The sequence below is a fragment of the Daejeonella sp. genome, from assembly GCF_030695525.1.
In the GTDB taxonomy this organism is placed as follows: domain Bacteria; phylum Bacteroidota; class Bacteroidia; order Sphingobacteriales; family Sphingobacteriaceae; genus Daejeonella.
In genome coordinates this window covers 1-53400 of record NZ_JAUYSS010000063.1, presented here as the reverse complement: position 1 = coordinate 53400, position 53400 = coordinate 1, and the positions used below count along the sequence as shown (strand labels likewise).

At 39.3% G+C, this 53400-nt stretch carries 50 protein-coding genes; 27 read left to right on the top strand and 23 right to left on the bottom strand.

The window, feature by feature from the left end:
• The first annotated feature begins 126 nt into the window (after nucleotides 1-126).
• From Q8S11_RS14810 to Q8S11_RS14760, 11 genes are all read left to right on the top strand, one after another.
• Nucleotides 127-1158, top strand: coding sequence for a glycerophosphodiester phosphodiesterase family protein (locus Q8S11_RS14810; RefSeq protein ID WP_305662900.1), 1032 nt, complete (start codon nucleotides 127-129; stop codon nucleotides 1156-1158).
• A 152-nt stretch (nucleotides 1159-1310) separates the two neighbouring features.
• Complete coding sequence (locus tag Q8S11_RS14805) at nucleotides 1311-2246, top strand: YihY/virulence factor BrkB family protein (RefSeq protein ID WP_305662899.1); 936 nt, start codon at nucleotides 1311-1313, stop codon at nucleotides 2244-2246.
• Between the two features lie 26 nt (nucleotides 2247-2272).
• A complete protein-coding gene (locus Q8S11_RS14800) occupies nucleotides 2273-2854 on the top strand; it encodes a DUF1801 domain-containing protein (RefSeq protein ID WP_305662898.1) in 582 nt (193 codons plus the stop codon).
• Between the two features lie 163 nt (nucleotides 2855-3017).
• The gene (locus Q8S11_RS14795; RefSeq protein WP_305662897.1) at nucleotides 3018-4466 is read left to right on the top strand and encodes a DUF1080 domain-containing protein; all 1449 of its coding nucleotides are present in this window, start codon (nucleotides 3018-3020) and stop codon (nucleotides 4464-4466) included.
• 7 nt (nucleotides 4467-4473) lie between these two features.
• On the top strand, nucleotides 4474-6426 hold the full coding sequence (locus tag Q8S11_RS14790; RefSeq protein ID WP_305662896.1) for a c-type cytochrome: 1953 nt from the start codon (nucleotides 4474-4476) through the stop codon (nucleotides 6424-6426).
• Nucleotides 6427-6507: 81 nt separating this feature from the next.
• Nucleotides 6508-6873, top strand: a complete 366-nt coding sequence (locus tag Q8S11_RS14785) for a hypothetical protein (RefSeq protein WP_305662895.1) — start codon at nucleotides 6508-6510, stop codon at nucleotides 6871-6873.
• An 81-nt stretch (nucleotides 6874-6954) separates the two neighbouring features.
• The gene (locus Q8S11_RS14780; protein WP_305662894.1) at nucleotides 6955-7407 is read left to right on the top strand and encodes a hypothetical protein; all 453 of its coding nucleotides are present in this window, start codon (nucleotides 6955-6957) and stop codon (nucleotides 7405-7407) included.
• A gap of 21 nt (nucleotides 7408-7428) precedes the next feature.
• Nucleotides 7429-8280, top strand: a complete 852-nt coding sequence (locus Q8S11_RS14775) for a hypothetical protein (RefSeq protein WP_305662893.1) — start codon at nucleotides 7429-7431, stop codon at nucleotides 8278-8280.
• A gap of 1 nt (nucleotide 8281) precedes the next feature.
• The gene (locus Q8S11_RS14770) at nucleotides 8282-8959 is read left to right on the top strand and encodes a response regulator transcription factor (RefSeq protein ID WP_305662892.1); all 678 of its coding nucleotides are present in this window, start codon (nucleotides 8282-8284) and stop codon (nucleotides 8957-8959) included.
• Nucleotides 8956-10308: a cell wall metabolism sensor histidine kinase WalK gene (locus tag Q8S11_RS14765; RefSeq protein WP_305662891.1), complete on the top strand. Its 1353-nt coding sequence runs from the start codon at nucleotides 8956-8958 to the stop codon at nucleotides 10306-10308. Before Q8S11_RS14770 ends, Q8S11_RS14765 begins: the two co-directional genes overlap by 4 nt.
• Nucleotides 10309-10685: 377 nt before the next feature.
• The gene (locus Q8S11_RS14760; RefSeq protein ID WP_305662890.1) at nucleotides 10686-13136 is read left to right on the top strand and encodes a TonB-dependent receptor domain-containing protein; all 2451 of its coding nucleotides are present in this window, start codon (nucleotides 10686-10688) and stop codon (nucleotides 13134-13136) included.
• A 56-nt stretch (nucleotides 13137-13192) separates the two neighbouring features.
• Here the strand turns inward: Q8S11_RS14760 and Q8S11_RS14755 are convergent, their stop codons facing one another.
• Entirely contained in the window at nucleotides 13193-13867 is a 675-nt protein-coding gene (locus tag Q8S11_RS14755; RefSeq protein ID WP_305662889.1) for an arylesterase, read from the bottom strand.
• Between the two features lie 338 nt (nucleotides 13868-14205).
• Here Q8S11_RS14755 and Q8S11_RS14750 point away from each other — a divergent pair, with 338 nt between their 5' ends.
• On the top strand, nucleotides 14206-14415 hold the full coding sequence (locus tag Q8S11_RS14750) for a DUF2683 family protein (protein WP_305662888.1): 210 nt from the start codon (nucleotides 14206-14208) through the stop codon (nucleotides 14413-14415).
• Nucleotides 14412-14702, top strand: a complete 291-nt coding sequence (locus Q8S11_RS14745; RefSeq protein WP_305662887.1) for a type II toxin-antitoxin system RelE/ParE family toxin — start codon at nucleotides 14412-14414, stop codon at nucleotides 14700-14702. The genes Q8S11_RS14750 and Q8S11_RS14745 overlap by 4 nt, the downstream gene beginning before the upstream one ends.
• Before the next feature lie 99 nt (nucleotides 14703-14801).
• Here Q8S11_RS14745 and Q8S11_RS14740 read toward each other — a convergent pair whose 3' ends face one another.
• Together Q8S11_RS14740 and Q8S11_RS14735 are read right to left on the bottom strand one after the other, a co-directional pair.
• Nucleotides 14802-15617, bottom strand: coding sequence for a carboxypeptidase-like regulatory domain-containing protein (locus Q8S11_RS14740; RefSeq protein ID WP_305662886.1), 816 nt, complete (start codon nucleotides 15615-15617; stop codon nucleotides 14802-14804).
• A 144-nt stretch (nucleotides 15618-15761) separates the two neighbouring features.
• Entirely contained in the window at nucleotides 15762-16742 is a 981-nt protein-coding gene (locus Q8S11_RS14735) for a GlxA family transcriptional regulator (protein WP_305662885.1), read from the bottom strand.
• Between the two features lie 157 nt (nucleotides 16743-16899).
• Here Q8S11_RS14735 and Q8S11_RS14730 point away from each other — a divergent pair, with 157 nt between their 5' ends.
• Both Q8S11_RS14730 and Q8S11_RS14725 read left to right on the top strand, forming a co-directional pair.
• Nucleotides 16900-17343, top strand: coding sequence for an SRPBCC domain-containing protein (locus tag Q8S11_RS14730; protein ID WP_305662884.1), 444 nt, complete (start codon nucleotides 16900-16902; stop codon nucleotides 17341-17343).
• Between the two features lie 78 nt (nucleotides 17344-17421).
• A complete protein-coding gene (locus tag Q8S11_RS14725; RefSeq protein ID WP_305662883.1) occupies nucleotides 17422-17913 on the top strand; it encodes an SRPBCC domain-containing protein in 492 nt (163 codons plus the stop codon).
• Nucleotides 17914-18758: 845 nt separating this feature from the next.
• On the opposite strand, the gene Q8S11_RS14720 is transcribed toward Q8S11_RS14725, so the two are convergent.
• Nucleotides 18759-18908 (bottom strand): hypothetical protein, encoded by a 150-nt coding sequence (locus Q8S11_RS14720; protein WP_305662882.1) that lies wholly within the window; start codon nucleotides 18906-18908, stop codon nucleotides 18759-18761.
• Nucleotides 18909-18933: 25 nt separating this feature from the next.
• On the opposite strand from Q8S11_RS14720, the gene Q8S11_RS14715 reads away from it, so the two are divergent.
• Nucleotides 18934-19944, top strand: coding sequence for a virulence RhuM family protein (locus Q8S11_RS14715; protein ID WP_305662881.1), 1011 nt, complete (start codon nucleotides 18934-18936; stop codon nucleotides 19942-19944).
• Between the two features lie 7 nt (nucleotides 19945-19951).
• Here the strand turns inward: Q8S11_RS14715 and Q8S11_RS14710 are convergent, their stop codons facing one another.
• Nucleotides 19952-20959, bottom strand: coding sequence for a carbon-nitrogen hydrolase family protein (locus Q8S11_RS14710; RefSeq protein ID WP_305662880.1), 1008 nt, complete (start codon nucleotides 20957-20959; stop codon nucleotides 19952-19954).
• 373 nt (nucleotides 20960-21332) lie between these two features.
• Here Q8S11_RS14710 and Q8S11_RS14705 point away from each other — a divergent pair, with 373 nt between their 5' ends.
• Nucleotides 21333-22052 (top strand): AAA family ATPase, encoded by a 720-nt coding sequence (locus tag Q8S11_RS14705; RefSeq protein ID WP_305662879.1) that lies wholly within the window; start codon nucleotides 21333-21335, stop codon nucleotides 22050-22052.
• An 856-nt stretch (nucleotides 22053-22908) separates the two neighbouring features.
• On the opposite strand, the gene Q8S11_RS14700 is transcribed toward Q8S11_RS14705, so the two are convergent.
• The 4 genes from Q8S11_RS14700 to Q8S11_RS14685 all read right to left on the bottom strand — a co-directional run bounded on the left by Q8S11_RS14700 (nucleotide 22909) and on the right by Q8S11_RS14685 (nucleotide 27690).
• Nucleotides 22909-24189 (bottom strand): hypothetical protein, encoded by a 1281-nt coding sequence (locus Q8S11_RS14700; protein ID WP_305662878.1) that lies wholly within the window; start codon nucleotides 24187-24189, stop codon nucleotides 22909-22911.
• Nucleotides 24182-25069: a HEPN domain-containing protein gene (locus Q8S11_RS14695; protein WP_305662877.1), complete on the bottom strand. Its 888-nt coding sequence runs from the start codon at nucleotides 25067-25069 to the stop codon at nucleotides 24182-24184. Before Q8S11_RS14695 ends, Q8S11_RS14700 begins: the two co-directional genes overlap by 8 nt.
• A gap of 871 nt (nucleotides 25070-25940) precedes the next feature.
• Nucleotides 25941-26459: a hypothetical protein gene (locus Q8S11_RS14690; RefSeq protein WP_305662876.1), complete on the bottom strand. Its 519-nt coding sequence runs from the start codon at nucleotides 26457-26459 to the stop codon at nucleotides 25941-25943.
• 352 nt (nucleotides 26460-26811) lie between these two features.
• On the bottom strand, nucleotides 26812-27690 hold the full coding sequence (locus tag Q8S11_RS14685; protein ID WP_305662875.1) for a hypothetical protein: 879 nt from the start codon (nucleotides 27688-27690) through the stop codon (nucleotides 26812-26814).
• Nucleotides 27691-28026: 336 nt separating this feature from the next.
• Between Q8S11_RS14685 and Q8S11_RS14680 the strand changes: the two genes are divergently transcribed.
• Entirely contained in the window at nucleotides 28027-28431 is a 405-nt protein-coding gene (locus tag Q8S11_RS14680; RefSeq protein WP_305662874.1) for a helix-turn-helix domain-containing protein, read from the top strand.
• Nucleotides 28432-28553: 122 nt separating this feature from the next.
• Here the strand turns inward: Q8S11_RS14680 and Q8S11_RS14675 are convergent, their stop codons facing one another.
• The 13 genes from Q8S11_RS14675 to Q8S11_RS14615 form a co-directional block, all read right to left on the bottom strand.
• Nucleotides 28554-29132, bottom strand: a complete 579-nt coding sequence (locus tag Q8S11_RS14675) for a hypothetical protein (RefSeq protein ID WP_305662873.1) — start codon at nucleotides 29130-29132, stop codon at nucleotides 28554-28556.
• A gap of 75 nt (nucleotides 29133-29207) precedes the next feature.
• Nucleotides 29208-30380 (bottom strand): PD-(D/E)XK nuclease family protein, encoded by a 1173-nt coding sequence (locus tag Q8S11_RS14670; protein WP_305662872.1) that lies wholly within the window; start codon nucleotides 30378-30380, stop codon nucleotides 29208-29210.
• Entirely contained in the window at nucleotides 30381-32270 is a 1890-nt protein-coding gene (locus Q8S11_RS14665) for a DUF2075 domain-containing protein (protein ID WP_305662871.1), read from the bottom strand. It abuts the gene before it with no gap.
• Nucleotides 32267-32599 carry a nucleotide pyrophosphohydrolase gene (locus tag Q8S11_RS14660; RefSeq protein WP_305662870.1) on the bottom strand — a complete coding sequence of 111 codons (333 nt, stop codon included), beginning with the start codon at nucleotides 32597-32599 and terminating at the stop codon, nucleotides 32267-32269. The genes Q8S11_RS14665 and Q8S11_RS14660 overlap by 4 nt, the downstream gene beginning before the upstream one ends.
• Nucleotides 32600-32790: 191 nt before the next feature.
• Nucleotides 32791-35220 (bottom strand): hypothetical protein, encoded by a 2430-nt coding sequence (locus tag Q8S11_RS14655; RefSeq protein ID WP_305662869.1) that lies wholly within the window; start codon nucleotides 35218-35220, stop codon nucleotides 32791-32793.
• Entirely contained in the window at nucleotides 35204-35395 is a 192-nt protein-coding gene (locus Q8S11_RS14650) for a hypothetical protein (protein ID WP_305662868.1), read from the bottom strand. The genes Q8S11_RS14655 and Q8S11_RS14650 overlap by 17 nt, the downstream gene beginning before the upstream one ends.
• A gap of 7 nt (nucleotides 35396-35402) precedes the next feature.
• Nucleotides 35403-35876 carry a hypothetical protein gene (locus Q8S11_RS14645; protein WP_305662867.1) on the bottom strand — a complete coding sequence of 158 codons (474 nt, stop codon included), beginning with the start codon at nucleotides 35874-35876 and terminating at the stop codon, nucleotides 35403-35405.
• Nucleotides 35877-36356: 480 nt separating this feature from the next.
• Nucleotides 36357-37358, bottom strand: a complete 1002-nt coding sequence (locus tag Q8S11_RS14640; protein ID WP_305662866.1) for a virulence RhuM family protein — start codon at nucleotides 37356-37358, stop codon at nucleotides 36357-36359.
• A 1-nt stretch (nucleotide 37359) separates the two neighbouring features.
• Nucleotides 37360-39708 (bottom strand): class I SAM-dependent DNA methyltransferase, encoded by a 2349-nt coding sequence (locus tag Q8S11_RS14635; protein WP_305662865.1) that lies wholly within the window; start codon nucleotides 39706-39708, stop codon nucleotides 37360-37362.
• 46 nt (nucleotides 39709-39754) lie between these two features.
• Nucleotides 39755-40135: a hypothetical protein gene (locus Q8S11_RS14630; protein ID WP_305662864.1), complete on the bottom strand. Its 381-nt coding sequence runs from the start codon at nucleotides 40133-40135 to the stop codon at nucleotides 39755-39757.
• A gap of 85 nt (nucleotides 40136-40220) precedes the next feature.
• The gene (locus Q8S11_RS14625) at nucleotides 40221-40574 is read right to left on the bottom strand and encodes a hypothetical protein (protein ID WP_305662863.1); all 354 of its coding nucleotides are present in this window, start codon (nucleotides 40572-40574) and stop codon (nucleotides 40221-40223) included.
• Between the two features lie 10 nt (nucleotides 40575-40584).
• Entirely contained in the window at nucleotides 40585-40857 is a 273-nt protein-coding gene (locus Q8S11_RS14620; protein ID WP_305662862.1) for a hypothetical protein, read from the bottom strand.
• A gap of 731 nt (nucleotides 40858-41588) precedes the next feature.
• Entirely contained in the window at nucleotides 41589-42524 is a 936-nt protein-coding gene (locus Q8S11_RS14615; RefSeq protein ID WP_305662861.1) for a hypothetical protein, read from the bottom strand.
• Between the two features lie 328 nt (nucleotides 42525-42852).
• On the opposite strand from Q8S11_RS14615, the gene Q8S11_RS14610 reads away from it, so the two are divergent.
• The 4 genes from Q8S11_RS14610 (at nucleotide 42853) to Q8S11_RS14595 (ending at nucleotide 46102) form a co-directional block, all read left to right on the top strand.
• Complete coding sequence (locus tag Q8S11_RS14610) at nucleotides 42853-43026, top strand: hypothetical protein (RefSeq protein WP_305662860.1); 174 nt, start codon at nucleotides 42853-42855, stop codon at nucleotides 43024-43026.
• 154 nt (nucleotides 43027-43180) lie between these two features.
• Nucleotides 43181-44842, top strand: a complete 1662-nt coding sequence (locus Q8S11_RS14605; protein ID WP_305662859.1) for an ATP-binding protein — start codon at nucleotides 43181-43183, stop codon at nucleotides 44840-44842.
• Nucleotides 44843-44844: 2 nt separating this feature from the next.
• Entirely contained in the window at nucleotides 44845-45510 is a 666-nt protein-coding gene (locus Q8S11_RS14600) for a response regulator (protein WP_305662858.1), read from the top strand.
• 88 nt (nucleotides 45511-45598) lie between these two features.
• Nucleotides 45599-46102: a hypothetical protein gene (locus tag Q8S11_RS14595; RefSeq protein WP_305662857.1), complete on the top strand. Its 504-nt coding sequence runs from the start codon at nucleotides 45599-45601 to the stop codon at nucleotides 46100-46102.
• A gap of 347 nt (nucleotides 46103-46449) precedes the next feature.
• On the opposite strand, the gene Q8S11_RS14590 is transcribed toward Q8S11_RS14595, so the two are convergent.
• Nucleotides 46450-46965, bottom strand: a complete 516-nt coding sequence (locus Q8S11_RS14590) for a thermonuclease family protein (protein WP_305662856.1) — start codon at nucleotides 46963-46965, stop codon at nucleotides 46450-46452.
• Nucleotides 46966-47273: 308 nt separating this feature from the next.
• Here Q8S11_RS14590 and Q8S11_RS14585 point away from each other — a divergent pair, with 308 nt between their 5' ends.
• The 5 genes from Q8S11_RS14585 (at nucleotide 47274) to Q8S11_RS14565 (ending at nucleotide 53246) form a co-directional block, all read left to right on the top strand.
• The gene (locus Q8S11_RS14585) at nucleotides 47274-48110 is read left to right on the top strand and encodes a hypothetical protein (protein ID WP_305662855.1); all 837 of its coding nucleotides are present in this window, start codon (nucleotides 47274-47276) and stop codon (nucleotides 48108-48110) included.
• Nucleotides 48111-48177: 67 nt separating this feature from the next.
• Nucleotides 48178-48627 (top strand): hypothetical protein, encoded by a 450-nt coding sequence (locus Q8S11_RS14580; protein WP_305662854.1) that lies wholly within the window; start codon nucleotides 48178-48180, stop codon nucleotides 48625-48627.
• A gap of 56 nt (nucleotides 48628-48683) precedes the next feature.
• Complete coding sequence (locus tag Q8S11_RS14575) at nucleotides 48684-49268, top strand: hypothetical protein (protein WP_305662853.1); 585 nt, start codon at nucleotides 48684-48686, stop codon at nucleotides 49266-49268.
• 701 nt (nucleotides 49269-49969) lie between these two features.
• A complete protein-coding gene (locus Q8S11_RS14570) occupies nucleotides 49970-50689 on the top strand; it encodes an ABC transporter ATP-binding protein (protein WP_305662852.1) in 720 nt (239 codons plus the stop codon).
• A complete protein-coding gene (locus Q8S11_RS14565) occupies nucleotides 50676-53246 on the top strand; it encodes an ABC transporter permease (protein ID WP_305662851.1) in 2571 nt (856 codons plus the stop codon). Before Q8S11_RS14570 ends, Q8S11_RS14565 begins: the two co-directional genes overlap by 14 nt.
• Nucleotides 53247-53400: the final 154 nt, after the last annotated feature.

Sequence of the window (53400 nt, the reverse complement as noted above, 5' to 3'; positions counted from 1 at the left end):
AACTAAATATTTTTAATTATAAATATAATATATTACTCAATACTCAATACAAAATACTCAATACTCAATACTCAATACTCAATACTCAATACTCAATACTCAATACTCAATACTCAATACTCAATCATGTTAAAAAACCTCAGTTTCTCTGCATTAATTCTACTAATGTTTGCCATGACCAGCATATTATCTGCTCAGGATAAGCCAATAATTTATCTGAGTAATCATACATTTTCCAGTGAAAATAGTATTATAGGTACAGTCAGTTTAAAAGGATCTGATGCGAGGATCAAACTTAAAGGCGATAATGCCAAACGATTTACGCTAAAAGCTAACAAGCTTTCTATCCGGAAAAAACACATTAAATCTGACACAAAATGGTATGATCTGACTATTGAGGCCCAAACAGGATCGGGTAAAGTTGAAGAAACATTCAGATTAGTAAAGGACGATTTTCACAGAAACAGAGTGATTGCACACCGCGGGGCCTGGAAAAATACTGGTGCATCCGAAAATTCAATCTCCGCATTGCAGCATGCGGTACGTCTGGGTTGTCAGGGATCTGAGTTTGATGTACATATGACCCTGGATTCGGTCCTTATAGTTAACCATGATCCCTCTTTTAAGGGTAAAGTTATTCATAGTACGACCTTTGCTGAATTGAAACAGCTCCAGCTTTCGAATGGAGAAAATATGCCGGGTTTGGAAGAATATCTGAAAGAAGGGATAAAACAAAATTCAACTAAACTGGTGCTTGAATTAAAGCCAACCATCAATAAAGAACGTGCTATTCAAAGTGCACGTAAGGTTTATGAACTGGTCAGATCAATGAAGGCTGAGGCATGGATCGATTATATCAGCTTTGATTATAATATTTGTCTGGAGCTGAAGCGTTTGGATCCCTATGCAAGAGTGGCTTACCTGAATGGAGATAAAGCGCCCGACTTGCTTGCTGCAGATAAATTATGGGGACTGGATTATAACCAGAGCGTGTTTCAGAAAAATCCGGAATGGATTGAACAGGCAAAGGCAAAAGGATTGACAATTAATGCCTGGACAGTAAATGATCCAAAATTACTGCAATGGTTTCTGGATCAGAAAATTGATTTTATTACGACCAATGAGCCGGAAATGCTTTTGAAGATGGTTGGGAATTAGTATTTAGTATTGAGTACAAAGTATTGAGATAAGATCCTTATTCATTTGAAATGAATTGATCCTTTGATTACTAATATTCCAATTTACAAAGTTGCAGAGCGTACAACCTAATAACGTACAACGTATAACTTCAATTTTGCTATCTTTATAGCTTGGCAAAGAAAATTCAAAAAGGTCAGAGTTTCGCTGAAAAGGTTGCAGCACTATTCTCACAAATGAAAAGTTCCATCAGTCTTCTCAGACTGAATGATCCGCTTCGGATGGCGGCAGCAACTGCCTTTTTTACAACTTTTGCCCTGCCCCCAATAATCATTATTTTCACACAATTTTTCAGGCTCTGGGTTGATCCCGGTGTTCTGAGTTCAGAGCTGATCAACCGATTAGGCCATATTGTGGGCAAAGGAAGTGCCCGTCAGGTAGAGGGGGTTTTGGAGGCAGTCAGCGGTTTGAATCAAAGCTGGTATGTCACTGTGTTTGGCTTCTTGTTTCTGATGTTTGTTGCCACCACACTTTTTGATGTGATTAAGAACTCTCTGGAGCAGATCTGGGATATTCGTATCCGTCCGAAATCAGGTATCTTTTTTACTATCAGGTATCGGCTTCGTTCACTAATTATTATATTTCTTGCCGGTTTTTTGTTTTTAGCCGCATTATTTTTGGAAGGCATTCAGGTGTTTTTAGGAAATTATATGGGCGGTATTCTAGGCGTAGACAAAAGTTTTTTTTACTACCTGATCAATGATATTATTTTTGTATCAGCAGTAAGTATTTGGTTTACAGTATTATTCAGATTTCTTACCATTGGAAGGCCAAGGTGGAATATTGCCTTTGGAGGAGCACTATTTACCGCAATCCTATTTAATCTGGGTAAATGGATATTGGGTTATCTTCTTATCCAAAGTAATATAGGCACCATTTATGGTGCATCCGGTTCAATGGTTCTTATCCTGCTCTTTGTATTTTATTCCTCTATTATTTTATACTATGGGGCATGTTTTGTCAAGGTATTGAGTGATGCCCAGGGAAAGACTATCCGCACCATAAAAGAAGCCTTCTCTGTTGAATTGCTTGAAATAAAAGATAATTAATTACGAATTACGAATTACCAATTCCTATGACAACTTCTAACCATAAACCCGAAACTATAGATGAATATATTTCACTATATCCCTTAGAGGTTCAGGAGCTTTTGCAAAAGGTCAGGATGGTAATAATGAAGGCAGCACCAGAGGCAAAGGAGGCAATTAAGTATCAGCTCCCTACTATCGTTTTAAATGGCAACCTGGTTCATTTTGGGGCATTTAAAAATCATATCGGATTTTATCCGGCACCATCAGGGATCTCAGTCTTTAAACAGGAACTCTCGGTTTATGAAAGCGGAAAGGGCTCAATTCAGTTTCCCATGGACGGAGAAATCCCGTATGATCTGATCAGTAAGATTGTAAAATTCAGGGTGCAGGAGAACCTTGATAAAATGAAGTCGAAGGGAAAAAAGAACTCAAAAAGCATTGATGGGTTTCCTGATTCCCTTGGAGCACCTGCTAAAAGAGCATTGGAGAGTAATGGGATAAAAATTTTGAAACAGCTTTCAGAATATCGCGAAGCAGAAATTTTAAAATTTCACGGAATGGGTCCGTCTTCCCTGCCCAAATTAAGGGAGGCACTGTTGGCTGTAAACTTATCTTTCAAACCCTGATTTTAAGTGTTTCAATGCTTAAATATCGTATTTAGCCTTTTAAATTTTAGATACTTTTATTGATTCTGCTTTTATTGCATAGCGTCCTCTATGAAAAAAATTAAGCAAATAATCCCAATTTAATATTTCATTATTATCTTTCGCGGTTAAATAGAATTAGAAAATGATTTTCACGTTCAAATATTCAAACACATTGTATAAAACTCTCGCAATATTACTCTGTATTGGTTTTTCAAAAACGCTTTACGGACAGTCGGTAATTCAGCCAGGCATGAATGATCTTACCTTCTTTAAGAAATCGTCCAAAACATGGCAGATTGTAGGTAGTGTTCAGGCAGATCTGAATAAAGCCAATACCCTTTATTTTACAAAAGGAACCGGAGTTTTGCTTAATCTTCCCAACAGCAAGCAGAAAGGAGAAGATTTGTACAGCCTTATGGATTTCGGTGATATCGATCTGGAGCTTGAATATCTGATGGCTTCAGAATCAAATTCAGGGATTTACCTTCAGGGTCGGTATGAGATTCAGCTCATTGATACCTGGGGTGCAACCGCGATCAGATCGGGCAGTAATGGAGGGATCTATGAGCGCTGGGATGATTCAAAACCCGATGGGCAGAAAGGTTATATGGGTTATGCTCCCAGGCAAAATGCAAGTCGCGCACCTGGCCTGTGGCAGAAACTAAAGATTTCTTTTCAGGCACCACGCTTTGATTCAAATGGAAAAAAGACGGCCAATGCAGTGATGCTGAAGGTTGAACTGAATGGGGTAATCATTCATGATCATGTTGAATTATCCGGACCAACACGCGGAGCAATCGCTGATGGGGAGACGGCATCCGGGCCATTGCGCATTCAGGGTGATCATGGTGCTGTAGCATTTCGCAATATTAAGATCAGCAGGTTTGAGAATGCAAGGCCGGCAGAGGCAGTTCAGGCAAATGGAAATTCTGTAGATCCGATTCATATTGAGCCCTCAGAGAATTATATTTTAAGAAGTTTTATGGATCTGCCGGGATCTCCGAGAGTAGTACATGCGGTATCTGTTGGAAGCCCTGAGAAGGTTCATTATACTTATGATATGGATAATTCGGCAATTATTCAGGTCTGGAGAGGTGGATTTTTAAATGCTACACCAATGTGGCATGATCGTGGCGACGGGTCTTCAAGACCATTGGGAATGGTGCAGCGCTTTGGTAAACCCGCACAATCACTGTCAAAACTATCAAACAGGCAATCTGCCTGGATCAGTGATACTGCAGGTACTGGATACCGCCCCAAAGGCTATGCGCTGGATGCAGAAGGCAGGCCAACCTTTAAATATATTATTTATGGTATTTCGGTTAATGATGCAATTAAATTGCTCGAAAAGGGACAGGGAATTACCCGACAGATTACTCTTTCAGACAATCCGGCCGGTCTGTATTTCCGCCTGGCTGAGGCGGCCAATATTACCGAAGTATCCCAGGGCCTTTATCTGATAGATGATCAATCCTATTTCCTGCGTTTGGATGAAAGTGGCGGTTCAAAGGCCATTATCCGAGATCAAAATGGACGAAAGGAACTAATTATCGCTGCAGTTAAGAGTTTAAGCTATTCAATTTTATTCTGATCCCGATATGAAACATCTAAAATATATATATCATTCAGTTCTTTTCATTTCAATGCTTGGATGCAGTATTTCTGCCAGGGCACAGGAAACTCCTAAAGAGGAAGATTTCTTTAAAATTATGAAGGTTGCTACCCCAGAAGGGATTATCCTGGAAGTCGGCGGGCTCGTAAGCCTGCCAAATGGTGATCTGGGAATTTCAACCCGTCGCGGGGATATTTTTATTGTTGAGAATCCGACAAGCAGCAGACCATATTTCAGAAAATTTGCTTCGGGTATGCATGAGGTTCTGGGCCTGGCTTATAAGGATGGCGCACTATACTGTGCCCAAAGAGGTGAACTAACTAAACTGCTGGATACGAATCTGGATGGGAAGGCGGATGTGTATGAAACCGTCTATTCCTGGCCGCTATCCGGTCATTATCATGAATATAGTTTCGGACCAAAGATCGCTCCCGACGGTTCATTTTTTGTGACAGGGAACGTAGCTTTTGGCAGTGAGGAATGGTGGAGAGGTGAAAGCCGTGTGCCCTGGAGAGGATGGGCAATGCGTATCACGGAAGATGGTAAGATGCAACCCTGGGCTACCGGAATGCGCTCCCCGGCAGGTCTGGGATTTTTGGACAATGAACTCTTCTATACTGATAACCAGGGTGACTGGATGGGTTCAGGAGCTTTATGGAAAATTGAGAAAGGTGATTTTATGGGACACCCGGCAGGTTTAGCCTGGACCGGCAGACCTGAATCTCCTGTTAAATTGACAGAATCTCAGTTCAATTCGAAAATTGATCCACGTAAAACGAAGAATGACAAGGGCCGTTACATAAAGCCCGAAAATATTGTCAACGAGAATTTTAAGACTCTTTTTGATATGAAAGAGGAGTTTTCTGAACTGCGATTGCCTGCTGTCTGGCTTCCTTACGGGATTCTGGGAATTTCAACTTCCGAGCCAATCACTATTCCAAAAGGACATTTTGGGCCTTATGAAGGTCAGATTCTGGTTGGTGATCAGGGCATGAGTATGTTATCGCGGGTCTTTATGGAAAAGGTTAACGGAGAGTATCAGGGTGCATCCTTTGTGTTTAAAACCGGGTTCAGATCAGGGGTGATGCGAATGTCATGGGCAAGGGACGGGTCTTTATTTATTGGTGAAACAAACAGGGGCTGGGGTTCTGCCGGCGAAGCGAATGAAGGTTTGGAGCGACTGGTTTGGAACAATAAAATGCCATTTGAAATGAAGGCGGTAAGGGCGATGCCTGATGGATTTGAGATTGAATTTACCCAACCCGCTGATCCCAAATCAGCGGAAGATCTGGCCTCCTATTCGGTTGAAAGTTATATTTATAAATATCAGCCGGTTTATGGTAGTCCGCCGGTAAATACCCAAACCCTGAATATTAAAGGGGTAAAACTTTCTGCCGACGGATTAAAAGCAAGGATTGTAGTGGATAATCTTCGCAGGTATTATATTCATACGATCAAGCTTGATGGAATCCGTGAAAAGGAGAATTATTATTCACTTGTACATCCCACAGCCTATTATACCCTGAACAATATCCCGGAAGGTCCAAAATTATCGATTTCTGAATTGAGCACGAAAAATTCGGCTTTGATCCCTGAAAAGGCTACACAAAGTACCGGAGTTCCGCAAAAATCGACAGGTTCTAATGAAAAGTCAGCTACAAAGCCTGAGCAATCCGAAAAGGTGCCTACGTTCAATGATCTGAAATCGATGATGGCCTCTTATACCTGTTTATCATGCCATAATCCCGATAGAAAACTGGTTGGCCCTTCATTTAAGGATATTGCTAAGCGAAAATACAGTCCCGAAAAAATTTTGCAGCTTATTCATAATCCTCAGCCTGAGAACTGGCCCGAATATCCAACCCCTATGCCACCAATGCCGCAGGTTAAAAAGGAAGATGGTTTGAAAATAGCAGCATATATTAATTCACTCAGATAAATTTTTTTAAAATTTCATCTTGTCTTCATCTTGGCTGCCAATCTTTAGGTATTATTTACAATCGCACTAAAATTGAGAGTCATGAGAACATATATTTTATTTTTTATCGTATTTCTATTAAGCTTCTCTGCGTATTCCCAGACAGGTGGAGGCATGCGTAGAGGTGGTCAGTCAGGTTCTGGAAGAGGGGCCGGAACTCAAACAATGGGTGCTGAGGGTCAGAGAACAGGGCAAAGGCCTGCAGAAGGAGTAAAAGGCAAAGAGCGCAGACAGGGAGGTGATTGTAATTCCAGTGGAAGGGGCACAAGTATTGATGCCGGTGGTACAGCAGGAACAGGGTTTAGAACAAGAACTGGTACTGGAGCAAGAATGGGTGCAGGAACGAAAATCAGCCAGCCAAATATCCGAACAAATATCCGCGTAAATAACGGAGTTCGGATCTTTTAAGGCTTCCATCATATATATTGCCTTTATATTGAATGATCGTTTGCCTCATTATGAGGCAAACTTTCGTTATTTTTACAGGAAATGAAATTAATAGCTGTTTATCTTACAATTACCCTGTTTGCCTTTTGTGGGATGCTGCCGTCTGTACTATATGCCGGGGAGGGGAAAATTGTGGATAAAGCAGTAAGATTGATTACTGTGGAAGGGTTGCCGATGATTTTTCAGGATACTATTCCGATAAAAAGGACAGGCGATAGAAAGGAACAGGATCATCCGGCTGCAGATAACCGGCAAGGGGGAAACAGACCGGGTGGAAACAAACCCCGGGAAAATGAACCGGGAGATAAGCGGCCGGAAGATATCAGGCGAATACAGGAAATTAATGCTGAAAATCAACGAATTCGTGAGAAATCAGGTATTAAGGAAGTACCCCGTTCAATACCAAAATTGAAGCCTAAGGCAGTAACTGACCGTGTACCCATAAGAAGACCTCCAATGAGGGTGCCAAAGAAAGGATTTGGCGGTATTCATTAGTAGAGTTTCAGTTTATTTCATATGAAGAAAGGGACCATTTCATTGGCAGCTTTGTTGCTTTTTGCAGGAAATTCATATGCCCAGCGGGATTCCACAGAAGAAGGTGCAAGGCAGACCACTCTTACCCTTGCCGGAATTTATGGTAATAATGCCAATTATTACGGACAAACTGCTGAGCAAAAATTACCTTATGTTCTTACCAATGCTTCTCTTCGATTAAAGAGTGGTCTTTATTTTTCTGTTGGTTCATATAAACTAACCAATGCAGGTGGCCCGGCCATATCCGAGTTTGATCTGTCAACTGGATTTGAAGTTGATATTTCAAAAAATTTCAATGCTGCGCTTGGGTATAGCCGTTCTTTTTTTGCCAGGAACTCTCCGCTTTTGGGTGCTGCAAATGAAAATACACTAAGTGCATCATTGGTTTACGACCTGAAAATTTTTAAAACCGGGTTGAATACCTATTATGCCTTTGGTACTCAGCGTGATTTATTCATGTCCTTCAGTGCTTCAAAAGCATTAAATCTCGGAAGTTTATTCAGTAAGAATGATTTTATTTCCTTTGAGCCGGGTATTGAAGTAGTAGGTGGCACACTTCATTACCTGGAAGAATATATTGTGAGGCGCGACCGGCCTGAGAATCCGATGGCTTTCGATTCCCATCCATCAAACCGGGAGCTAAGCTATAGAATTACCCGTGATGCGAGCAGCTTCGATATGATCTCGTATAATATGAATTTTTTGCTGGGTTATAATCGGAGCAATTATCTGATCGAAAGCGGATTACAGGTTTCAACATTAGGCAAAAATGTTTCTGAATCGAAACAAAAAGCACGTTCATTTTTTAATTTAAGTCTATACTACCAATTTTGATTTGAAAGTACTACTGATTGAAGACGAAAAGACGCTGGCTTATGAAGTCGAAGCGTTTCTTAAAAAAGCATTTTACATCTGTGACCTTGCACATACTGCACGTAAGGGACTGGAAATGCTTGGAGTGAATCCTTATGATTTTATTTTACTGGATCTTGGTCTACCCGACCTCGATGGATTAAAGGTATTGCAGGAAGCAAAAAAATTAAATCCTGACGCGGCATACATCATTCTTACAGCCAGAGGAAATATAGAAGATCGCATTGTTGGTTTGGATCTGGGAGCTGATGATTATCTGCCCAAACCTTTTTCCCTGCTCGAATTGCAATCCAGAATGCAGGCTATATCCCGAAGAAAGTTTAATGTCAATACCCATGAACTTGACCTTGGCGAATTTAAAATCGATCTTCAGAAGCGGATAGTTAGTCATTCCGGAACGGAGATTGAACTGACCCGTAAGGAATTTGACCTGCTCAGCTACCTGCTACTGCACAAAAACAGGGTGCTCACAAGGATGCAGTTAAGCGAGCATATTTGGGGAACCTTTACGGATGATGATTACGATTCTAACTACATTGATGTCCACATCAAAAATATTCGCAAAAAACTGAGCGCTTTTGGACCGGTTGAATGGCTGGAAACGGTCAGGGGTGTAGGATATAAAATCAGAATTAAATGAAATTAATCAGCAAGCTTACCCTATTTATTACGCTGTCAAAGCTTGCCATCGTATTGCTTTTTGTACTCACACTTCCCTATCTGATTGAAGGAATTGCCAGGACCTATACTGATTATTACCTCAGGCAGCAGCAGGAAAAAGTTCTTGAAGTGGTATCCAGAAACGGGGTTGAATCGTACCTGCAAGGCGAAGAAAGCTATGGTAGCTATACCATGCTGAAAGAAGAATATATCTCCCTTGAGCCCGTGGCCAGCGGTTTTAAGATTGATACCATTTATACCGATGAACGAATTATTGAACAGGATACTCTGGATTACAGGGTTTTAACCTATTCTTTTCCGGCCGACAGCGGCACTTACCTGATGGAAGTTGGCAAGACCATTGATACCATCGATCAGTATAACCGGCCTTTGCAACGAATCGCAACTTATGTGCTTCTGGCTTTGATTCTGATCACCCTGATCATAGATCTGTTTTATACACGCTACCTTCTTAAGCCATTGGGTGAAATCATCAATACTAAAATCAGGAACAGGAAATTCCCCTTTAATGAAAATTCAATCCCGGTTAAAACCACAACTACTGATTTTCAATACCTGGATACTTCACTGATCAGTCTGATGCAACAAATTCATGAAGCTTTTGAAAAAGAGAGGGAATTTACTGCAAATGCATCTCACGAATTAATGACACCTATAGGTATACTTCAGAACAAAATTGAAAACCTGATGGGAGAGCCGGAACTATCAGAACTGGTGCAGTTACGGCTGATCGGAATGCAAAGAACCCTGAACCGGCTCAAACGCATTGTACATTCATTACTTCTGATTTCCAGAATTGAAAACGAACAGTTCAGTAAAAAGGAATCGGTAAGGGTGGCCGAATTGTTTGATGATGTGTTGGATGAGATTAATCATAGGTTAAGTGAAAGGGAGATCAGTCTGGAGACAAACATTTCAAAACAGCTTTTACTCATTAACATTAACCGCGATTTGTTGTTCCAGTTAGTTTATAACTTGGTGAACAATGCGATCAGGTATAATAAGCCTAATGGGAGCATCCGGATCTGGGACCAATTAAATCCAGATGGTTCTTATGAAGTTAATATCACTGATACCGGTATCGGCATTCCTGAAGATGAAATCGGGACTATCTTCAATCGGTTTCAGAAGGCTAATAAATCTGAAGAATCTGCCGGTTATGGCCTCGGACTATCGATTGTAAAAAGTATTGCCGACTATCACCAGATCAACATTGAAATCATTTCTGAGATTTCTGAGGGAACAACGTTTTCGATTGTTTTTCCGGAGGAACTGGTGGGTAGTGGAGAGTTGAGAATGGAGAGTTGAGAATTGGAAATAGGGAATGGGGAGCAAAGTCTGTAGCTTTTATTTCATTTGAGTAAGGTTTCATCCCGATCCGCCCCGGGCGGAGAAGGAACTTATTAAATGTCAAGTAATGACAATCTCTATTTAAATATTCCAGCATCCTAGCCAGAATCCCCTTTCTGCTCAGCAGCCCTTTGTCATGGCGGGCTTGATCCGCCACCGCCACAAATATGCGAAAATCCCTTTTTCACTTTTTTCTGTAACCTATTCATTTCCCTGCCGTCTTATCATCAAATACATTTAAACCAATACCAGCAATCAGATTTCCTGTTTTGTAGCAAGAGTCATTGAAACGATTTTTAGGAGGGTTTTTGTGCAGATTTTTGGATAATAAAGAAATGAATAAACTATACTTTGCATTTATACTTACTATACTTTGTTTCCTTTGTTCCGCAGGATCCGGCTTTGCCCAAAACAAAATTCCGGGATCAAAAATAAGCGGAACTGTATTGGATGAAGAGAAAAAGCCCCTTGATTTTGCGACCATAAGTCTTTTGAAAAGCATTGATTCTTCATTGGTCCGTACAGCTCTAAGCGATCTGGATGGTAAGTTTTTACTATCTGATTTACCCGCAGGAGATTATTTTCTAACCGCCAGCATGATTGGATTTAAGAAAACAAGTACTAAAGCATTCAGCATCAATCAGGCAAACCCTTTGATGAATTTCCCTGAGATCATTGTAGCAAAGGATAGTAAAATGCTTGGAGAAGTGACTGTGAGAGCCATAAAGCCATTTGTTGAGCGGAAAATGGACAGGCTGGTTGTAAATGTTGAGAACAGCAGTGTTGCCACAGGTTCAACAGCACTGGAAGTACTTCAGCGAGCTCCGGGGGTTACTGTAGACCAGAATGATAACATTGCCATGCAGGGTAAGCAGGGTGTCTTAATTATGATTGATGGCAAGCAAACCTATATGAGTAATGCAGATGTCGCAAACCTGCTGAAAAGTATGCCCAGTTCACAGATCGAAACCATTGAACTCATCACCAATCCTTCTGCCAAATACGATGCGGCCGGTAATTCGGGAATTATCAATATCAAAACCAAAAAAAGCAATAATGTGGGTACGAACGGTACCCTGACAGCCGGTACCGGCTATGGGGATAACTATCGTTCAAATGCCGGACTCTCATTGAACCACCGGAACAGGGATATCAACCTTTTTGGAAATTATAATTTCTCAAGTGTAGACCGTGGGCAGGATTTGAGCATTAACCGGGAGGTTGCAAATTCAAATGTGATGACCTATTTCGGGCAGCAAGTAAATTCATTAAGGAAAAACGATAATAATAATTTTAAAGCAGGGCTTGACTTTTTTCTGAATAAGAATAATACACTGGGATTTCTGGTGAATGGTTACAGCAATTCAGGTTCAGATTTGAACAATAATATAACTGCTATCGGGCGATCATACAGCCAGGCCGATTCATCGGTAATTGCGATCAACAATGAAAACAGTAAGTACAGTAATATGGCTTATAATTTGAATTATAAATCAGTTCTGGATACTTCAGGAATGGAGCTTTCAGTTGACCTCGATTATTCACGTTTTAATGGCGATAACCGAACACTGTACGACAATCAATTTGTGAATTATAACGGACCGAACAAAGCTCCTTCTTTAATCAGGAACAGTACCCCCTCTCTGATCAATATTAAGGCCCTCAAAGCAGATTATACCCTGCCTTTGAATAAGACCATGAAGTTTGAAGCCGGAATAAAGAGCAGCATTGTTAAAACTGATAATGATTTCAGGTTTGAGGAACTGAAAGGCAGTAATTGGGAAAATGATATCCGGAGAAGCAATCAGTTTGTATATGATGAAAATGTAAATGCCGCCTATACTAATCTGAATAAACAGTTTAAGAAAACCAGTATTCAGTTTGGATTGAGGGCAGAACAAACAAATTCAAAGGGAAATTCCATCACTACTTCCAAACTGGTGGAGCGTAGCTATCTGGATATTTTCCCGAGTTTATTTATCAATCAAACACTTTCTAAGAATCTGGATATGGCTTTGTCTTACAGTCGCCGCATCGACCGCCCGAGTTATGATGCTTTGAATCCCTTTATTTACTTTCTTGATCAGTACACCTATAATCAGGGAAATCCATTCCTGAATCCGCAGTATACCAATAACTATGAAGTGTCTTATAATTATAAAAAGACGTATAATCTATCGTTAAATTACAGCCTGACCAGGGATGTGATTACTGAGGTTTTGCTTCCTGATACTGCAAAAAAGGCATTATTCCAGACCAATGAGAATCTTGACAAACAGATCAATTATGGTTTAAACCTGAATGCCCCAGTCACTTTAAGCAAATGGTGGAGCAGCAGTAATAATATACTTGCATACTATCTTGGCTTTCGATCTTCCGACCTTAGGGGCCAGGATCTGAACAGCGGAAAAGTAGCATTTCAATTTAATTCTCAGCATAAATTCAGTATCAGCAAGACCTTAAGTGCAGAGCTTCTGGCTGATTACAGATCCCCGATTGAGTATGGAACTTTGAAAATAAGTTCACAGTATGGTATTGATCTGGGCATCAGTAAGACTTTATTAGACAAGCGGGCAAATATCAAATTTGCGCTGAGCGATATATTTGATACGCGCCGCCAAACAATAACCAGTGCTTATACCGGACTTAACTACAATCTGGAGCAGAAAAATGAAACCCGGATTGGCCGTCTGAGTCTGAGTTACCGCTTCGGTAAGACAGAAATTAAACCCGAACGTCGCCGCTCAACCGGATTGGAAGATGAGCAAAGACGAATTAAAAATTAGTTTAATGTTGATTGGTTGAAATGGCCCCCCGATAATTATCGGGGGCCTTTCGTTTTTTACAGTAGTTCTTTCAATACCACCCAAACATTTTCGGCTAGTATTTTATGTCCTTCAGGAGTTGGATGAATGCCATCACTCTGATTCAGTTCAGGAACACCGCCAACCTTATCGAGCAGGAATGGAACTAATGCCATATTGTTTTTCTTAGCCAGTTCCGGAAAGATCACCCTGAATTCAGAAGCATATTTGCTACCCATATTGGGAGGCACTTCCATGCCGGTCATTACCTGTTTAGCATCCGGATATTTAGCCTTTACCTGGTCAATGATACTCTGAAGGTTCTTCCGGGTTTCAGTAAGCGGAATCCCTCGTAAGCCATCATTTGCACCCAGTTCGAGTACGAACACATCAACTTTTTGTTTTAATAACCAGTTGATCCGTTCTTTTCCGGCGGCAGTAGTTTCACCGCTTAATCCGGCATTGATCACCTCATAAGGAAGATTTAAGGAATCGATTTTATTTGCAATAAGCGCCGGAAAAGCTTCTTCCGGCTCTACTCCAAGACCTGCAGTAAGACTATTTCCAAAGACGAGAATAGTTTTCTTCGTAGTTACATTCGATACAGCCAGGCTATCAGCACTCTCAGTATCAGCTTTTTTATTTTCACTGTTTCCGCAAGCGGTGATAATAGCAAACAGGAAAAGTATGCCGTAAAATTTTATTTTGAACATATCATTTGAATAAAGGAATCCGAAAATACAGATTTAGGGTTTTGTTTCCTAAAGGGATTTTAGACCCGATGGCTATTGGGTTACGAATTTACTTAGGCGTTATGCATTTAAATTCGTAAGTCACCACGCTGAATGTGACTGACGAAATCTATTTCCACTCGCAAAGGTGATTTCGTAATTCGAACCTTGTATAATGGATAGAATGATTATTGTATGATAATTTGTAAATTTGATTTAATATCAGTGTATAACTAAAGAACTTAAAAAAGCTGCTGGGTAATAGTAAAAGATAGTCTGAGGCAATCTATTCATTAGAAAGATATTAACGAATTTGTATTATGGAAACCTACGTTGTACGTCCCGATAAATTTCAGGAAAAGGCCTTAAAAGCATTTTTAAAAGCATTAGAAGTTCCTTTTGAAATTAAAAAGGAAGCAAATTTACCTGCGCATGTAGTTTCAGGCATTAGAAAGGGACAGGAAGATATTGAAGCAGGTAAAAGTATAACACTAGAAGAATTTAAGGATAAGATAGCTATTAGAAAATGAGTTTGCCGGTTATTATTTCCGAAACCGGCGTTAAAACTTATGGGGCAATTTGCGATCAAATAGTGGAAAGATTAGGAAATAAAGCCCTCGATGATTTTAAAAGAAACACGATTAAAACTTTAGAGTTAATAGGCAGTTCTCCGTTAATTTATAAGGAAACAGATTTTGACCCGAATATCAGAATTGGATTAATAAAGAAAATATCATCTGTTTTTTATGAGGTTAAACCAGATAAGATTGAGGTACTCTTTTTTTGGGATAACAGGCAGGAACCAATGGAATTTTAAATTAGATAAAATTTCCGCTCTGTCAGGTGATTTCAAGTTGGATCGTTGACTTACGAATTTACTTAGGCGTCATACCGGTTAAATTCGTCAGTCGCTTTATCAATACGCTGCTTTCACCGTAAAGCCAATCCCAAACGATCTAACTTTTTCCCAGTCTGCCTGACTTGTTTCACGAGCGATGATCGCTCCATTCATGAGGCTTCCTGAGAACATAATATTCCCTGAGGCACTTTCAATCCATTCGAGGCTTACAAAGAAGTCCTCTTCTGCAACGATATTATAGGAATCCAAGTCTACAAATAGCTTTCCATTTTGCACCGGGGCATTCACGAAGATGTTCTTATCCTGAATAAGTTTATCCGGAAGCCCGTCTTTTAAGCTGTAAAAATTCAACCTGAGCTTAATTGGTTTATTATCTTTTGAAACTACAGAGGCTGTAAAGGATTTTATGTAGGTAGGTGCCTTTTTAATTTTGATAATTATCCCAACCTCATTGCCCAGCCTGTTTGAAGTAAAGCCAACCGAAACTCTTTGAGATACGGTCGGGTTTCCCAGTACCCTTTCTTTCAGTTCTTTGCTTGAGATAATTACATCCGGTAAAAGGAAGGAAGATGGCTGCATTGAAATCTCTTTATCAGCAAGTTGTGTGATAAAGTCGGAAATGGTAAAAACCTTTGGCGCATAACCCAGCATAGAAACGCGCACAGTATCCATGGCATTAGCTTCAGGAATCGTGAGTTTGAATTTTCCTGACTCATCACTTACCGTACCGATACTTTTCCCAATCAAACCAATATTAACATAGGCCAGAGGATTGCCAGAACCGGCTTCCTTAACCACTCCTTCAGCAATTATTTGTGCCAAAATGGCCTGGCTAATAAATAAAAATACGATCAGAAATACTGAAGATTTCATTTGTTTTTTATTGGGATACAATGCAAATGTATTGGTTTACTATAATATTTCAAGATGTGTTATGGTAAAGTAAAAGATTCAGAGACCAAAGAAATGAATTAAACTTTCCTTGGAGGTGATTAACTGATTTTGGCCAATCATTCATTAAAGTTTAGCTGAATTATATTTATTCTGATACTCCATGGGAGATATCCCTGTAATCTTTCTAAAAACCTCCCTGAAAGCCTTCAAATCAGAATATCCCACTTCATACATCACCTCATTTACGGTTTTCGGACTACTCTCAAATGCCCGTTTTGCCGCTTCAATTTTAACCCGTTGTGCATATTCGCCCGGGGTATTGCCGGTTGCTTTGATAAACCGCCGGTCGAAATTCCGCCTGCTGACAGAGAATCTGGAGGATAATTCTTCAAACGAGATCTTCTGGTGTAATTCAGCTTCAATATGGGCTTGTGCTTTTTTAACCACTTCATCACTGTGTAGTTTCTGTCCGGTGAAAATGGCAAAATCCGACTGGCTGTTACGGTCCATTTCGATTTGAAATACTTTAGAGCAATAAATGGCAGTCTCCCTGTCGCAATATTTTTCTACAAGGTAAATGATAAGATTCAGGAAAGAATAGGCACCACCATTCGTATAAATGCCGTTTTCATCGGTGATCAGTTTATCAGCCTGCAGATTTACCTCCGGAAACAGACTTCTGAAATTTTCGGCTGCAGCCCAATGCGTTGAACAACTTCTGCCATTCAGCAAACCGCTTGAAGCCAATAGAAATGCGCCAGTGCAGATCGAAGCAACTTCAGCACCCTGATTATATTGTCGTTCAATCCAGTCCATCATCACCTTGTTTTGAGCTACCGCCTGCTGATAATTATGATTCAGCGAGGGGATAATTATCAGATCGGTTCTGCTGATTGCCGAGATATGAACATGCGGCTTAACGGCAAATAAACCATCATAATACTCAACTGTTTTTGAAATACCTGCTAATTGGATCCGTAACAAATCGCCCCTGCCCTTCTGCTGACAATAGGCGTTAGCTCTGGAAAGTATTTTGTAGGAACCAACAATGCTGCTGAGGTTATTGGCTTCGCCTGATGGGACAAGAATCGTGATATGTTTCATTTTGGGAATTGAGAAATTTATTGGGCATTAAAAAATAATACACATGTACAAAGCTAGTATACTTAATGTCTATATCAACCCTCCATAATGTCTATTTAGCCACCTGCGAAAATGCTTTAAAGCAAATAATTTTGTTACATACAAATCTAAGTGACCTATGGCAACAAAAGACTTCACGCTAAGCCTGCTGACTGATCAGAGTCCCGAAAAGGTATTTCAGTCCGTAAACAATGTTCGCAACTGGTGGACGGGATATTATTCGGAAGAAATTATTGGTGACACAGAGAAACTCAATGATGAGTTTAGTTTCAGTGCCGGAGAAGGGGTTCATTTTACGAGACATAAATTAGTGGAAGTAATCCCTAACAGGAAAGTCGTCTGGCTCACAACAGAAAGCAAGTTGAATTTCACTCAAAAGCAAGACGAATGGACAGGCAGCAAGGTGATTTTTGAGATCTCGAAAATTGCCAACAAAACCGAATTGGTATTTACCCATGAAGGCTTGAATCCCGAAGCAGAATGTTACGAAGCCTGTGCCCCGGCCTGGACCCAGTATTTGCAAGGCAAGTTATTGCCACTTATCGATGCAGATAATGTTTAGTAGTAGTTTACCTGAAAGCCTCCACCCGAATATCTTACACCCGATACCTGATACCTCACACCTGAAACCTAACAACCCATGCAAAACAAAAGTTTCACCACAAACATCCTTGTCGACAAAAGCGCGTCAGCAGCATTCAATGCAATTAAAAACTTTCGCGGCTGGTGGTCCGAAGAAATTGAGGGCAATACCGATAAGCTCAATGAAGAATTCTTTTACCATTACAAAGAAATTCACCTCTGTAAAATCAAACTGATTGAAGCCCTTCCTGCGAAGAAATTAGTTTATCTGGTGCTCGTCAATGAGTTCAATTTCGTTGATGATAAGTCGGAATGGGTCAATACCAAACTCATTTTTGATATCAAAGAAGAAAAAGGTAAAACCCTGGTACAGTTTACCCATGAAGGCCTGGTGCCAGAGTACGAATGTTATAAGGTATGCCATGATGCCTGGAGCGGCTATATTAGGAATAGTCTGTACAAATTGATCAGCAGCGGCAAAGGGGAGCCCAATCCTAAAGATGCGGATGGATTTAATGCGGAGCTGGCTGCGAAGTGGAAGCTGGATTAGCCTGGATGCTTTTAGCTTTAAGCTTTCTGCTTTAAGCTTAGGTGGTTTAACTATAAAGAAAAATTTAATTTACTATCAGATCCTGATGATTCTCAGGCTTAAGAGCATTCATCAAAACCCTTCAAATATTTTGCCTTCTTAATAAAAGATTTTGGGATCCAATTTACCCTGCAAATTATAAAGCTGCCCATTCCTGCCCGCTATCTTGAGCAGCAAAAAAATCAGGTTAAAAATCAGGATTTTTTGTAAATTTAATTCAAGCCTTGGGAAGCTCAGAACTCCGGGCTTATTTCCCAATTTAAGGCTAAAATAAGGCTGCCAGAAATAAGATTTCAATCCTGATGAATTGTCGTTGGGCGGAGTGCAAAATCTCATTAGAATTCTTTATTCAGGCCTTAAATGGAAACAATGCGTTTCCAGCGCGTTTCTTCGGGAAAATTTTCAATTTGTTCATGTAATCTACCTTAAAACGCCTTTTTTCTTCTTTTTGTTCGGGAAAAATTTCAATTCCTTCGAGTCCGCTTCGACTGCTGTTCGACTGCTGTTCGACTGGTCTTCGACTCGGGTTCGAGTCTGCTTCGAGACAGATTCCTAACAGCTTCGTGACTGCTTCAACAGGGCTTCGACTGGCTTTCGGCGGCAAGCGAAGGGCACCCGAAGAGCTGCCGAAGGATTGGCGAATCAGGGAGGAATCAGGTACGAATTTGGTACCCGGCAGAGGGGTAAATTGATTGAAATTGCTGCAAAAGCTGCGGATATTTTTTCATTATAATTAAATAATTAAACTTAAAAGGCATTTTTTTTATCTGCTTGATACAAATAACTAATTTCGATATGGTAAATAGCTACTTGCGGACATCGGGCTTGATATAGTCAAAAGATTTCCCTCGTTCCTTATCAGCCATATTGAATTTATAAATTAAATTAGCATTGCAGATAAAATCAAAATCTAAAGAGTTTAAAAACTCATATTGTGTAAGAATTGTTGCTTTCATTTTTAAAAAATAGATAATAAGGCCTGTGAATACCAGCGAAATCATCATATACCAAAACCCTGAAGGCAACATCAAAATAGATGTGCGACTGGATGATGAAACGGTTTGGCTAACTCAGGCGCAGTTGTGTGATTTGTTTCAGAAATCAAAAGCTACGATTAGTGAGCACATCAAGAATGTGTTTGAGGAGGAAGAACTTAATGCCGCGACAACTGTTCGGAATTTCCGAACAGTTCAAAAGGAAGGTCAAAGGACTGTACAAAGAGAGATTGATCATTATAACCTTGACGTTATCATTTCAGTTGGATATCGTGTGAAATCCACTCAGGGCACACAATTCCGTATATGGGCTACGCAGCGGCTCAAAGAATACATCATTAAAGGTTTTGCGCTTAATGATGACCGTTTCAAATCGGGCAGCTCCATGAATTACTTCAATGAACTGCAGGAACGCATTCGGGAGATACGGATTTCGGAACGTTTCTTTTATCAGAAGATTAAAGATATTTATACCACCAGTATTGATTACGATCCCAAAGACGAAAAGACAATTGAGTTTTTTAAGGTAGTTCAGAATAAATTGCTTTGGGCTATAAGTCAGCAAACAGCTGCTGAACTGATATATCGCAGAGTTGATGCAAGCTTACCTCTACTCGGAATGCAGTCGTTTGATAAGAATAATACCGTCTCCATCAGGAAGGCAGATATAAGCATTGCCAAGAATTACCTGATCGAAAAGGAAATAAAACTATTAGGGTTACTCGTGGAGCAATACCTGGCTTTTGCAGAAACTATGGCGCAACAGCAAACACCCATGTATATGGCCGACTGGATTCAGCGATTGGATAGTATCTTGCAAGTCAATGGCAGAGAATTGCTTAGCCATGCAGGAAAAATAAGTCATGAAAAAGCATTAAAGAAATCGGAAGCAGAGTTTGAGAAGTATAAAATAACCCAAAAAGTAATTGAAAAGGAACTGAGTCTGAAGGAGATTGAGGAAGATATTAAAAAATTGAAAAAGCCCCCAAAATTCTGATTCTCATTTAAGGTAAAAGCATTTGCTTTTTCCTAAACATTCTGGAGCGGTCAAAATAGGTATCCAGAAGTTCTATATCGAATTCCTTAACCATCTGTTTGGCAGTTACGGCTTTATCTTCACTGGAAATCATTATAGAACCAACTTTTCCGGGATCATGAATGCTAACCGCATCCCCGTATTTCGCCTTTAGCTTCTTAAGTTTATCCCAGTTATAATCCAAATGCGCCAATTCATAATCCAGGTTAATGGTGGCCAGTGTATAATTGAAGTAATTGGTACTTGTTGCGACAATCTCTCCCAGCGGATTAAGAACTTCCGAGGGCAATTGTACAACTCCAATGGCACTTACAAAATAAGAACGGCAGGAATAGGCCCATACGCTTTGCATCAATCCGCCATGGTAAACTGAGGAAAAGAGGATGATATCAGGCTGTTGTTGTGCATATTTTGCACGCAATTCATCATAATTCAAATCAAAGCATATAGCCATTCCAACCGTACCGAAATCACATTGAAAAATCGGGGCCTGATCACCCGGAATAACTCCCTGCTCCATTTCAGGAATAGTTGGGAAGTTCTTGTGGTAAGTCCCTGCTATTTTTCCGGCCCTGTCCAGTAAAATCAGGGAGTTGCGAAGGCCTTTATCAGCATTATGTAATGATCCATAGGCGATATAGCAATTATTCTCCCGCGCAATCTTTGCAAAAAAGTCTGAAAGCTTGTTTTTCCTTGCATCGACATAAATTTTTTGCTCTGAAGTACTCAAACCAACCGGCACATCACAAATTTCGGGCAATACAATCAAATCCAGTTTAGAATTAAGAACCTGATTAAGCTGGCCCTGCCAGAAACTAATCATCTGGTCCACAATAGCCTCTTGCGACTGATTTTTATTGATGTTAGGGGAAGCCCCGATTGTCGCGATTCTTACAGGTTTAGATGCCTGAGCCAGTGGTGCCAAAAATAAAAATAGGACTAGGCTGGCGATGGTAAGTTTTGAGTGGTTTTTCATACTTCTTTTTATTGGACAATTATAAAGTACCCCATTAAACCCATACCAGGCACTTCCGCCTCAGGCAGGATTTATAAAACAATATACAGCTTTTGTTGGTGAATTGGAATGGAAAACAGGGATCTCATAACTCGACTATATAAATCTTGAGCTTTTCCATTATTCCTAAATTCAATTTAAAACGGGAAAAAGAATTCTCTTATTCCGCGTTTATAGTGAAAATGCGGAATAAGAAGAAAGTTAGTCCGCGTTTAAGAGAAATAAAAAAGGTATTTCCTTTTTTTGTTAAAACCCGATTTTGTAATGTTATATCTGTAACACCTAAAGCCTAATACCTAAGCCCTACAAAAAATCACCGTATATTCACTCCATTATGGAGGCCAAGCCATTCTTAAAAGAAATCGTACTAAGCACTGAAAAAATAGCTGACAGAACTGTATATCCTTTTTCCATTCCGGCGCTGAGGAATTTTGAGTCGCTTAAATTCCATCCTGATGTAACCTTTATTGTTGGAGAAAACGGTTCGGGCAAGTCCACACTCATAGAGGCGATAGCACTCAGTCAGGGTTTTGGTTTTGATGGAGGTACCAAAGGTGTTCAATATGATCCCAGGGAGAAAGTCTCAGAGCTGCATTTTCACCTAAAGGCCATTAAAAGCTTCAGCAAACCTAACAACTACTATTTTCTTCGCGCCGAAACCTTCTATAAGGTCGCTTCCTATTTAGCTGAGATAGATCCCGACCGGGAATTTGGAGATTATCTTCACGAGTTTTCTCATGGGGAAGCCTTCATGAAGACATTAGACAGGCTTGGCAGTAAAGGACTCTATCTATTCGATGAGCCTGAAGCAGCATTATCGCCCAGCCGGCAGCTTGCCGCCCTGGCGAAGATTCACGAGCTGGCGCAAAATAAAAATTGCCAGTTCATCATTGCTACCCATTCTCCCATTCTCCTCTCTTACCCCGGAGCAATGATTTTCAGACTCGACGAAAGCGGGATCACAGAGGTTCAATATGAAGAGACCGAGCATTACCTGGTTACCAGGGAGTTTTTAAATAATTATAAAAGTATTCTGGGGAGTTTGTTGGGTTGAGTTTAATAAGTCCTGACATAAGATGATTTCGATAAGCATTACTATTTTGCCACTATGTTAAAACTGCGTTTATGAGTGTTTAATGAGCGATTATGAGTAAATTCTTTCTTAGTAATGATATTTGTAGTGTAATTGTATCTGATGTCAGATTTTGAACGGATTAAGCTGACAAGGATATGACAAGAAAGAGACAAATTGAATATCTTCTTTGTACCATGTTCGCACCAAGTTGTCACCCACCGGATCAGATTTTTGACCGGTCAACCGGTCAATTTCGGTCAAGTTTTGTGCTGTTCCTGACTTCTTCTCATTTTGTGCTGTGCCGTTATACAGGGAATTCAATTTTTCACAATTAAAATTCATCAATTATGGGAACGATGAGTTTAATAATTAATGTTGTGCTAAAAGATCATTTTGGGAATCGCTGGAAACTCTATGGATAGCTTTTGGCATTTTGTCTGAACTATGATTTTTTTGATTAGCTTGATTGAAATGATTCATAATAATCAAATTAATCATCTGAATCATAGTTCAGACAACAGCAACGGCGGGATGCCAAACTGTACAACAGCTAATTACTGTTGTAATGAAAAATCAATTTTCGTAATCGCTGGAAACTCTAAGGGCATGGCGACGATTGAAGCGAAGTTTCAATAAATATGTGCCTCTAAAGAACTTATTGAAGCTCTATTAAAGCCTATGTTTCTATGTGGTTCAACATATTCAGTTTCATAATAAATCTCCAGGGCGCTGTGCTTAAATTGTACAACAACGAACATCGTTTTTGAAACCAATGATCACAAAACTTTTAGCTGCTTAAACCGAACTCTCCTTAACCTATAAGACTTGATCCGATTCAGAAACCAGAACCCCGCCCTTCCCCAAAAACAGAGCGGATGTACTCAAGTTCCCGGAGCGTACCTATACCCCAAATCTTACCATAGTCCGCTTTCAAAACCCCCATTTTAAACCCAAGCTTACTAAAATTCTCAAGCAACAGGCAGTCCTTATAAGAACCTAAGAGGTAGAATGTCATTGGGTCTTGTCTTGAACTAATGAAAAATGCCGTGTTTAACTGATGGGGGATAAATGTGCGGCCTTTCACTTTAAATTTTAATGCCAGTTCAAAATAATCGCCCTTATCGAGGCACTCGATAATCAGCTCAGGCACCGCTATGGAAAAACGGCATTGTCTTAGCCACTTTTTCCTTGGCCTGCCTTTTACGTTTTTTATTCCGAACGTAAAATAGTAATAGGTATGATCCTGCATTGCAAGGGTACAAATTTGCTGCTGCCATAAATTGAATAATTCTTCAGCTTGCATACAGCTAGCTGAATTCTGTTCTCCTTCCAGCGGCGCCAGTTCTCTCATCCGGTAACAAGCTTCGTTTAGCATTGACTGCGATTCATTAAAAGGGAGAAAGGGCAATTGCTGGCCTTCGGTAATAAAGGCCGAAAAGGATTTTATTTTAGCAAGGTCTTGAGTACATGAACCATAAAATGGAATCAGGAAGGGATAATGCGGGGAATGCAGAGACCGCATATTCGTATCGGCAAGAATATATCCTATGCAGTGATGGGGATTAGTAATAAAGGTCTTTTCTTTTTTGACAAGCTTGCGGGCTAGGGGTGCATCATTACCCGTTCTAACAGGAGGCAGCGGATACCCCGGCTTATAAAATGCCGGGTATTTCGGTTTAAGGTATACATCAAGTCCCTTGCGGTCATTTATAATGTTGAGGTATTTACTTTTTCCGGTCTTCGGGTCGAAAAAACCGGGCCAATAATACTTGTCAAAATCAAACGATTTGCGCAGCCACAGCAATTCATGCAAGGCAAAATAAGCATAGCGACTCAGGTAATGTTCATCGGTGTCTACGGTGCAATTAATCCAAAGCTCTGTTTCGCGAACCCTGATCAGTACCCGCTCCTCGCATTCATCGGCGATGCGGACACCGATCGTTAAGACCTCCCTGCGGAAAGACATCATCCGGATAGTAACCGGCAGATAAGGCTTGTGCGGACGGCGGAAAGCAGAATGCGCATTCAGTGTGCTCAGTCTGAGGATCCGCTTACCTTTTTCGAGAGGCAGTCTGAAAAAGGAATATGCCTGCCTTGAATTATTTTCATTAGACATCAGCCGCCTCACTTTCCCCCTTTTGATACACTTCAATGCAGTGCTGAAGCTTATCAATTTTCCTACTGCATAATACTTTTACGAGTTCCAGAAAAGAAGTGACCTTGGTAAACAAGAGTTTGGCATCTTCCTGATCGACCAAAAAACTGCCCGAATAACGCGCCTGTGAATAGCTTTTCACCAGGATATCAAATAGCTTCGCATCCGATTCAGTCCCCGTTATAAATAATTTAAAAGGTTCTTCAGAAAAGCATCTGCACAAAAATAACAGCCGCTGAATGTTATGAAAATCTGCCCGGTAACCCATTACAATCCTCACCAGCAGGCTGCAGCATTGCTCCACCGATTGGTGCATCATAAACACACTTAAATTATACTGCCCTTTATCCAGGTAAATGCCGGCTCCCTCAAGGAATCCTTCAGCCAGCGGCATCCGGTGTTTCCAGTGTTTCCGGGCTTTAATTACACTTTGCCAGGGATTAAATTCCGGGAGGTCCTGATCAGACAGCAATCCGTCTGCCGCATAGATCAGTTCCCCGTTTTGAAGTACCTGAATAAAAAACCTGCTGTTTGCCTGTATCGCCTCATTTACGGCTTCTTTACTATGGCATAATATGCTTATGCGGCCATAATTAAAATGACTATTACAATAATCCTGGATCTCGTAATCCATACGGCATTTGGACCCGGTAATGATGAGCAGGCAATAATGTACATGCCTATCCACTTCTGAGCCGAAGCAGCCCTTAAGCTCATAAGAAAGACTCTGGCTGCTAAAGCAGATGATCCTGAGGGGTTCAAACTTAGCAATAAGTGTTGTCAGGAAATTTCGAAATTGTGCTCCCGCCGATTTTTGAGTAGGTGTTATTAGTTCTTGCATATCCCTTCAATTTTTGTTAAGTTCAATAATTGAAGGGCGGTACCGAACCATAGGGACTGGTATTTTACCATAAATGGTTTGTTTTTTACCGCATAAATAGTTTTATATATTTGAGTGATGGAAACGCCTCGTACCCCAGGCAGAACGGGATTCCGGGTACCTTTCAAATTCTTACACCTAGCTTACTCAAGCCTCAGCTATCCTTATTTATATTCTACACAAGGCCGCAGGCCTTCTGGTATCAACTAGTGTTATGTCACTCATCAATTGATGGATAAAGTTTCAATAATTTCATCCGCTCATCGTCACAGGTAAACTGCCATAATGTTTAAGCCTCCTTAGTATTCCGATTTGTTCATCAACGTATTTATGACATGACACCCGTACGGTTGCTCAATAGGCTCCAGCTTTAGCTGGGGTCAACGTTTTGTTCGTTTTCGGGCTTCAGCCCAATATTCAGCAATAGGTGAGGAAAATTACATTGGGCTTCAGCCTGATAGCTGGAAATTCTGGCGCTGAAGCACCAGTAGTTGTTCCGTTCTGCCCGTTTAGGTTTTGGGCTGAAGCCCGCTCTGAGAACCGGATCTTAACCCGGAGCTAAAGCACCGGGCTATTAAGCGATACGTCAAAATATTTATGACATGACACTAGTATTTTTGGGGGACATTAAAAAAAGGAGTGGATTTGCAGGAATCAATCTTCACTCGTTTTGCAAGATACTTATTAAACGCTCGTCTAATTTTTATCCGAAATACTTTAAGGAGGGCTTGCGGCCATAATAAGCAACTGCCTGGATCATTACATGACTATCAGCAGCCAAAAGATTTCAAAACCTACAAACGTGATGACAAAGAAAATTTCATTAAGCCCGCTAGCATGATCTTTTGGTGCATGCTGTCCACCCATCCCAATCAAACCAGACTCTGTCCAGCTGGTATTTAGCAATATTCCTGCCTCTGCTCTTTCGGTGCGGTACCTTAACCAAAAGCGGAGCTTCCGATTCTATCGTTTTAAACAGCTTTATTTTTAATTTACTACATGCCGGAAAGTTTATCTCGGATTTATCAAAGGGGATTTTCTTCTTTTTGACCTTTAGCGGCTGATCACTCATATACTCTGCAATAGCAACATTCCAGGCGGAGCGGAAACCCAGTATGGCAGCTTTGATGCTGTAATCCTGTTTCAAACCCTGATTTGCAATAACCATGCGTGCAAAAGAAACGGCATCTGCAAAGCGTCTGCGCTCCTGTTTTTGCTTTTCTGAGTAGATAACAGCACTCCTGTCCGGAAATTTGGAAACAACAGTCTTCCCCCCGCATTGCCTGTATAGCAGCTGACGGTCTATGTTTCCACTGAAACCCTGAAAAAGTGCTGAAGTTTGAATAGCCATTTTCTTAATTCCTGATTGAATTTACGAATATGTACCCTGTTTATCAAGAACTTAAATTAAAAACAGGAAAAAATAAAGCTAAAGAGAGAGCTTTGGTAGTTCTTAGATACGTTTAGTGCATAGACATTTTACGTTCAGATGCTGTTAAAACTGAGTTTTTGGATTGAAACCGGAAAATTGAAGATGATGCTTTTGAAAAAACATCAAAACAGGGAGATCGCTGGAATATTAGCGTTTCCCGCTCCCGGCGAAGAAGGAGCTTACTCAAAGTGGAATTCTTAAAGACGAATTTTCTTTTATAAATTATGAATCAATAGTCAAACTACTGAGAACCAAAACAGATATAGTTTGCTTACAATGAGGCTTGAACAGCAGTTGTTTTCGAATATTCAACCAAATCATCCTGTTCTATTAAACTAACTCTTTCTGGCTTATCCAGCAAACGTATGGCATTATCGTATGCTTTAAATAGCGAGCGAATTTTCGGCTTTGCCAGAATAACATCAAATTGAAAATTATTTTTTTCGGCGAAAGTATCAAGATCCAGAAACTGACCAAAGTATTGGTATGCTTTTCTCATGATTGTTTCCGACCGCACCAGATCAAAACTCACAGGTTTGACTAAGTGCAAGTTTTTTTCACCCTTCCATGCCACGTCGAACTTTATTTTTGATGCTTCGTTTGGATCTATTGAATAGTCAAAGTACAAGCGGGTGTTTTCGTTTTCCACAGGTGATTGTTTTGAGTATTCTTTTAGAAGCTTTTTGTACTTATTTAGCAGAACAATTTCATCCACTCGTTTAGCGGCATTCTCCTGGGTCTGGAAAACCGAGAAATAAAGATTATATAACTGGTTTTTTATGTGTTCCAGGTTTGAAGTGTACAGTACAGATGTCCTAAAATTACCGAATTGAAGTGCAGAAGAATCCGAAGGCATAAATTCCTTCTCTAAAAAGGTCTGCAGTGATTTACTTAAATCATAATCGCTAAACAACTCGGGATTTAAATTTAACTCTGATACCCTTTTTTGAAAATATCTGAAATAAGATTTGATGGTTTTCTCGGGGGCATTTGGATAGGCAAAACGAAGTCTTATTAATTTTTCAGGGTATATAAATTCTAATTGCTTTTTTACCGGAAAATAAACAAACAGTCCAATATTCAACACTTCCCCTAACAATTGAGAGTGGTGATACTGTAAAAGGCAATATGTATAGTTTCCGTTATTCATGAAATTAGTCCTGATAAGAGGGTACGAAATTTGGCCTGTCAAAATTCAATTTGAATAAATATATAATGCTTGAAAAGAGAAAAAACCCCCTGAGTGTGCATCGCGGAGAGGCACAGGAGGTGTATTGGCTTAAACATTTACCCAAAAGCAGAAAAGGCGCTCTAAGAAATCAAAATTGTACTCCCGAAAATCGTTGAGTAGGTGCATTTCGTTCTTGCATATCCCTTCAATTTTTGTTAAGTTCAATCATTGAAGGGCGGTACCGAACCATAGCGACTGGTATTTTACCATAAATGACTTGTTTTTTACCGCATCGAAATTTTATATATTTGAATTATGGAAACTACAACGCCACCTACCGCTCATATTGGAAAAAAGATCAGCAGAATCCGCGAATTAAGGGGAATGAAGCAGGAGGTTTTGGCTGCGGAATTAGGAATTAGCCAGCAGGCGGTTTCGAAGATCGAGCAGAGTGCGGAGGTTGAGGAGGGAGCGTTGGAGAAGATTGCCAAGGTATTGGGGGTGACAGTTGAGGCGGTGAAGAATTTTAACGAAGAAGCTGTTATAAATTACTTTAACACATTTAATGATAACAGTACAAACAACGGAGCCGTCTATGCATTTAATAGCACTTTTAATCCAATAGATAAGATTGTTGAGCTATATAACGAAAAGGTCGAACTGCTTGAAAGATTACTACAGAGCGAGCGTGAGAAAAATGATCTACTAAGGGGGAAGTAACAGGGTTTCTATCAATTGTTTGAAAGGAAGTTGTCTGAGGATTCCTAATGATCAATCTGATTGAAATGTCAAATTTTAAACTAGGGACCATTGCTTCGCAGTTCTAGAGGATTCTGTAAGATTTAAATGTCTAATCTTTTCCCATTGAACATGCTTTCCAAATCTTCTTCTAACTGATCATGAAAGGACTTACCCCATAAACATTGATCTTTTGTTCTCAGGCTCTGTGATTCACTTCCCTCCCAATTTCTTACATCTTTAACGAACTGTAAGTACGCTTTCCAACGATTTTGCTTATCACCAATATTTGTTAGATCAACAGGCTTTTTCTCCACCTTCTTGTAAAGCTCACCAGCAACTCTGTAGTCATAAATCGTAAAATCATTGGGATATAAGATGGTAAGAATTGCGCTGGCCATGGGCAGACCTATTCCATCGAGATCAAGGAGAATTCCCATTCTTGTCTCATGATTAGTAGCAGTGTAAAGTTGATTTGTCAGGAATTTCACTCCTTCTGTAAGGTTTCCATTAGCATTTTTTGCAATACTTGCAGCAATCTGTTTTTTCGGACGGTTGGATTTCCAGATAACTATGCTAAAGAATTCTTTAGTGGTAAGTACCTTGTTTCGGTGAAAATTAATATTGACCTCATCTTCCAGGTATTTTTCCAAAAAATAATATTTTGAATAGTCTTCAGTCATTGTTAAAATATTAGAGATAAATTAAAATCAAGTATTCCTTTAAAAATAAACTTGAATAAAATGGGCCATCAAATTTTATAACGGATATTCTCCAATTAATCCATTAATCTCTTTTACTTTGGTATAGATAACGTTTTTGATTGAACCGTCAATAATTGCCAGCCAGGGCTCCTTGCTTTCCCAGTCAAGATAGGGTTGTTCCATCTTTTTGTAGAAAGGCCACCAGCTATTTGAATTGCCTCCTAACTCTTTTAGAATATCAAATGTTTCTGTAATTGTTTTGTCATCGACATTTGCTGCTTCCTCATCCAAAGAAATGCCATAGACAAGGTTACTTGCATAATTCTGAAACTGGAAATTTATACTGGCTTTATTCCAGGTCTTTCTATAAAATATAAAACCATTATATTTTTTATTCCAATCTATTGAATATTCAAATATCAAATCCAATTCGTCTGCGATTTCTTGAAGTATCGATTTGAAGCGATCAAGCAATAAAATACAAGCTTCATCAACGTTTGAGGATATAGCAAAGGCCGCTTCAAGATATTCTTTATCCTTTGTGATAAGTTCAGCTAGTTCGTTTTTCATGTCGTTATTGATGGTTTTACCGGTTAGATATTTTACAATATTAAGATATTGTGTTATTGTCTCTCGTAGTAAAGGATGCGAAACTGCTTCCATCCTGCATTTATGGAGCCAGTTTAAAATATGATGGTTGTAATTTCTAATGTGAAAATCCTTCCCAAGTTCCAGGTCTTTGCAGCTAAATTTTGAAACTTCATTAGCATGAAGGCATAAATATATCAGATGTGCTTTGGGATTAGAGTTGAAGTATCTTACTAGCTGGTTTTCCTGATCGCCAGCATAAATCTTATTTTCTATAAAGATTTGCGTATTATTTTTATCACTTATAAAGATGTCAATTCTACCACCTCTTGTTTTGTCGGCACTAATTGGCCCAATATATTTCTCTACTTCGACTATTGCCGTATTAGAATCAAATACAAAATCACTTCCAATGAACTCTTCGACGAATAATTTGAGAAATACATCTCCATGGAGATGTTCACCTTTAGGGTTTAACAGGTCTGCAATAAATGCCGAATGTAATCTGTTTTCAGCCGTACCCATTTTGAGGATCTGAAATATATTATATCCCTCACCTGTAATTCTGGTAATTTCCTTGTATTTTTTATTTATGACAATCACCTGGTCTAAAAGCCGATATTGAGTTGTTTGAATCATCTATTTGAAATTTTGATGGTTTAATGGATCGTTATCAATTTTGAGATTGTCTTTCAAGTACTCCCCAGTCTCCTCATCCACGCAATAAACATAACACCCCTTCATGCCCCGGGTCATCAAAGTCCGGTAGGTGTTTTTAATTATCTTATCCATTTCTGCCATAGTTTTCTCAGGATCAGATTTCAACCTTGACTTATAGCCTTTAACAGAAGAATCATTTTTAGATCGTTTAGCCGGATTGGTAATTACCTGGCCATTTCTAACAATCAGATCATCCCCTACAATCACACCTATGTAGTCTACCTCTAAGCCCTGACAGGTATGGATGCAACCAATTTCACTAACAGAATCCGGGCTCATTATCCATAAGCTACCGTCGGTTGTGAGATTCCAGCGCATAGCAAAATCAAATTCCGGCATACAAATGTCAAACGCCTCGGGATTTTTCTGACTTACCCAGTCCCAGCAATAACCGGCTACCATCCGTGATTTATTTCTATGCTTATTTTTTTCGACAATCAGATTACGAAGTTCAACCGGTGATTTCAAAACTCTGAAATCATACTCCTTTTGATCAAGGAGAGTATTAGCTGTTTCCCGGATTTGCAAAGTATGATCCAACCAGGCCAGATATCCATCCGATCCATTGCATCTGAACTGTGAACTAAGCTCCATCTGATGGACCTTAGCGCCCATAGATTCTGCCCATCTGACAATTTCCTGCTTTTCTCCAATATCCAGCAGAGTAACTTTCTGATCTTCATCGACAAAAAACACAGAGAATTTTGAAGCTTGGATTAGTTCTTTAATTTGATTTTCGCCCAGGTTCTTAAACATACCCGACTTTGCGTTCAGGCGATGGGCTTCATCAACTATTAATGCGTCAAATGTATTTTCAGGCGTGTCGATATATGCACCTGAGCCTTTGAACAGATTAGATATGACAGTTTTTTTTAATGTGCCGGTCAGTTTACTTTCATATACACTTCGGGGTGCTGCATTCTTTGTTACATATTGTGCCAGTAAACCTTTTTCAGTCAATTTTACAAGCAGGTTAACTGCCACAACTGATTTACCTGTACCCGGCCCACCTTCAACAATCAAAACGTTTTTACTGGATTCAGAAGATTGCGCAGCCAGCATAGCCGTTTCATACACAATCTTTTGATCGTCAATCAATATGAACTCATCTTTACCGGTAAGCATAGCTGCAAGACTATCAGCCAGGCTTTTAGAAGGTTTAATACGACCATGATCAATACGATATAAAATATTTGTGCTATCGCCAAATTTGACGAACTGTTTTATAAATTCCCGTAGTTTGTGAGCATCCGGTTTTAAGAACATCGGAGCCTTTTCTATATATTCTCCATAGAAAGGGTTAGTTATTACCCCATCATCTGTATAATTATGCAGGTAAGCACACGGTCTTAATTGAATTTTTTCCTCATAGACAGTTTCATTAAAGCCGTTCAACAATGCTGAATATGACCAGGCCTGATAACAAGGGTGTGTTGTTTCCGTTAAGCGCCCCTGGAAGTGAGTTTTTATAATGCTGTCTTTGTTAGTTAATTCAGCTGTGGACCATTGTTTTAGCTCAATAAGAATGGCGTGATCAATTTTGTCTTTGTTAAGACCGGTAATGATAAAGTCAAGCCGTTTCGATGTTTGTGGAATATGGTATTCTATCGCAACATTACAATCTGGGGGAATCTCAGAATCGTGAAGAACATTACTCATAAACTGCAAGGAATTTCTCCAGGAGGCGAGTTCACTTAATCCAACCCGCTTATTGCCGTAAGCGATCATCTCTTCATGGACAATGTTTTCGATATCGTTGGAAAGGATATCATTTAGAAACCCTGCTTTACTTGCCTGGTAGATGATCATCCGAGTTCGTTGTATTTCTTAGAGGTTCCTTTAGATTTATCCACCGGATATTTCTCCGCGTTTTTGCTAATCTTGTTTAAGACAATCTCATCTACATCCAGATTGTATTTTTCTGCCAGAAGGAGAGCATAGGCAAAAATATCTGCAAGTTCTTCTTTTACCTTTTCAACATCGGCTTCTTCAGGCTTTTTCCAAAGAAACAATTCGTTTAACTCGGATGCCTCAATAGATATTGCAAGTGCAAGGTCTTTGGGGTTATGAAATTGTTCCCAGTCACGATCGTTTCTGAATTCAATGAGTTTTTGTTGGAGGGATTGCCAGTTGTTCATAATGCAAGATAAATGTTTTGGAGCCGACATGCACCATTAGGTTCACATGGGCTTCACCAGCAGTAGTTTATCAAATATCCCATAAAATAGCTTTTAGGTTCTTTGTTGTTATGATCTTATGTATTTTGATCAACATTCAACAAAGAAGGAAAGTATCATTTAAATAGGGAGCAGTTTTTAAGTTCACTTATTTATTCTTTCCAATCATATTTAGTCTTATCGCAACCGCACCTAATTTTCTTAGCGACGTTGTCATAATTTTTCATGGAAACTTTAGGTCTTTTACATTCTGTATCTTGACAGGTAAATATTTGCTCGAATTCTTGTATATCTGTCCAAAATGCTTTTAAATCCCCCAGTTTTGGGTTAAATGGATTATCATGTGAAAGCAAATTACCTAGTAATACTGAGTTAGTTACACGTTCAATAACCGGGAATTTTGCTTTTAAATCCTGGCCACCATTTTTATTTATTTTTGATTTTAATTCACTTAATAATTCATCTGGCATTCTTTTCTCATTCACGTCGTTCAACCTGAAACTAACCTTTACATCAAAATTCAAGCAGATTTCTTTTAGTGTAAATTCTAAATATTTCCTGATTGGATTTCCTAAAGCCTCAATAGAGCTTTTAGCAAGCTCTGTTTCGATAAAGGCTTTCAAATCATTTGGCTTTTCTTCTAGGTATGTTCCATCTGACTCTGTCCACTTTATCTCTCCAATTAGCCAGTTTTTTCTTTTAGCCAATTGTCGGACATACTTGAACCATTCAGCTTCATGTGTCAACAAGACTATCTGGTAATCAGAAAATTTTTCAAATAATAAATTAGCAAACCTTTGTCTGTGATTGGTGTCAAAGCTCGAGATTACATCGTCCAGAATTATAAACTTGTTAATTTTATTAAAAGCAATAACCGATGCTAAGAAAAATGAGATACCAAAACAATTAAGGTGTGATTCACTAAAATATTTCTGAGGTGGTGAAACCCAAACATCATTGTATTTATATTCAATAGTAATGCCATCCAGATCATCATCTTCACCAATAATTACAATTCTGATTTCCTGGAATAATTCGCCAGGGTTCATGTATTGGTAAAAGTCGTTAATGTAACCAGAGAATGTATTTATAAAATTATCTAATCCCTCCTTTTGCCGTTTAACAAATTCATTGTATATCAGTTCTAAAGAGTTTTTTTGGTGTTCAAGCTTTTCTCTTTCCTTTTCAAATTGCTTTATCTTCAAAAAAGCATCTTTTGCTGCAGATACATTTGCATATAACTCAGTTGAGTTATCGCTTTTCATCCTAGCTTTTAGGATTTCAATCCTATCTGCAATTGTACCTTGAATATTAAAATCCGCTTCAGTAAGGATTAGAGTTTCTGCATAAGGCAATTTGTTTCCTGAAGTAACTTTTTCAGTAGCTGCCTTTTGATAATTTATTAGTCTTTGCTTCAAACCATTCAATGAATGTTTAATATTCTCATTTTCTGGTTCGTTTAAAGAAATATCACTCATTGCCATCTCAACTCTATTGAGTCTATCTGAACAAATGTTTAAAATCGATTGTTTTGCAACATCAAATGCAGCTTTCTTTTTTGTAGATTCTTCAATTTCTTTTAAGCGGTTTTGTATATCTAGCCTTAATTCTTCAATGCTTTGTGGCTGAAGGCAAAGGGGACAGCTGTCTTCTTTATGAAATTTCTTGGTTAATACTGTTTCTCCTGATTTTAATAGCTCGGCTAAAAAGGTTTTCATGATGCCTTGAACATCATCAGCTATTTTATTAAATTCATCGAAATATTTCTTAAACTCCACATCAATAAACAATACTTCACTCTTAAAAGTAGAGAGAAAGGCACTGGTGTTTTCTAAAAATTGAAGTTCTGTCAGCTGTTTAGTATTAGCGGGTTTTTTAAGATGATCTAGGAAAATATTAATATCATCAATGGATGTAACTGTTATGCCAGTATTTAATGACACAATTATTTCATTTATCTTTTCGAATAAATTTCTCTCCTGACTAACTGCAGCACCAATTTTTTCAATTAATGTTTGTTTTTGAACATTAATCTGAGCTTCAAAATTTTGAGTTTTAATTTCCGATTTAATCGAATTAAATGCTTTTCTTAAAACGTCTTTTGTTTTGGTAACCTCAGAAAAGCCAATAATATCAGAAAGAAATTTTAACTTATCTCCTTTTGTCTGATCAACAAAGTCTCTTAAGAATTGATAACGCAGAATCAAGTTTTCATTTTCTGACTCTGAAAAATACTTTTCAAACTCTGTTGTTGAATTAGAAATTTCTGATATTAATTTCCCTTTCTTGTAAATGAGGCTTTTAGTCGTATTAAAAATATTTTTATTGTACTCAACTTTAACAAAGGAATTATCGGAATTGGCTAAATAAGCATTTCTTAAAGCATCTTTCAAATCGATCTCGCTACCAGCCAGATGAGATACCTTGTCTGTATAAAACCATTCAACAGAGTCAGATATACTACTTTTCCCTGTTCCATTATCACCATATAATAAAATGGATTTTTCGTTTAATGGAAGTGTCACCGTGTTCATTATTCCACGGATCCCAGAAATTAATATATTTTCAATCTTTGTCACCATTTTGAAGCCTTAGTTTTTGTAATTCATTTACAACATTCTTATCTGAAAGCTTATTAGTAAAATATAACTCAGTCAGACTTTTAGCAATTTCCTTATCAACATTTTCAATAGTTGCTATATCTGTAAAAAAAGCATCAAGGATTTCCTTGCCTGATTTAACATCATCTTCTTTCATGCATTTGTTATTTAAAATAGTCCCAATCAATTTTAAAATCTGTAGTCAGTGTATTATTAAGGATTTCAAATCCAGTTTTATTATTGCAGATGGGGTAAACTCCAAAATGCTCTACGAAATTTAGAATAAAATAACTCTCTAGGTCTTCCACCCTAAATGCCCAAATATTTCTAAGCATTTCAATATTTATATAAGTAAACCATAACGGTTCAATTTTTCGATAGTTAGATAGCCCTATATTTTTGGATTTTCCATCAAAATGACCGCCTAGCCTGCTCCTTATACTATTTGTTCTTTTTTCACTCATTCCTATATAGAGCAATTTTGATTTATTAAACGGATATTGAACCTGAATGGATGAAGTGAAGATAAAATATAAGCCTGCAATACCATTCAGTGGCTTTATGTTGGTAGCTTCAAAAGGCTTAGGGGCATCAAAATAGATTGTAATTGTATTTTTTTCTAAATCACCCTGCATCATTTTTCTGTTTTTTTAAATTACAATCTAATAATTTTATATGATAAATGTTTCTAAGGCATCATTGTGCATTTTATAAGAGTGATTAGGTCATTACAATCATGTTCTATATCCGCTAGAAATTCACTTTGTTCATGCTGTTCTATAAATACTATTGAAATGGCTAAGATGATGTAGAAGCTTTATAGCCTTTAGTAATCCTAAAATAAGAATGCCCCCTAAGGAAATTTTGCATTTCCATTCGGACGCGCTAATTGCTTGGATTCCATCACGTGGATCCGATTTCCTGAATTGGTAATTACTGCGTGCTTTCTATATAATTTCTGGAGGTACTCTCGTTTGTTCTTCCCAATGAGAGAATTTTCGGAACCTTTACCAAGGTGCCAGTTGGCGGTGCGTAAGATTCTCATAACTACAATGCCTTAATCTTCAAGACCTCACCAGAGGTTTCCATAGACAATTTATCGAATGCATTCTTGATTCTTAATTTCCATCTTTTTTCTTTTTAAGCTGTTTATGACTTTGTTCTAAGTGCTGTACAAAGTCCCTTTCTGCTTTAGATAATTCGTTTTTAAGGTTTTGTTTATAGGCCGAATAGTGCTCTTTCGCTTTATCCAGGGCTTTTTGATGGCTAACGGCGCCGGCATGACTTAAAATGCTATTCCCGGTCATTTGTAAAAAATCATCCACACGTTGCAGCCAATCGGACATATACATGGGTTTACGGTTCAGGGCCTGCAATTCCGCAACTTCTAAATAAGCAGTCACCATACGGTTGAGTACATTTAATTCCTGCTCATTTAAATAATTTTTGGCAATGGTAGTTTCCTGCTGTGTGGGTTGCTCTCCTTTAAAGCTTGTGAGTCCCAGAAAAGGTTTTGCCGCATCTATACGACTGTATATAACTTCGGCAGCAGTTTGTCCGTGTGCTGCCCAATGCATTTTGTTCTGTATGGTTTTAAAAAATGTTACTGAAGCTTCGGCAGTAGGGTCGTAATCCACACTGGTCGCATAGATATCCAATACTTTCCTCCAGAATACTTTTTCAGAAGAACGAATGTCTCTGATGCGGGCTAATAGCTCTTCGAAGTAATCGCCGCCGCCTGCTTGTTTAAGCAATTCGTCGTTCATCGTAAAACCTTTCACGATATATTCGCGAAGTCTGGCCGTAGCCCATTGGCGAAACCGGGTTCCCTGTAAGCTTTTTACCCGATAACCTACAGAGATGATTACATCGAGGTTGTAATGATTAGTTAGGTAATCTTTTCCGTCTGCGGCAGTTATTCGGAAATTCCGAACAACTGAATTCTCATCTAATTCCCCCTCTTCAAAAATGTTTTTTATGTGCTCGCTTATGGTAGATTTTACTTTACCAAACAATTCGATCATTTGCGCTTGCGTAAGCCAAACTGTTTCGTTTTCTAAACGGGCTTGTATTTTAGTTTGTCCGTCTTCCGACTGGTATAAGATTAACTCAGAATCCATGTTAAGCCAGATTTAAAATTTCGCGGATTAAACCATCGCTTTCTGCCTCCAGCGCTAAAATATCAGCACTCACTTCTTCTAATGAACGTAAAGGTTTATGCTGGTAGAAGTATTTATTGAAGGAGATTTCATAGCCTATTTTGGTGGCCTCCAGATTAATCCAGGCCTCTTCAACATGTGGTTTCACTTCTTTTAAAAAATAGTGATGGATATTTTCTTTTAAAGGCACACTTTCTGAGTCCCGTAAATCACTTTCGGTTTCATATTGCAGGTATTCGCCTTTTTTAGGGGTAGCATAATAGCCATAATCGGCCAATTCATTTTCCCCACAATTTAAATGTTCCAGGAGGTTTTCCAGCTTTTCCCCCTGCAGTTTGATGATACCTTTCTCTACTTTTTCGGCATCGGCATCGTACCAGCTGATGGCATTTAAAATGGTATTTTTTTCGGAAGCGGAGATTGTAGTTTTATTTTGTTTTAAAGCCTCATTTACCCGTGTATTAAATTCGTTAAAGTTGCTGTATTCGGCGCTGCCTATTTTCTCCATCAGGCTTTCGGCAATATTCATTAATTCTATTCCCTTTTGCCAGGTGCTTAAGCTAGTTAATGCCTTACTTTGTTTGGCACTTAGATTCAGTTCGTTTTTATCGCACCAGTCGAGGATCTCTTTTTCATGGCTTTTCAGGTCGGTATAAACTGCTTCGCCATACTCCTGATAGGCCCATTCCATGGCTTCACGCAGAGATTTATCGAAGCGTAATTCGGCAATCTTCTCTTTTGTGAATTGTGCTTTTAAACGTTTTGGCCGTTCGATGCTCACTTTATAATAGCCAAAATCAGCATTATCAAACAGTTTAGAAGCAATGCCTTGCTCGCCGCTTCTTTCTATGGCCTGCATTTGCGCATAAACATTCAGTATTTCACGGATATGCTCAGGAGCAAACTCACAGTTCTTGTTTCCTAAATTCTTGCGCAGTTTACGGTATAAAGATCCGGCATCGATCAATTGTACTTTACCTTTTCGCTCCTGCTTTTTATTATTGGATAATAACCAGATATAGGTGGTGATACCTGTATTATAAAAGAGGTTATTCGGCATTTGGATGATGGCTTCCAGCCAGTCGTTCTCGATGATATACCTTCTGATATTACTTTCTCCACCTCCGGCATCGCCAGTAAATAAACTGGAACCATTATGAACCGAGGCAATGCGGGAACCCGCCGGACTTTGATCCAGTGGTTTCATCTTACTCACCATTTCCATTAAAAAAAGCAATTGCCCGTCTGAGGAACGTGGAGTGGCATCGGCATCCTCTGCTTCGCCCCAATAGTTTTTCAATGTAATCTGGAACCGGGGGTCGATGATGTCTTTGCCATCTTTAATGTATTTCTGTTCACTGGCCCATGATTTTCCATAAGGCGGATTGGAGAGCATGAAGTTAAAGTTCTTGCCGGCAAACTCATCGGTACTCAGGGTAGAACCCACGCGGATATTCTCCGGGTCGTTCCCTTTAATCATCATATCCGATTTACAGATGGCATAGGTTTCATCATTAATTTCCTTGCCATATAAATGCACATCGCCACTGGCTTTGATTTCTCCATCTTCATCCTTAATGAAATTCTGAGATTCGGTCAGCATGCCACCAGAACCGCAAGCCGGATCATAAATGGTCATTACCGGTGGCAATTCATCTTTAATGGGTTCGAAGACCAGATGGGTCATTAAATCAATAACTTCACGGGGGGTAAAGTGTTCTCCGGCTTCTTCGTTATTTTCCTCGTTAAACTTTCGGATCAGTTCTTCAAACACATAGCCCATCCCTAAATTACTTAAGGGAGCCAATTTGCGTCCATCGGGATCCAGTTTTTCGAATGGGGTTAAATTGATTTTAGCTGAGGTAAATTTTTCCAGCACATCCAATAGCACATCTTTCTGTGCCATATGCCTCACCTGACTTTTCAATTTAAACTTATCGATGATCTCTTTAACATTATCACTAAAACCGTTCAGGTAATCCTCCACATTGGCTTGCAGAATTTGCTGGTTATTGGTTGCGGTGTCGTGTAAGCGCTGTAAGGTCCATTCGCTGGTATTATAGAATACATAGCCGGAAGCAGACTTTAAGCCACTGGTGTCCCATTCTAAAAATTTAGCTTCATCTTTTTGAAAGGTCATTTCCTCCAGTACGGCCGCTTTTGTAGGTTCGAGCAAAGCATCTAAGCGGCGTAAAACAGTCATGGGTAAAATCACATCCCGGTATTTTCCACGGACGTAAACATCGCGCAGGCAATCGTCAGCAATAGACCAGATAAAAGAAACTAATTTATTATGTACGGCTTGGTTCATTGATCGTATAAATGAGTGTGATGTAAAACTATTAATTTAAGATTACTTACTCATTTAAATATTGGTCATAATAAGAGTCGTTTTTCCAGAAGTCATAACATTTTCTCATTTGTTGAAATGGGAATTCTATATCATTTTGAAGTTTCTTCCAGGGACCAAAACCTAGTTCATCACAAAGTTTAAAGAACCCATCACCTTCATAAGCACTTCCTTTAGAAAGTACTAAGGAACTAAGTAATGGTCTGGCATTATTATGTTCAAAGGTTGAAATTTCTCCTAAAATTCGACCAATTTCTGCTCTAGCATATTCAGACTCACGCATAAGCAATCCGAGATTACATTGGTCTGATAGTTCCTGATATGTAATAGTTTGCTCGCCTTTTTTCCTCGCAACTTCTATTAATTTTCTTCGGACGATTTCGTTCATAATCTGTGTTTGTTAATAAAGGACAATTAGTTTACAAATTATATTCCCTCTTCTCAAAGGTAATCTGACTAAATTGGAAGCCAAATCATGGCTTTTCATAAAATGTTCCGTAATTATAAGATACTTCTAAAATTCCTTCATCATAGGTATATAAATATGGAGAATACCTAAAGTACATGTAAATATTTGTTCCCCTTATCTGGTATAGTTTTGATGAAACCTTAGTGACTTCTACTTTGTATTGACCATCATCAATTTTTGTGGGTGTATAAATTTCTTCAATCTCTTCGCCCTCTTTATCAAGGCTATATGAGTCTAAATCAACTTTCTTATAAAAGCGTACCACATCATGGTCTTTCCATTCCTTATATGATTGCGCTATAGAAGATAAAGGCAGAAAACCTGCAAAGGCAATGATTAATAACACTAATTTTTTCATCAGTTTAATTCTATGGTTTACAAACCTTACACGCCACATTCCCCGCCGCCACAGCCTTCTTCAGCGTCGTCTTAATCTTACTCTGATTCAGATACCTGCAGGAAGATTTATGATACTTTGTTCCGGTTTTTGTGATATAAACAATAGTTTCCTGGCTTTCATGAATAGAACCGGAAGCTGTGAAATGGCTATTCGTCTGACTCTGAAGGGATAATGAAAGGACAAAGATTAAAACAGTCGAGAGGAGTATTCCATTTAACTGACTGCCAATATTTCCTTTCATTTGAGCACTTTAGATCATTAAACATAAACCAAATAAATCCTTAATACAAATAAACCGAGCGCTCATATATTTGATATTCAGTATTTTATACTGCATAGCCTTCAATTTTCATGCATTCGGCTATTCAAAATTACGAAGTACTTCTTTTGATTTTTACGGTTTTCCGTAACGGAAGGGAAGATCTGAGGAATAGGCTGGGAATTACCAGTATCCGGTTAAAATTTATACTAAATCATAATCACTTATTGCAATACTAAAGCAAGTCCCTCTGAAACTAATACAAGAAGGCTTGAAGGTGATCCGACTTTGTAAGAATTATTAATACAGGTTCCAGCTTTCGCTGGATCCGATGGTTATCGGATGACAAGCGTTGTTGGGAGGATGAAAGAAGATTACCTAAGGTTCCAGCTTTCGCTCAATGTCATTATTTAAGGGGCAGTAGGTTCCAGCTTTCGCTGGAATGACAAAATTTTTTGGTTAATAAGGAGATTCCAGCCTTCGCTGGAATCAAAAGACGGAACCGTATTATAAATGATGTTGTGCTTTTACTCATTTTTTGTCTTTATTTATTTTGGAAATGAGGAGTGATCTGAACCGATTCCAGCGAAGGCTGGAATCTCCCCCCATCTCCCCCCAGCAATGTTGTCATTCCAGCGAAAGCTGGAACCTCCCCAAATTTAAATAATGACATTGAGTGTTCGGGGTCGAAAAACAAAACCTTTTACCGGCAATCAGTGACTGGGAATACTCAATTTACCCCGGGGTGTTTTTAATGGAAGAATATATTTCTCAAAGATATATTTCGACATAGGCCTTAATTGTCGGCCGGCCAAACGAGGGTCTTCTCCAGCACTTGTATAGAACTCAATTTGCTTATCAACACTTGCGTACCAAACCTTATTTATATCATTATATGTTAAGGTATCCCGTTTGGTAATTCTTTTAAAGTGTTCAAGTTTAAAATCATCTGCCAGGATAGGCTGTATATGGGGTGCCTTTTTATCACAAGCGATGGCCTCGTATTGATCTCCAGTCCAATACATACATTGTGGCTTAGACGTGTAGAATGAAATTCCTAAAACACTTATGATTAAAATCCCAAGACCAATAATTCCCTGCTTTTTATATTCATGAAAATAGTTAATCTTATTCCCTGATTTAGGGGCACCTCCAGTTCCCATGCCGCTAACAAAATTGAGGTCCTCAGCTTCCAGAGGAGCCATGCCTGGCTTTTCAGTGATAATAAAGGTATCTTCAGGCTCCTTATGTCCCTCTGCATCCGCTCCATTATTTGTAAAGCTAGATCCAAAGCGATAAGGTCTGGGCTTAAAATCAATGAGCCAGGAGAGAAGCGCAATATTTTTGTCTTCAGTCTCTCTGACCTTTCCAATTAATAGGTTTACTAATGGCCGAAACTTATCGGTATCCATTGTTCTGATTGCTGCTTCATACGCCACTTCTTCTGCCCGATGGCCAAAAAACTGACTCAAAATTTCCAGGTCATTACGGGATCTTCTTATTTCAAAAACGCTAAGGCATTCCTTCTTCAATTTGGCGGGTGTAGGTTGTTGCAAATTGAGTGAAAGGCTTCCCTCATTCCTTTTCTGTTGATAGAAATTGATTACAGCTGCTTTATAATCTGAGAACATTTTTCCGGAATCCTGCATAAAATATGAGCCTGAAATTAAGGAATATTTCAGGCTTTTCGGAATTCTATCGGAACAATCGGATTCTTCGGAACCATTTAATATTCAGCTGCCTGGCCTGCTGCACCTTTGTTTCCGGAAGCTGAACAAATAACATTGATTGCTTCCAACCGAGAGGAGATTGGTGGACTGATATCATTGACCTGGGAAGCAGTCATATCATGTTCGCCAATCAAATCTCAATCCTTCCCAAAAAATTTAAGAGGCGCCTCTTGAATTCAACGCAGCAATCCTTCCGATCGGATTCGGATGGCCCTGCATGATTTTCAAACATTTTAAATTTTAAGAAATGATTCAATTCATAATTGCAATCTTATTGGGATTGGCATGCAGTTCAGGCAATACAACAGGTAATGGAGATTCTCCGAAAGGGAACAATTCCGAATACAGCACATTAAACGGTGATCCAATTGATGATACCGGTGGTGAAAATGGACAAATACCACCACCTCCAAGACCTTAATTAAGTCTGGGTGTCGTTAGAGCTTCTTTCTAATGGCACCCAGATTTGCTTTATACTATTAGACACGAGCACGATTAAGGACTGGCTGGAATTTTAAAGCCGAATTAAGAGAATATATTGTACCTAATTTTTAAATTAGGAAAAATCTGCCTTAATGAAGCTCAATATTATATTTCTCTGTTTGATAGTATTTAGCTACGCATGTTCAAATAATACCAGGCATGAAAAGACTAATAACATTTTCTACAAAAGAGCCTATGAACATCGGGATAGGCGAGAAACAGATTCTGCCTTTTTTTATTTTAATAAAGCAAAGGATCAATTTATTCAGGACAAAGATAGTCTTGGTGCAGCTAGCTGCATTGTAAATATGTCAATCATTGCTACCGATGGGGGAGATCATTTTGGCGGACAAGAATTATCTTTAAATGCCGTACCTTTTTTCGATGAGAAAAATCCGGAACACCATCCTTACATCCTATCGAACTATAATAATCTGGGGATTGCCAGCTATAATCTCAAACAATACACAAAAGCAATAGAATTCTACAACAAGAGTTTGGGATTTATTCCTGATAGTACTTATGCGCTAATTGTCAGGAATAATATAGCCAATGCATACCGCAAAAATGGAGAGTTTTTAAAAGCTATTGAAATTTATATGTCTGTATTGGGACAAGAAAAGAACGCTGTTAATTATGCAAGAGCCCTTTCTAATTTTGCATATACCAAATGGCTTCAAACTCCCGATTATAATTCATCGAAAGAACTTTATCAATCCTTAAATATCAGATTGAAAGAAAAGGATTTATGGGGACAGAATGCAAGCTATGCTCATCTTGCTGATTACTATCTCAAAAAACGTCCGGATAGTGCATTAATTTTTTCAAGAAAAATGTATGGTTTGGCAACTAAACTTAACAGTCCTGATGATCGTCTGGAAGCCTTACAAAAATTAATACCACTTAGTGATCCGCGGGACTCAAGGGAATACTTTAATATCTATCGAAGCTTAGGAGATAGCATTCAAATAGCCCGGAATAGTGCAAAGAATCAATTCGCTCTGATCCGGTATGAAACTGAAAAGCATAAGGCAGATAATCTCTTACTTCAGCAAGAAAATACCAAAAGAAATGTTTGGTTAATAAGTCTCGCAATCCTGATTATAGCGGGCAGCATTACGGGGGTTTTATCTTATAAAAGGAGAACACGCCGTTTAGCGTTGCAAGCCGCCAGCGCAATTAAAGAAAGCCAGCTTAAAACTTCAAAAAAGGTGCATGATGTTGTAGCTAACGGACTATACCGCCTGATGTCTGAACTAGAGAACGACGCTAAAATTGACCGCGACCGGATTCTTGATGATATGGAAGTCCTGTACGAACGTTCCCGGGATATTTCATATGATGATGTTTCTTTGGGCCTCCCGGGCTACGATTTTCAAAATTCCATAAGTAATTTACTTATGTCGTTCGCCACGCATGATACCAGGGTTGTGATTGTCGGGAATACCAGCGAATTATGGTCAGAATTAAATCAGGAATCAAAAGACAACCTGTATTATGTGCTACAGGAATTGATGGTGAATATGAACAAACACAGTAAAGCTAGTTCAGTAGCCATCCGTTTTGAGCGAAAGGCGGACAATATCAAGGTCTTTTACACCGACAATGGAGCCGGCCTCCCCGAAGGGACCATTTTTAAGAACGGGCTTACGAATACGGGAAACCGTATAAAAAGCATCCATGGCAATATTACTTTTGAAGAAGGCACAACAGGGGGACTAAATATTCAGATCCAATTTCCTGTGAGATCATAGCTATGTTTGAAAAAGTATTGATTGCAGAAGATCACGAAAGTTCCAATATTTCTGTCCGGAAAGCACTGGAAGATTTCGGCATCGTGAACAGCGACTATGCGTATTACTGTGATGATGCACTGGTGCGAATTTCCCATGCGGTGAAAGACAATGCTCCATATGATCTGCTGATCACAGACCTATCCTTTGAAGAAGACCACATACCCCAAAATATTAAAAACGGCACTGATCTGATCCGTGCAGTAAAAGATCTTCAACCCCGAATTAAAGTGCTGGTATTTTCTGCTGAAGGCAAGCCAGTCTTGATCGACCTGTTGTTCAAAGAACTTTCAATCGATGCCTTTGTCCGGAAAGCCCGCCGCGATGTCACCGAGTTAAAACTGGCTCTGGAAGCAATAGGAAAAAACAGAAAATACCTGAGTACTGGCCTAAGGCAATCCATCAAAGAAACCAATACTTACGAGTTCAGGGAATATGATATCGTACTGATTACCCTGCTCTCAAAGGGGATACTTCAAAAAGACATTCCAGAGTATCTGGTACAGCACCAGATTAAGCCTTACGGACTAAGCAGTGTGGAAAAGCGCTTGAATTATATTAGGGAGGCGCTGAATTTTACGAAGAATGAACAGTTGGTTGCGTTTTGTAAGGATTTGGGGGTGATATGAGCATCAACTGCTAAATACCAAAAGAGTGATATATTTTCTTTGTTAACTTTAGCTTAAAAACTAAATAATGATCTCAAAAATTGACGTAATGAAATATCTCATTACCCTAATTCTTCTTTTATCATTCGAAACCAGTAAAGGTCAGAGTTTGACTTTAGACCAGCTAGTGAACCTGCAAATGAAAGATCTGGAATATGTAAATGAATTTCATTTAAATAGAGGCTGGCGCTTTGATTCTTCAGTGGTGGAAACGGACGATAGGATGGGAAGGGCAGTCTGGGCATTCGGAAAATCAGAATTTGATACAGAAAGGGCGGTTGGATGGTTTAATTTGATTTACAGTCCAGGTTATGAATCGACAATTACTTATCAAATTCACAATAAAAATTTCTATTCTCTTATCAAAAACAGAATAACTGCATTAGGCATGAAACTGGCAGCCTCTGAAATTCTGGACGATGGGTTATACAGTGTATACGTTGGCCAGAAATATGCGGTTAAGATTGTTTCTTCATCGTCCTCAGATGAGATTGTGCCTAAATATATTTTCACGATTCTTCCTAAGAGTCAATATTATAACTCGTTAGATTAGAGAGATATAATAATATTTTCATCATTCTTTTTACTAATTAACTAAAGATCCCTGCCTAACCTCAATAGAATGAAATTTTAACCAATGATCAGATTTTACTTGTAGCCCTAAAAAATACGTTTTCAAAACCTCTACCTTGTGCTATTTTTAATATTGGGTTGCGTGATTTCAAGCTTTTCTCAAAGTGCTTCCTGCCCTCAGAATATCAGCTTCGAGAATGGAAATTTTTGTAATTGGCTAGCGGCTTCTGGCAGGGTAAACGACGTTGGAATTAATAACGCCATTGCCGGTAAACGATGGTCTCTTGCACTGATTGCCGGTCTAATGTCAGGAAGGCTAATTCCAGATTATTGAACTTCTACCTTCCACAAGCCCTTTTTCTGCTCCCTCGCCTCACGCTGAAGTTTCGCAAAGTAATCCGCAAATTCCACATTCGGCGGTACCGTCATCAGCACAGCATACCCATTTTTTATTAATTCGGCATTTACAAATGTCCCATCCTCAAGGTAAACATAGGATAAGGTTCTGCCATATTGATCCAAGGGGTCTACATCTGAAACAAGCCTGACTTTTTTATTAGTTAGAAGACTGGTCAAGTATTCCTTCGCTTCTTTTCCGTAATAACCAATTTCCCTGTTGAACATTCGCCTGGACTCTGGCGCATCGATTCCTATGAAGCGGATCTTAAGCCCCTTTTCAGTACCGTTGTCTACCCAAAAGGTATCACCATCAACGATCTTGGTGACTGGGAATGCTTCCGATTGTGGCGCTGAAACAGCTACCATCCCTGCATCATGTATTTGGCAGGAGATGCTTATGGTTATGAATAGTGAGTAAATAAGATATCTCGAAAATCGTGTCATTATAAATGTGCTTTAGAATAAGAATTGGAAGCGAAAGTCGGTATTATTTTAGACTGGAAGGGAGTTTACCGGATGAAAATTTATTGCTGGATGGTGTCCTACGGGAAACCGTAAGGATACTTAAACGGGCTTATTTACATTCGTGCAGTAACACTACAGCTTTAATTCAAAGCAAGCTGAACCTTATAATTAACATGATAATTAGAAATTCTTATTCATTAGATCAAATGCATCCGGGTAAGCTAATCTTGATAGTTATCATACTGTTTTCGACTGTTGATTGCCTGGGTCAAATTAATAAGAGTTTAATGGGGGAATGGGCGGGAAAATTAATGGACTCCTCAGGCGAATTTGAATATAAATTAAAGTTAGATCAGGAAGAATCAGGCGTTTACACCGGAGTTTCAACTTCCCTCAACGATAATTTTTATTGCGAATCAAAGGTTATGGCAGTCAAGGAAAATGGTCGTCTAATAGTTAGTGAGATCGAAGTGTTGAACTCTAATTATCCCAACAAACAGGAATTGTGCTTGCTGAAATTAGAACTTGCGTTGGCAGATTCTAAATTAACAGGAAATTTTACTCCCTTAAGTAATATTTCAAATTGTTTATCGGGCATTGTCAGCTTAGATAAGATAGCTTCACCGCGTGTTAAGAGTCAAGTTATAAATTCCCAAAGGGCAATTAAAAGGGTGATTCCTTCAACTCCGAAGTTTGAAAACAGCACTGTCAACGAAAAACCCGCCACAGCATCACCCATTTTAATAAATGAATCTCCTACTACCCGAACAGATACGGTTGCGAGAATTGAAAATAAGGTAAGAGTAATCGAGATCAACGAAGATGAAGTTGAGCTCTCTATCCTTGACAATATGGAAATAGATGGTGATATGATAACCCTGATTAATAATGACAATGTGATATTCAGGAAAGTCACTCTGACGAAGATCCCACTCACTTACAAAATAAATAACTCTCGTACCTCAGTTCACGTCTTAAAATTTTATGCTGAAAATCTTGGAGCAACACCTCCAAATACCGGGGTTCTGATAGTTAAAACTCGTAATTCATTAATAAAAACAGCTTTTTCCTCGGATCTAAATCAAACTGCCACGATCCAAATTAATTTAAGGAAGGTTTTATGAGTTATAGTCACCCGCTTACCTTTTGTCTTCAATTATATATTTTTTAACCAAAAACCAAACACAACACATGAAAAAATTATTGAATTTCCCGTTACTTTTGATCTTAGTTGTTTTCTTAACATCTGCGATCCCACCTGTAAAAAGTAAGAAAGTTGTAATAGAACCGTCTGCGGAAGCTAGTATCACTTTCAGAGAACTTTTAGATCTATCTCCAAAACAATACACTGAATTAACAGGAGAGAAGCTAAATTTTAAAGAAAAACTTGCCTTTTCCTTCATGAAGAAAAAGCTAAGGAATGATGAGTCCCTGAACTTAGACGAAAAGGTTAATGTTAAAAAAGCGGCAGCAAATGCCAGTGGTGGGTTTAATATTGTTGGGTTTCTAGTGGGATTATTATTTGGAATAATCGGTGTTGCATTAGTACACATTTTCAGCCGCGATAAAGCTGCACGGAGATCCTCATGGATGGGATTTGGTGTGATACTAATTGCACTATTAGTTCTGTTTTCCATTTAAAGAATGAAGTCTGCACCTCAAGAATATTCTTGAGGTGTTTTTTTGATTTAAGAGTTATGATTTTAAGATTTTTTATAAGTGTTTGTTTAATTCTGGTTGTAGCCGCGGGATACAGCCAGGAGAACATCGGGGTGGTAAACAAGATGCAGGGCTTTTATATTTTTACGGATAGCCAACCCATTGCAGAATATGAAGTTGTGGGAGAAGTGTCAACTGCAGGGCATGATGACGCCGATATAAGTAAATCAAAAGGGCAATATCAACCCGTCCGCGATTTTCTGCTTAAGGCAGCAAGAAAAGTTAATTATACCGCAGATGGATTAATATTATCGTTTGTGAATGACGGTGATGACAAAGCTGTTATTATCAAGTTCAAAGAAAATTCCGAAAAAAATAGTCATTCAAAGGTTAATCAATTCCAGGGAGTTTACGTCTTCACAGATAGTGAGCCTATGAACGAGACTGAATATATTACCACGGTATCCGACCGGGGAAAATCAAATAGTTTCCAGTATCATGCTTTAAAGGAAAAGCTGATATACATTTGTCGGAAGGAGCAACCTAATGCCAAAGCTCTCGTACTAAAATTGGTTTATGGAGGTACTGATAGTGGGGATGTGGTAAGGTTTAAAGCAAAATAGTGACGGATAATCATTTACAAAATTATTTATCCTGAAAGTTTTATTCCTTCTATTTCTCCTCATACTGTTGCCGCCTCTTATCATTTCGAGGATATCCTCGAAATGGTCGGCTTTTACAGCCCACTTGTCAAAGCTCCCTCTTCACAGCCACTTTGTTGATACCTTCTTGATACCTTGTTCGGCTATTATTGGGCTGGCGTAGCCAAAAATGCATTTTAGCTAAAGAAAAGCTCAACAAGGTATCAACAAAAGCTCTTTTTTAGACTGTTTTTTGATTTGGTATAAAAACCGCCCTGAAATGCAAAATTGTTTTTAGCCCGCGGTTTTAAAACCACAAGGTTTGCAACAGGGGACAAGGAGGTTCTGTTTAGGATTCAATAAATTTGTAACATCCTCCACCCCTCACCATCCAATAATATGAGAAGATTTTTACAAAGCAGGTCTGGCTAAGACCTTCATTTTGTTTATTTTGCGAAGATTGCTAAATCATAGATTAACGTGAACTCAAAAAAAATTTAAAAACCACATAGAAACATAGCATTTTATAGCTGATGACCTTCATTTTAGACACAGATAGCCTTGAAGCTTCGCTTCAATCTATGTTTCCTTTAAAGCAAAATATAAGAGAATCTATGTGGTTAAATATTAGTCATTAGATATTTATAGATAGAACTCACCTTAATTAAATTTAACCAGACACTTTGGACATTATACTGAATATTCAGAATTTGAGTAAAACTTATCAAAGCGGGGGCCGTACACTCACCGTGTTGGATGATATAAGTTTTGCGATAGAGGCAGGCTCGACTATGTCGATCGTCGGTCCTTCCGGAAGTGGTAAAACTACGCTTTTGGGTTTATGCGCAGGTCTTGATCGCTCCACTTCGGGCATTGTAGAACTGAATCATATCCGACTGGATAATCTGAATGAGGATCAGCGGGCTCAGGTTAGGAATCAGCATGTAGGTTTTATTTTTCAGAACTTCCAGCTATTGCCAACTTTAACGGCTTTAGAAAATGTAATGGTTCCGCTGGAGCTGAGAGGTGAGAAGAATATTCGTCCAAAGGCATTGGAATTGCTTGATAAGGTTGGTCTGGCTGATCGCGGGCATCATTATCCTACTCAGCTATCCGGTGGAGAACAACAGCGGGTTTCATTAGCAAGGGCTTTTTCTAATTCCCCAAAGATCTTATTCGCCGATGAGCCTACCGGTAACCTCGATGCGGAAACGAGTGAAAAGGTTGTAAAACTGATCTTTGATCTGAATAAAGAAGCAGGAACAACACTGGTTTTGGTAACTCATGATCTGGAATTGGCTTCCAAAACTCAGCGGATTATCCGCATCAAAGGCGGTTCACTGGTTTCGGATCTGAGGACTAATATTGAAAACTCTGAAAAGCCGGATCATGTCGGAGCTTAATGAACCTGTTATAGAGGAGCATAAAGGTTCCCTCAATTTCAGATGGCTGCTTCTGATGGCATGGCGGGACAGCAGGCGTAACCGCTCGCGCTTATTTCTGTTCATTTCCTCGATCATCCTTGGAATTGCCGCTTTGGTGGCTATTTATTCTTTTGAATACAATCTCAGAAATGACATTGACTCGCAGGCAAAAAGTCTGCTGGGTGCTGATCTGATCATTGAGACCAATAAAACTGTTAAGGAAGAGTCCCTCCCAATGCTTAAATCCCTGGGGACTGAGCGTTCCGAAGAGCGGACTTTTGCTTCCATGATCTATTTCCAGAAGAATGGGGGTACCCGCCTGGTCAATGTCAGGGCCTTATCCGGAGATTTCCCTTATTACGGAGATATAGAAACTACTCCCAAAACTGCCAGCCGCAGTTTCAGACTTGGGAAGCAGGCGCTGGTCGATAAAACGCTGATGCTTCAGTATGATGCTAAGGCCGGAGATTCAATAAAAGTGGGTGAGGTCGTTTTTGAGATCGCAGGGGTTTTGAACAAAGCTCCGGGCCAGACAGGTTTTAATGCTGCGGTTGCTCCGATTGTTTATATACCGCTTTCCTATCTCGAAGAAACAGGGCTTTCACAAAAAGGAAGCCGCATCACCTATAATTTTTATTATAAATTTCCTCCTGAAACTAACGTAAATAAACTGGCCAAGCGCCTCGAGCCACAACTGGAAAAGGCAGAACTGGATTATGAAACAATTGAATCCCGGAAGGAAAATACGGGCCGCTCTTTTGGAGATCTGACCGAATTTTTGGCTCTCGTGGGCTTCATTGCGCTCCTTTTGGGCTGTATTGGTGTGGCCAGTGCCATTCATATTTATATCCGTGAAAAGATCAATACCATTGCCGTTCTGCGTTGCCTCGGTGCCAGTTCAAGACAGGCATTTTTGATCTATCTGATCCAGATTGCCGGTATTGGTCTGATCGGTTCCCTGATCGGGGCTATTTTGGGAACACTCATCCAGCAGTTTTTGCCTATAGTCCTGAAAGATTTTTTACCAGTAGAAATCACAGTAGCGATTTCCTGGATGGCTGTCGGACAAGGTCTTTTACTCGGTTTGATCATTTCTGTATTATTTGCCCTTCTGCCCCTGGTTTCGGTCAGGAATATTTCGCCTTTAAATACACTCCGCCTTTCGCTGGAAGAAACTTCCCTTTTTAAGGATCCCATAAAATGGCTGGTCTATTTTATTATCGTACTCTTCATTTTTGGCTTTACCTACCTGCAGATGAGTTCTCTCAAGAAGACGGTATTCTTTACTGCGGGTGTCCTTGCCGGATTTATTGCCCTTGCCGCTCTGGCTTATGCGATGATGTGGCTTGCACGACGTTATTTTCCTTCTTCCTGGTCTTATTTATGGAGACAGGGTTTTGCGAATCTGTTCAGGCCGAATAATCAGACTTTAATTCTGGTTGTTTCAATTGGTTTAGGGACAGCCTTTATCTGCACATTGTTCTTTGTTCAGGATATCCTGATCAACAGGGTTACCCGTTCTTCCAGTAAGAATCAGCCCAATATGGTGCTTTTTGATATTCAGAGTAATCAGAAAAAGGCGGTCAATGATTTGACAAAGAGTATGAATCTGCCTGTTTTACAGGAAGTTCCGATAGTGAATATGCGGATGACTGAGATAAAGGGGCGCAATGCTGCCAGCTATAAAAAAGATAGTGTCGCATGGGGTGCAATGCGCGGACTGGAACGGGAATACCGTGTTACCTACCGGGATAGCTTAAGTGATTCGGAGGAGTTGATCGACGGAAAATGGATCGGTAGAGCTGAGCCCGGCAAGCCAGTTTATGTTTCCCTGGAGGAAGGTTATGCGAAACGAATCGGAGTGAAGATTGGTGATGAGCTGACCTTTAATGTGCAGGGCGCTCCATTAAAGGCGCTTGTTGGGAGTACCCGTAAAGTCGACTGGAACAGGATTCAGACCAATTTTATTCTGATCTTTCCGACAGGAGTTCTTGAGGATGCCCCACAGTTTCATGTGCTGCTTACGCAGGTCCCTTCCAATGAATTGTCGGCGAAATACCAGCAGGCTGTAGTAAAAACCTTTCCTAATATTTCGATGATTGACCTCGGATTAGTTTTAAGTGTACTGGATGAGATTTTGGATAAAATGGGCTTTGTAATCCGTTTCATGGCTGCATTCAGTATCATTACCGGTTTGATTGTGCTGATTGCTTCGGTTCTGATCAGTAAATACCAGCGGATTAGGGAGAGTGTTTTATTAAGAACTATGGGTGCAAGCCGCAAGCAGATTCTGGTGATTACGGCCCTGGAGTATATCTTTCTTGGAGCTTTGGCTGCGGCTGCGGGTATTGTTTTAGCGCTGCTTGCAAGCTGGGGATTGGCAAGGTTCGTTTTCGAGACTACCTTTTCTCCTGAACTACTTCCGGTTCTGATTCTGTTCCTGCTGATCACTTCTTTAACGGTATTGATTGGATTATTTAATAGCAGAGGAGTGCTGAACAGGCCGCCGTTGGAGGTGTTGAGGAGTGAGGTTTAATATTAATTGAGAATTGAGAATCACTAGTGTCCGGGGAAATTGAAATCGTAAGATTAAAAATCAAATCTCATAATTTTCTCTCTACTTTTCCTGCAGCAGAAAAGTAGCAAAATGCCGCCGCTGCACCTGATGCTATTAAAGTTAATGCTTTGGC

What these genes read in the sequence shown, in the direction of transcription:
- Q8S11_RS14810 (WP_305662900.1), top strand. Translation starts at nt 127, where the DNA reads ATGTTAAAAAACCTCAGTTTCTCTGCATTAATTCTACTAATGTTTGCC.
- Q8S11_RS14800 (WP_305662898.1), top strand. Translation starts at nt 2,273, where the DNA reads ATGACAACTTCTAACCATAAACCCGAAACTATAGATGAATATATTTCA.
- Q8S11_RS14795 (WP_305662897.1), top strand. Translation starts at nt 3,018, where the DNA reads ATGATTTTCACGTTCAAATATTCAAACACATTGTATAAAACTCTCGCA.
- Q8S11_RS14790 (WP_305662896.1), top strand. Translation starts at nt 4,474, where the DNA reads ATGAAACATCTAAAATATATATATCATTCAGTTCTTTTCATTTCAATG.
- Q8S11_RS14785 (WP_305662895.1), top strand. Translation starts at nt 6,508, where the DNA reads ATGAGAACATATATTTTATTTTTTATCGTATTTCTATTAAGCTTCTCT.
- Q8S11_RS14780 (WP_305662894.1), top strand. Translation starts at nt 6,955, where the DNA reads ATGAAATTAATAGCTGTTTATCTTACAATTACCCTGTTTGCCTTTTGT.
- Q8S11_RS14775 (WP_305662893.1), top strand. Translation starts at nt 7,429, where the DNA reads ATGAAGAAAGGGACCATTTCATTGGCAGCTTTGTTGCTTTTTGCAGGA.
- Q8S11_RS14765 (WP_305662891.1), top strand. Translation starts at nt 8,956, where the DNA reads ATGAAATTAATCAGCAAGCTTACCCTATTTATTACGCTGTCAAAGCTT.
- Q8S11_RS14760 (WP_305662890.1), top strand. Translation starts at nt 10,686, where the DNA reads ATGAATAAACTATACTTTGCATTTATACTTACTATACTTTGTTTCCTT.
- Q8S11_RS14755 (WP_305662889.1), bottom strand. Translation starts at nt 13,867, where the DNA reads ATGTTCAAAATAAAATTTTACGGCATACTTTTCCTGTTTGCTATTATC.
- Q8S11_RS14750 (WP_305662888.1), top strand. Translation starts at nt 14,206, where the DNA reads ATGGAAACCTACGTTGTACGTCCCGATAAATTTCAGGAAAAGGCCTTA.
- Q8S11_RS14745 (WP_305662887.1), top strand. Translation starts at nt 14,412, where the DNA reads ATGAGTTTGCCGGTTATTATTTCCGAAACCGGCGTTAAAACTTATGGG.
- Q8S11_RS14740 (WP_305662886.1), bottom strand. Translation starts at nt 15,617, where the DNA reads ATGAAATCTTCAGTATTTCTGATCGTATTTTTATTTATTAGCCAGGCC.
- Q8S11_RS14735 (WP_305662885.1), bottom strand. Translation starts at nt 16,742, where the DNA reads ATGAAACATATCACGATTCTTGTCCCATCAGGCGAAGCCAATAACCTC.
- Q8S11_RS14730 (WP_305662884.1), top strand. Translation starts at nt 16,900, where the DNA reads ATGGCAACAAAAGACTTCACGCTAAGCCTGCTGACTGATCAGAGTCCC.
- Q8S11_RS14725 (WP_305662883.1), top strand. Translation starts at nt 17,422, where the DNA reads ATGCAAAACAAAAGTTTCACCACAAACATCCTTGTCGACAAAAGCGCG.
- Q8S11_RS14720 (WP_305662882.1), bottom strand. Translation starts at nt 18,908, where the DNA reads ATGAAAGCAACAATTCTTACACAATATGAGTTTTTAAACTCTTTAGAT.
- Q8S11_RS14710 (WP_305662880.1), bottom strand. Translation starts at nt 20,959, where the DNA reads ATGAAAAACCACTCAAAACTTACCATCGCCAGCCTAGTCCTATTTTTA.
- Q8S11_RS14705 (WP_305662879.1), top strand. Translation starts at nt 21,333, where the DNA reads ATGGAGGCCAAGCCATTCTTAAAAGAAATCGTACTAAGCACTGAAAAA.
- Q8S11_RS14700 (WP_305662878.1), bottom strand. Translation starts at nt 24,189, where the DNA reads ATGTCTAATGAAAATAATTCAAGGCAGGCATATTCCTTTTTCAGACTG.
- Q8S11_RS14695 (WP_305662877.1), bottom strand. Translation starts at nt 25,069, where the DNA reads ATGCAAGAACTAATAACACCTACTCAAAAATCGGCGGGAGCACAATTT.
- Q8S11_RS14690 (WP_305662876.1), bottom strand. Translation starts at nt 26,459, where the DNA reads ATGGCTATTCAAACTTCAGCACTTTTTCAGGGTTTCAGTGGAAACATA.
- Q8S11_RS14685 (WP_305662875.1), bottom strand. Translation starts at nt 27,690, where the DNA reads ATGAATAACGGAAACTATACATATTGCCTTTTACAGTATCACCACTCT.
- Q8S11_RS14680 (WP_305662874.1), top strand. Translation starts at nt 28,027, where the DNA reads ATGGAAACTACAACGCCACCTACCGCTCATATTGGAAAAAAGATCAGC.
- Q8S11_RS14675 (WP_305662873.1), bottom strand. Translation starts at nt 29,132, where the DNA reads ATGACTGAAGACTATTCAAAATATTATTTTTTGGAAAAATACCTGGAA.
- Q8S11_RS14670 (WP_305662872.1), bottom strand. Translation starts at nt 30,380, where the DNA reads ATGATTCAAACAACTCAATATCGGCTTTTAGACCAGGTGATTGTCATA.
- Q8S11_RS14665 (WP_305662871.1), bottom strand. Translation starts at nt 32,270, where the DNA reads ATGATCATCTACCAGGCAAGTAAAGCAGGGTTTCTAAATGATATCCTT.
- Q8S11_RS14660 (WP_305662870.1), bottom strand. Translation starts at nt 32,599, where the DNA reads ATGAACAACTGGCAATCCCTCCAACAAAAACTCATTGAATTCAGAAAC.
- Q8S11_RS14655 (WP_305662869.1), bottom strand. Translation starts at nt 35,220, where the DNA reads ATGGTGACAAAGATTGAAAATATATTAATTTCTGGGATCCGTGGAATA.
- Q8S11_RS14650 (WP_305662868.1), bottom strand. Translation starts at nt 35,395, where the DNA reads ATGAAAGAAGATGATGTTAAATCAGGCAAGGAAATCCTTGATGCTTTT.
- Q8S11_RS14645 (WP_305662867.1), bottom strand. Translation starts at nt 35,876, where the DNA reads ATGATGCAGGGTGATTTAGAAAAAAATACAATTACAATCTATTTTGAT.
- Q8S11_RS14640 (WP_305662866.1), bottom strand. Translation starts at nt 37,358, where the DNA reads ATGGATTCTGAGTTAATCTTATACCAGTCGGAAGACGGACAAACTAAA.
- Q8S11_RS14635 (WP_305662865.1), bottom strand. Translation starts at nt 39,708, where the DNA reads ATGAACCAAGCCGTACATAATAAATTAGTTTCTTTTATCTGGTCTATT.
- Q8S11_RS14630 (WP_305662864.1), bottom strand. Translation starts at nt 40,135, where the DNA reads ATGAACGAAATCGTCCGAAGAAAATTAATAGAAGTTGCGAGGAAAAAA.
- Q8S11_RS14625 (WP_305662863.1), bottom strand. Translation starts at nt 40,574, where the DNA reads ATGAAAAAATTAGTGTTATTAATCATTGCCTTTGCAGGTTTTCTGCCT.
- Q8S11_RS14620 (WP_305662862.1), bottom strand. Translation starts at nt 40,857, where the DNA reads ATGAAAGGAAATATTGGCAGTCAGTTAAATGGAATACTCCTCTCGACT.
- Q8S11_RS14615 (WP_305662861.1), bottom strand. Translation starts at nt 42,524, where the DNA reads ATGCAGGATTCCGGAAAAATGTTCTCAGATTATAAAGCAGCTGTAATC.
- Q8S11_RS14610 (WP_305662860.1), top strand. Translation starts at nt 42,853, where the DNA reads ATGATTCAATTCATAATTGCAATCTTATTGGGATTGGCATGCAGTTCA.
- Q8S11_RS14605 (WP_305662859.1), top strand. Translation starts at nt 43,181, where the DNA reads ATGAAGCTCAATATTATATTTCTCTGTTTGATAGTATTTAGCTACGCA.
- Q8S11_RS14600 (WP_305662858.1), top strand. Translation starts at nt 44,845, where the DNA reads ATGTTTGAAAAAGTATTGATTGCAGAAGATCACGAAAGTTCCAATATT.
- Q8S11_RS14595 (WP_305662857.1), top strand. Translation starts at nt 45,599, where the DNA reads ATGAAATATCTCATTACCCTAATTCTTCTTTTATCATTCGAAACCAGT.
- Q8S11_RS14590 (WP_305662856.1), bottom strand. Translation starts at nt 46,965, where the DNA reads ATGACACGATTTTCGAGATATCTTATTTACTCACTATTCATAACCATA.
- Q8S11_RS14585 (WP_305662855.1), top strand. Translation starts at nt 47,274, where the DNA reads ATGGGGGAATGGGCGGGAAAATTAATGGACTCCTCAGGCGAATTTGAA.
- Q8S11_RS14580 (WP_305662854.1), top strand. Translation starts at nt 48,178, where the DNA reads ATGAAAAAATTATTGAATTTCCCGTTACTTTTGATCTTAGTTGTTTTC.
- Q8S11_RS14575 (WP_305662853.1), top strand. Translation starts at nt 48,684, where the DNA reads ATGATTTTAAGATTTTTTATAAGTGTTTGTTTAATTCTGGTTGTAGCC.
- Q8S11_RS14565 (WP_305662851.1), top strand. Translation starts at nt 50,676, where the DNA reads ATGTCGGAGCTTAATGAACCTGTTATAGAGGAGCATAAAGGTTCCCTC.